This is a genomic window from Synechococcus sp. H60.2 (assembly GCF_047462315.1).
GTDB lineage: Bacteria > Cyanobacteriota > Cyanobacteriia > Thermostichales > Thermostichaceae > Thermostichus.
The window spans coordinates 1-57,339 of record NZ_JANSIZ010000003.1 but is presented as its reverse complement, the minus strand read 5'-3'; the positions used below and the strand labels follow the sequence as shown (position 1 = coordinate 57,339).

General features: G+C 57.2%; 51 protein-coding genes, 1 tRNA gene, 1 other RNA gene and 1 CRISPR repeat array (1 of these 54 only partly in view). Of the genes, 26 read left to right on the top strand and 27 right to left on the bottom strand.

Translation table 11 applies throughout. The features are described 5' to 3' along the window. The 3 genes from NW845_RS00995 to NW845_RS00985 all read right to left on the bottom strand — a co-directional run. Positions 1-1,577: the 5' portion of a tetratricopeptide repeat protein gene (locus NW845_RS00995; RefSeq protein WP_414376377.1), read on the bottom strand. The gene continues 388 nt to the left of window position 1, outside the view; the window shows 1,577 of its 1,965 coding nt (coding positions 1-1,577); it begins with the start codon at positions 1,575-1,577; the stop codon falls past the left edge of the window. 280 nt (positions 1,578-1,857) lie between these two features. Continuing rightward, a CRISPR array of direct repeats spans positions 1,858-2,630; the repeat unit is 37 nt; unit sequence TGGTTCCCCTTCGGGGGGATCCCTAGAAATTGGAAAC. Between the two features lie 41 nt (positions 2,631-2,671). After that, a complete protein-coding gene (locus tag NW845_RS00990; protein WP_414376375.1) occupies positions 2,672-4,018 on the bottom strand; it encodes an FGGY-family carbohydrate kinase in 1,347 nt (448 codons plus the stop codon). Positions 4,019-4,066: 48 nt separating this feature from the next. Then, positions 4,067-4,552, bottom strand: a complete 486-nt coding sequence (locus tag NW845_RS00985) for a 2Fe-2S iron-sulfur cluster-binding protein (RefSeq protein ID WP_414361628.1) — start codon at positions 4,550-4,552, stop codon at positions 4,067-4,069. A 191-nt stretch (positions 4,553-4,743) separates the two neighbouring features. Here NW845_RS00985 and ylqF point away from each other — a divergent pair, with 191 nt between their 5' ends. The 7 genes from ylqF (at position 4,744) to NW845_RS00950 (ending at position 12,418) form a co-directional block, all read left to right on the top strand. Next, complete coding sequence (gene ylqF, locus NW845_RS00980; RefSeq protein WP_414376373.1) at positions 4,744-5,595, top strand: ribosome biogenesis GTPase YlqF; 852 nt, start codon at positions 4,744-4,746, stop codon at positions 5,593-5,595. 275 nt (positions 5,596-5,870) lie between these two features. After that, the gene (locus NW845_RS00975; RefSeq protein ID WP_414365911.1) at positions 5,871-8,153 is read left to right on the top strand and encodes a RelA/SpoT family protein; all 2,283 of its coding nucleotides are present in this window, start codon (positions 5,871-5,873) and stop codon (positions 8,151-8,153) included. 94 nt (positions 8,154-8,247) lie between these two features. Beyond that, positions 8,248-8,832: a photosystem II reaction center PsbP gene (gene psbP, locus NW845_RS00970; RefSeq protein ID WP_414376370.1), complete on the top strand. Its 585-nt coding sequence runs from the start codon at positions 8,248-8,250 to the stop codon at positions 8,830-8,832. Between the two features lie 169 nt (positions 8,833-9,001). After that, positions 9,002-9,796: a 3',5'-cyclic-AMP phosphodiesterase gene (gene cpdA, locus NW845_RS00965; protein WP_414365909.1), complete on the top strand. Its 795-nt coding sequence runs from the start codon at positions 9,002-9,004 to the stop codon at positions 9,794-9,796. A gap of 92 nt (positions 9,797-9,888) precedes the next feature. After that, positions 9,889-11,043, top strand: a complete 1,155-nt coding sequence (locus NW845_RS00960; protein ID WP_414376368.1) for a homocysteine biosynthesis protein — start codon at positions 9,889-9,891, stop codon at positions 11,041-11,043. A 118-nt stretch (positions 11,044-11,161) separates the two neighbouring features. Next, positions 11,162-11,698: a thermonuclease family protein gene (locus tag NW845_RS00955; protein WP_414365907.1), complete on the top strand. Its 537-nt coding sequence runs from the start codon at positions 11,162-11,164 to the stop codon at positions 11,696-11,698. Between the two features lie 96 nt (positions 11,699-11,794). Next, positions 11,795-12,418 (top strand): cofactor assembly of complex C subunit B, encoded by a 624-nt coding sequence (locus NW845_RS00950; RefSeq protein ID WP_414365906.1) that lies wholly within the window; start codon positions 11,795-11,797, stop codon positions 12,416-12,418. Between the two features lie 45 nt (positions 12,419-12,463). Here the strand turns inward: NW845_RS00950 and NW845_RS00945 are convergent, their stop codons facing one another. The 4 genes from NW845_RS00945 to NW845_RS00930 form a co-directional block, all read right to left on the bottom strand. Next, positions 12,464-13,459: an alpha-E domain-containing protein gene (locus tag NW845_RS00945; protein WP_414376365.1), complete on the bottom strand. Its 996-nt coding sequence runs from the start codon at positions 13,457-13,459 to the stop codon at positions 12,464-12,466. After that, positions 13,453-15,291 carry a hypothetical protein gene (locus NW845_RS00940; RefSeq protein WP_414376362.1) on the bottom strand — a complete coding sequence of 613 codons (1,839 nt, stop codon included), beginning with the start codon at positions 15,289-15,291 and terminating at the stop codon, positions 13,453-13,455. The genes NW845_RS00945 and NW845_RS00940 overlap by 7 nt, the downstream gene beginning before the upstream one ends. A 1-nt stretch (position 15,292) precedes the next feature. Beyond that, a complete protein-coding gene (gene moaC / locus NW845_RS00935; protein WP_414376361.1) occupies positions 15,293-15,814 on the bottom strand; it encodes a cyclic pyranopterin monophosphate synthase MoaC in 522 nt (173 codons plus the stop codon). Positions 15,815-15,907: 93 nt separating this feature from the next. Then, a complete protein-coding gene (locus NW845_RS00930) occupies positions 15,908-16,399 on the bottom strand; it encodes a Tic20 family protein (RefSeq protein ID WP_414376359.1) in 492 nt (163 codons plus the stop codon). Between the two features lie 246 nt (positions 16,400-16,645). On the opposite strand from NW845_RS00930, the gene NW845_RS00925 reads away from it, so the two are divergent. The 3 genes from NW845_RS00925 to NW845_RS00915 all read left to right on the top strand — a co-directional run bounded on the left by NW845_RS00925 (position 16,646) and on the right by NW845_RS00915 (position 19,766). After that, positions 16,646-17,101, top strand: a complete 456-nt coding sequence (locus tag NW845_RS00925; RefSeq protein ID WP_414376356.1) for a hypothetical protein — start codon at positions 16,646-16,648, stop codon at positions 17,099-17,101. Positions 17,102-17,270: 169 nt separating this feature from the next. Beyond that, on the top strand, positions 17,271-18,296 hold the full coding sequence (gene hemH, locus NW845_RS00920) for a ferrochelatase (protein WP_414371832.1): 1,026 nt from the start codon (positions 17,271-17,273) through the stop codon (positions 18,294-18,296). A 132-nt stretch (positions 18,297-18,428) separates the two neighbouring features. Then, on the top strand, positions 18,429-19,766 hold the full coding sequence (locus NW845_RS00915; protein ID WP_414376353.1) for a CCA tRNA nucleotidyltransferase: 1,338 nt from the start codon (positions 18,429-18,431) through the stop codon (positions 19,764-19,766). On the opposite strand, the gene NW845_RS00910 is transcribed toward NW845_RS00915, so the two are convergent. Then, positions 19,763-20,494, bottom strand: a complete 732-nt coding sequence (locus tag NW845_RS00910) for a response regulator (RefSeq protein WP_414364363.1) — start codon at positions 20,492-20,494, stop codon at positions 19,763-19,765. The two genes, NW845_RS00915 and NW845_RS00910, sit on opposite strands and share 4 nt — an antisense overlap. Positions 20,495-20,769: 275 nt before the next feature. Here NW845_RS00910 and NW845_RS00905 point away from each other — a divergent pair, with 275 nt between their 5' ends. Next, complete coding sequence (locus NW845_RS00905; RefSeq protein WP_414364366.1) at positions 20,770-21,672, top strand: 4-hydroxybenzoate solanesyltransferase; 903 nt, start codon at positions 20,770-20,772, stop codon at positions 21,670-21,672. Between the two features lie 16 nt (positions 21,673-21,688). Here the strand turns inward: NW845_RS00905 and NW845_RS00900 are convergent, their stop codons facing one another. The 3 genes from NW845_RS00900 to ndhN all read right to left on the bottom strand — a co-directional run bounded on the left by NW845_RS00900 (position 21,689) and on the right by ndhN (position 25,148). Beyond that, positions 21,689-23,590, bottom strand: a complete 1,902-nt coding sequence (locus tag NW845_RS00900; protein ID WP_414376350.1) for a R3H domain-containing nucleic acid-binding protein — start codon at positions 23,588-23,590, stop codon at positions 21,689-21,691. Between the two features lie 15 nt (positions 23,591-23,605). Next, positions 23,606-24,610, bottom strand: coding sequence for an LdpA C-terminal domain-containing domain (locus tag NW845_RS00895; RefSeq protein ID WP_414376348.1), 1,005 nt, complete (start codon positions 24,608-24,610; stop codon positions 23,606-23,608). 94 nt (positions 24,611-24,704) lie between these two features. Beyond that, positions 24,705-25,148, bottom strand: a complete 444-nt coding sequence (ndhN, locus tag NW845_RS00890) for an NAD(P)H-quinone oxidoreductase subunit N (RefSeq protein WP_414364400.1) — start codon at positions 25,146-25,148, stop codon at positions 24,705-24,707. Positions 25,149-25,356: 208 nt separating this feature from the next. Between ndhN and msrB the strand changes: the two genes are divergently transcribed. From msrB to NW845_RS00875, 3 genes are all read left to right on the top strand, one after another. Then, positions 25,357-25,767, top strand: coding sequence for a peptide-methionine (R)-S-oxide reductase MsrB (gene msrB / locus NW845_RS00885; RefSeq protein ID WP_414376346.1), 411 nt, complete (start codon positions 25,357-25,359; stop codon positions 25,765-25,767). A gap of 49 nt (positions 25,768-25,816) precedes the next feature. Next, entirely contained in the window at positions 25,817-26,620 is an 804-nt protein-coding gene (locus NW845_RS00880) for an FTR1 family iron permease (protein ID WP_414364372.1), read from the top strand. 175 nt (positions 26,621-26,795) lie between these two features. Further along, the gene (locus NW845_RS00875; protein WP_414371894.1) at positions 26,796-26,960 is read left to right on the top strand and encodes a hypothetical protein; all 165 of its coding nucleotides are present in this window, start codon (positions 26,796-26,798) and stop codon (positions 26,958-26,960) included. 48 nt (positions 26,961-27,008) lie between these two features. On the opposite strand, the gene NW845_RS00870 is transcribed toward NW845_RS00875, so the two are convergent. The 8 genes from NW845_RS00870 to NW845_RS00835 all read right to left on the bottom strand — a co-directional run bounded on the left by NW845_RS00870 (position 27,009) and on the right by NW845_RS00835 (position 34,605). Further along, complete coding sequence (locus NW845_RS00870) at positions 27,009-27,221, bottom strand: CP12 domain-containing protein (RefSeq protein WP_414371825.1); 213 nt, start codon at positions 27,219-27,221, stop codon at positions 27,009-27,011. 235 nt (positions 27,222-27,456) lie between these two features. Beyond that, positions 27,457-28,191, bottom strand: a complete 735-nt coding sequence (locus NW845_RS00865; protein ID WP_414364377.1) for an energy-coupling factor ABC transporter ATP-binding protein — start codon at positions 28,189-28,191, stop codon at positions 27,457-27,459. A 33-nt stretch (positions 28,192-28,224) separates the two neighbouring features. After that, on the bottom strand, positions 28,225-28,494 hold the full coding sequence (locus tag NW845_RS00860; RefSeq protein ID WP_414376343.1) for a hypothetical protein: 270 nt from the start codon (positions 28,492-28,494) through the stop codon (positions 28,225-28,227). A gap of 92 nt (positions 28,495-28,586) precedes the next feature. Further along, positions 28,587-29,471: a hypothetical protein gene (locus tag NW845_RS00855; RefSeq protein WP_414376340.1), complete on the bottom strand. Its 885-nt coding sequence runs from the start codon at positions 29,469-29,471 to the stop codon at positions 28,587-28,589. Between the two features lie 109 nt (positions 29,472-29,580). Continuing rightward, positions 29,581-31,332: a helicase HerA domain-containing protein gene (locus NW845_RS00850; protein ID WP_414376337.1), complete on the bottom strand. Its 1,752-nt coding sequence runs from the start codon at positions 31,330-31,332 to the stop codon at positions 29,581-29,583. 1,433 nt (positions 31,333-32,765) lie between these two features. Further along, positions 32,766-33,413, bottom strand: a complete 648-nt coding sequence (locus NW845_RS00845) for a hypothetical protein (RefSeq protein WP_414362490.1) — start codon at positions 33,411-33,413, stop codon at positions 32,766-32,768. A 21-nt stretch (positions 33,414-33,434) separates the two neighbouring features. Further along, positions 33,435-34,454 carry an endonuclease domain-containing protein gene (locus NW845_RS00840; protein WP_414376334.1) on the bottom strand — a complete coding sequence of 340 codons (1,020 nt, stop codon included), beginning with the start codon at positions 34,452-34,454 and terminating at the stop codon, positions 33,435-33,437. Positions 34,455-34,533: 79 nt separating this feature from the next. Then, positions 34,534-34,605, bottom strand: a tRNA-Lys gene (locus tag NW845_RS00835). 100 nt (positions 34,606-34,705) lie between these two features. On the opposite strand from NW845_RS00835, the gene ssrA reads away from it, so the two are divergent. The 5 genes from ssrA (at position 34,706) to NW845_RS00810 (ending at position 38,383) form a co-directional block, all read left to right on the top strand. Further along, positions 34,706-35,103: a transfer-messenger RNA gene (gene ssrA, locus NW845_RS00830) on the top strand. Between the two features lie 166 nt (positions 35,104-35,269). Next, positions 35,270-35,788, top strand: a complete 519-nt coding sequence (locus NW845_RS00825; protein WP_414362488.1) for a DUF4330 domain-containing protein — start codon at positions 35,270-35,272, stop codon at positions 35,786-35,788. Between the two features lie 15 nt (positions 35,789-35,803). Then, positions 35,804-36,835 carry a UDP-3-O-(3-hydroxymyristoyl)glucosamine N-acyltransferase gene (gene lpxD, locus NW845_RS00820; RefSeq protein ID WP_414376331.1) on the top strand — a complete coding sequence of 344 codons (1,032 nt, stop codon included), beginning with the start codon at positions 35,804-35,806 and terminating at the stop codon, positions 36,833-36,835. Between the two features lie 100 nt (positions 36,836-36,935). Continuing rightward, positions 36,936-37,586, top strand: coding sequence for a Uma2 family endonuclease (locus NW845_RS00815; protein ID WP_414376329.1), 651 nt, complete (start codon positions 36,936-36,938; stop codon positions 37,584-37,586). Positions 37,587-37,627: 41 nt separating this feature from the next. Further along, a complete protein-coding gene (locus NW845_RS00810) occupies positions 37,628-38,383 on the top strand; it encodes a Uma2 family endonuclease (RefSeq protein ID WP_414371803.1) in 756 nt (251 codons plus the stop codon). A 64-nt stretch (positions 38,384-38,447) separates the two neighbouring features. Here NW845_RS00810 and NW845_RS00805 read toward each other — a convergent pair whose 3' ends face one another. The 3 genes from NW845_RS00805 to NW845_RS00795 form a co-directional block, all read right to left on the bottom strand. Further along, the gene (locus tag NW845_RS00805; RefSeq protein WP_414376327.1) at positions 38,448-40,571 is read right to left on the bottom strand and encodes an FkbM family methyltransferase; all 2,124 of its coding nucleotides are present in this window, start codon (positions 40,569-40,571) and stop codon (positions 38,448-38,450) included. Positions 40,572-40,587: 16 nt separating this feature from the next. Further along, complete coding sequence (locus tag NW845_RS00800; RefSeq protein WP_414376326.1) at positions 40,588-40,785, bottom strand: hypothetical protein; 198 nt, start codon at positions 40,783-40,785, stop codon at positions 40,588-40,590. A gap of 775 nt (positions 40,786-41,560) precedes the next feature. Then, entirely contained in the window at positions 41,561-42,211 is a 651-nt protein-coding gene (locus NW845_RS00795; RefSeq protein ID WP_414376323.1) for a type IV pilin protein, read from the bottom strand. 679 nt (positions 42,212-42,890) lie between these two features. Here NW845_RS00795 and NW845_RS00790 point away from each other — a divergent pair. Together NW845_RS00790 and NW845_RS00785 are read left to right on the top strand one after the other, a co-directional pair. Next, a complete protein-coding gene (locus tag NW845_RS00790; protein WP_414376321.1) occupies positions 42,891-45,836 on the top strand; it encodes a methyltransferase domain-containing protein in 2,946 nt (981 codons plus the stop codon). A gap of 51 nt (positions 45,837-45,887) precedes the next feature. Continuing rightward, entirely contained in the window at positions 45,888-47,219 is a 1,332-nt protein-coding gene (locus NW845_RS00785) for a hypothetical protein (protein WP_414371796.1), read from the top strand. An 8-nt stretch (positions 47,220-47,227) separates the two neighbouring features. On the opposite strand, the gene NW845_RS00780 is transcribed toward NW845_RS00785, so the two are convergent. Both NW845_RS00780 and NW845_RS00775 read right to left on the bottom strand, forming a co-directional pair. Next, positions 47,228-47,746, bottom strand: coding sequence for a phosphoribosyltransferase (locus tag NW845_RS00780; RefSeq protein WP_414352298.1), 519 nt, complete (start codon positions 47,744-47,746; stop codon positions 47,228-47,230). Positions 47,747-47,835: 89 nt separating this feature from the next. Beyond that, positions 47,836-48,756 (bottom strand): branched-chain amino acid transaminase, encoded by a 921-nt coding sequence (locus NW845_RS00775; protein ID WP_414376319.1) that lies wholly within the window; start codon positions 48,754-48,756, stop codon positions 47,836-47,838. Between the two features lie 280 nt (positions 48,757-49,036). Between NW845_RS00775 and NW845_RS00770 the strand changes: the two genes are divergently transcribed. After that, positions 49,037-49,357 carry a PepSY domain-containing protein gene (locus NW845_RS00770; RefSeq protein WP_414376316.1) on the top strand — a complete coding sequence of 107 codons (321 nt, stop codon included), beginning with the start codon at positions 49,037-49,039 and terminating at the stop codon, positions 49,355-49,357. Between the two features lie 251 nt (positions 49,358-49,608). Then, positions 49,609-51,051, top strand: coding sequence for a hemolysin family protein (locus tag NW845_RS00765; RefSeq protein WP_414335896.1), 1,443 nt, complete (start codon positions 49,609-49,611; stop codon positions 51,049-51,051). Positions 51,052-51,055: 4 nt separating this feature from the next. Here the strand turns inward: NW845_RS00765 and NW845_RS00760 are convergent, their stop codons facing one another. Beyond that, positions 51,056-52,591, bottom strand: a complete 1,536-nt coding sequence (locus NW845_RS00760; protein WP_414376313.1) for an aminotransferase class I/II-fold pyridoxal phosphate-dependent enzyme — start codon at positions 52,589-52,591, stop codon at positions 51,056-51,058. 154 nt (positions 52,592-52,745) lie between these two features. Between NW845_RS00760 and NW845_RS00755 the strand changes: the two genes are divergently transcribed. Continuing rightward, complete coding sequence (locus NW845_RS00755) at positions 52,746-53,297, top strand: DUF2854 domain-containing protein (protein ID WP_414376310.1); 552 nt, start codon at positions 52,746-52,748, stop codon at positions 53,295-53,297. Positions 53,298-54,520: 1,223 nt separating this feature from the next. Then, positions 54,521-55,660, top strand: coding sequence for an S-layer homology domain-containing protein (locus tag NW845_RS00750; RefSeq protein WP_414376307.1), 1,140 nt, complete (start codon positions 54,521-54,523; stop codon positions 55,658-55,660). 128 nt (positions 55,661-55,788) lie between these two features. On the opposite strand, the gene NW845_RS00745 is transcribed toward NW845_RS00750, so the two are convergent. Next, complete coding sequence (locus tag NW845_RS00745; RefSeq protein WP_414338292.1) at positions 55,789-56,424, bottom strand: exopolysaccharide biosynthesis protein; 636 nt, start codon at positions 56,422-56,424, stop codon at positions 55,789-55,791. A gap of 98 nt (positions 56,425-56,522) precedes the next feature. Between NW845_RS00745 and NW845_RS00740 the strand changes: the two genes are divergently transcribed. After that, entirely contained in the window at positions 56,523-56,948 is a 426-nt protein-coding gene (locus NW845_RS00740) for a hypothetical protein (RefSeq protein ID WP_414366887.1), read from the top strand. A gap of 66 nt (positions 56,949-57,014) precedes the next feature. Here the strand turns inward: NW845_RS00740 and NW845_RS00735 are convergent. Next, positions 57,015-57,339 (bottom strand): transposase (locus tag NW845_RS00735; protein ID WP_414376304.1); only part of this gene is annotated, 325 nt, incomplete at its 5' end.

The following is a 57,339-nucleotide window of genomic DNA, read 5'->3' as shown; positions in this document are numbered from 1 at the left end:
TGATCCAGTTGGGGCAAGATCAAGCAGTGGTCTTCCGCAGAAAGGCCATAGGCGGAGAAAGTTCGGGAAAGACGCTGCCAAAAGTGTTGGGCAATGGCAGCATTGGGCAAGGCCAAGAAGACAAATTGAGCGTTGGGCACTCGCTGGGTAATGGCGGCAAAAAGATAGTCATATTGGGGCAGATACTTGCCCAGGTATTGACAGGTAAGATAAACTACTGCGTCTTGGCGCAGGCCAAAATCCCCACGATGACGCTTTTGCTGAGGTAAAACGGGCTTTTCAAAACAAGTACCCAGGCGGGGCAGCCGAATTAGGGTTTCGCTGTAGTGAGCCTGCCCATCTTCGGGCTCCATCAGGTCGCTGGAGAGAAAGTAGTCAATGGTTGAAAGTCCAGAAGTTACAGGATGGGCCCAGGTGGAGCATTGCACTGGGGCTAGCCGCAGAGATGCCAGTTGCGAAATCAGGGGAGAAAGGCCAATTTCCAGATACACCAAAACATCGAGCTGATCCTGCAAAATTTGGCGGGCAGCATCTTCAAAGCCAGTGGGAATGTGGCGAAATACATCGGCATACTGACGATATTGCTCTGTCATGAAGTCGGTTCTAGGATCCAAATGGTAGGCAAACACCAGAAAAGGCCACTGGGAGCTCGCCTTTAAGTACTTCACCCACCCTAAAGAAAGACGGCTGTAGGAGCAGGCGCGCATCGAGGCCGAGACAAAGCCAACGCGAATGGGATCCCCTGGTTGCCGGGGAAGAGAGTGCCAATTGGGGTAGCAAGATTTCACGATGCGCTGCACAAACTGAGCGTATTTTTTCTGCAGCTCCAGGTCGTCGCAGCCCTGGTACTGCAGATGGTGGGGTGTTCCCCAGCTTGACCCTAAAAAGGCAAGCCGCCGCTGCTCTTGGGTGTCCAAGGGCGTCTCCTCAATGAGGCGATCCAGGTGTTCTACAAAGCGAGAGCGAAATCTATGCAGCTCTTCCTCATCCTGATAGAGGGCGGGCAAATAGAGATGGTAAAGCCAGCGAGCTACCACCAAATTGGGATCCAAAGTCCACGCCTTTTCCAGGTGAGCCAGAGCCGCGCTGTGTTCCCCTTGCTCGCGATGGGCTATTCCCAGATAAAAATGCACCTCAGCCCAAGGGATCCCTGCTGCCGGATCTGGATTTTCTAACAAGGAGCCAAGCAAAGGGATCGCCTCTTGATGGCGGCGTAGGTTAACAAGAATCTTGCCGGCTTGCAAAGCAGAAAGGTAAGCCTTGGGATTGAGGCTCAGGCTCTGCCAATAGCAAGATAGCGCCTTTTCCAGTTGCCCCAAAGATTCATAGACAACGCCCAGGTTGTGATGATAGAGGGCTACGCGGGGATCGAGCGCAATGGCCTCGGCAATCAAAGCAGCCGCCCATTCCCCCTCTCCCTTGGCCTGGGCCACCGTCCCCAGCAGGTGCAGGGCATCAGCTTGATCCGGAAACTCCGCCAGAATTTCTAAGTAGATGGCTTCTGCGGTTGGCAAGTCGCCAGCCTGCTGGGCCTGGATCCCGGCCAGAAGCTTACCCGTGGGGGTGAGATCCGACATCGACAACGAGGGAAGCTGGAGATCTTCCCCCACTATAGGCACTTCAGCCCCCTGAGGCTCATGTTGTCAAAAGCACACAAAAACGGTATCAGCGGCTCTGCGAGCGCCTCGCCAAATCCCGCAAAGGCCGATTCTTTCGTTGACCCGCTCGATGCCTTGCGCCACAAGGCTTTCAGGCCTCTCACCCCCCCCTCTTCCAGGCCCTTTTTTGCCGTCTTCGACCGACCCCCTCGCAAATGGATCTTGCATTCCTCGCCCCGCTTGGGTTTAATAGGGGTAGAGGTTCCCCTTCGGGGGGATCCCTAGAAATTGGAAACAAGAGAACCCTGTGGGTGGAAAGAGGCATTTCTGGGTTCCCCTTCGGGGGGATCCCTAGAAATTGGAAACAAGACGAACTCGGCACGGGTTACGGTTACGTTGGCGTAGCCCTTGGTTCCCCTTCGGGGGGATCCCTAGAAATTGGAAACAGGGATAGCGCTTCTACGTGGTTCTGAGTATAATAGTGGTTCCCCTTCGGGGGGATCCCTAGAAATTGGAAACTTGTTCGGGCTTTAGCTGCCTCCAGTTTTTGTCTAGATGGTTCCCCTTCGGGGGGATCCCTAGAAATTGGAAACTTTCTTTCTCCTTGTCTAGGTAGTCAACCAACTGGGTGGTTCCCCTTCGGGGGGATCCCTAGAAATTGGAAACATCAGGCGGAAGACCTCTTGCATCTGCTTATCCATTCTTGGTTCCCCTTCGGGGGGATCCCTAGAAATTGGAAACTTTTATCCTCCATGACGACGAAAAAATCCCCCTAGGGTTCCCCTTCGGGGGGATCCCTAGAAATTGGAAACGCTAAACGCCTGGCTGCCGCTCCGCCTACAGCTGTCGCGGTTCCCCTTCGGGGGGATCCCTAGAAATTGGAAACGTACCCGCCGAAGAGTATGCCTGTTGATGTTTACTTGAGTTCCCCCTTCGGGGGGATCCCTAGAAATTGGAAACGCCAGGCCAGTGACTAGCTACTACCACAGCGCCCAAGTTCCCCCTTCGGGGGGATCCCTAGAAATTGGAAAGAAATTGGAAACAGGGGGATCCCTAGAAATTAAAAAAAGCGGCTAAAAAAAGCGGCTACGGAACTCCGAGTAGATCTCGGCATAAGCCTTGACCCACTCGGAATCCGGCTGGATGAGGCGTTCCACCTGTACCAAGCGATCGGCAGCCTGCTGCACTGAACAGCACCAATAGGCTGAGGCGGCCAGGATGGCTGCCCCTACCGCCGGCTCCGGGTGCCTGACCACTGCCAGGGGGCGGGCGAGGATGCTGGCGCGCAGGCGCAGCCAGAGGGGGCTTTTGCAGCCGCCGCCAGTGGTTAACAGCGGCTCTTGCACCGGGATCCCGTGGGCCGCCAAGGTCTCCAGCCCTAGCCGCTCCACCATTGCTACCCCTTCCAAAAGAGCTGCATAAAAGCGAAGGGATCCCACTTCCGCCTGGGGCAAGAAGCCGGCAAATTCGCTATCCAGGATGGGAAAACGCTCGCCGGGCCGGCAGAGAGGATAGCTGACTAGGCCCGTGGGCAGATGGACCTCCGCCTGCTGATCCAAGGCAGCAAAGTCGCCGCCGGGAAAGAAGTGGGGCAGGACGCCGCCGCCGCAGAAGGAGGCTGCCCCCGGCCACCAACCGGTTCGGTCGGGGTGCAGATGAGAATAGATACTCGGCTTCTGCACAGGGTCAGGGCTGTTGGCCTTGAAGATAAGAGTCGTGCCCAGGCTGGTGGAAACCTGCCCCAAGCGAGTAGCCCCTGCAGCCAATTGCCCAGCACAGCCATCGGTGATCCCGGCAGCAATCAGCACCTCTGATCCCAGCTCCCACTCAGGCCGCACCGTTCCCAGAACTGTTCCTGGCGCCACCACCTCAGGAAAGCGCTTGGGATCAAGGCCCTGTTGGGAGAGCCACTCCCGCGGCCAGGTGTAGGTTTCTAGGTCAAAGCCACTTTTCAGGGCATGGGTGTGATCAGTTACCCGCTGGCGGCCCCCCAGTTGGCTTAGGAGAAAGTCCGCCGGATGGGCCAGGTAGCTTTCTCGGTATTGGTCGGGATGGGCTTCTGCCCACCACAGCCAGCGGCTAAGCCCCCAACTGGCAGGGATCCCCAAGCGCTGAGCCTGGGCCTGGCCCCGCCGGTCGGAATACAGCCAGGCCTGATCCAGCGGCATGCCCCGTCCGTCCACCGGCAGCACTGTACCCGAGGTGCTGCAGGCACTGAGGGCAACAATCGCGTAGCGATCCCCCAGTTGAGCTTTGAGGTGGCCCAGCAGCGCCTTCAGGGTGCGCAGCCAGCGGCCTGGATTGGTTTCTGGGGGATCCCAGGAGCGCTCGCTTTTGCCCACTATCTCCCCTGCTTCCGAGAGAGCTACCACCCGCATCCCCGAAGTGCCCAGGTCGATCCCAAGAAACACAGGGGCCATAGAGCCTTCCTCAAAACTGGCTAAGCTGGCCTTAAACGCGGTAAAACCCTAAAAATCTCGGCTGCTGCGGGCCAAAGCCTCTTGGATATTGAGATCCAAATCCTTCACCGACTCCAGCACCGAGCGCGTAATTAGCTTGCCCGCTTGCACCAAAACGGCGCCAGTTATCGGGTGCAAAAGGGGCTGCTCCGCCCGCCGCCCAATCAACACCTCGATATCCTTAAAGGCATTGATGTACATCCCCACCGGCAATTCCACCACCACCCCTTCCCCCAGAACTCGCGCCTGGCAGGCTAGGCGGGAATTGGGCTGGCGGCTGGTGATCACCTCTAGGGTACGCTGCTCCCGCGGGGTCATGGGTGAGAGCGATTCCATCCCCTCTTTTACGTACACATGGCAGGTGGCGCAGAGACCGCGCCCGCCGCACTCTTTCAACACATTCAGCTCTTCCTGCAGCAGCACCGAGAGCAAGTTGCTGTTGGTGGCCACTTCCGACACTTGGGCAATGGGATCCAACCGCACGCGCTTGACCATCGTTCCTCCTCCGTTACATCCCTTAACGTTAGCTTGCCTACAAGTAGGAAGGGGCTGCCATCTGCCTTTTGCCTGTATCCTTTTCTACTTCCGTTGGCTAGTCGAGCCGAGGAGGAGCAAGCTGGACAGGCTAGAGTGGATCCTGCCCCTGGCTTAGAGTCTTCTGGGGTTCGATCCCAGGTTCTGCTGGCATGAGTTCTCCAATCATCCAGTGGTATCCCGGCCACGTGGCCAAGGCCATTGGCCAATTGCGGGAACAACTGCAGCGGGTGGATGTGGTCATTGAGGTTTTGGACGCGCGGATCCCGCTGGCCAGTCGCCATCCCGATCTAGACAAGTGGCTGGGGCACAAGCCGCGCCTTTTGGCGCTTAACCGAGCCGATGCCATCGAGGCCAGGGATCTCAGAGCTTGGCAGGAGTATTTTTCCCAGCAAGGGATCCCTGTCTATCCCACCAATGGCCAATCGGGAGAGGGGGTGCCTCGCCTCAAGCAAGCCATCTTACAGCTGGGGCAGTCGGTAAACGAGCGGCGCCAGCAGCGGGGCATGCGACCGCGGGCCATCCGGGCAGTGGTGGTGGGCTTTCCCAATGTGGGCAAGTCTGCCCTCCTGAATCGACTTTTGGGACGGCGGGCCACCGAGAGTGCCGCGCGCCCTGGGGTAACCCGGCAACTGCAGTGGGTGCGGCTGGGAGGGGAGCTGGATTTGCTGGACTCACCGGGCATCCTCCCGCCTTCGCTGCCGGATCAACGGGCAGCCACGCTGCTGGCCATCTGCGATGACATCGGCGCAGCCGCCTACGACCCTGAGGGCGTGGCGGCCTACTTCGTGGAACAACTGCTGCAGGTGCAGCCCCAGGCCCAAGTCCTCCTGCAACGGCGCTACGGCTGGTCCGACCCGATCCCTCCTGGCAGCGTAGCCATCCAGGAGCTGGCCCAACGGCGCTACCGAGGCGATACCGAGCGAGCAGCAAGGCAAATTCTCAACGACTATCGCAAGGGTTGGCTAGGGCCTCTGGCTTTGCAACTCCCTCCCACCTCCTAGCACTCTGGCAGGAGGCTAGCTCCACCAGATCTTGGTATGTATATCTTGCTACGGAATGCTGTAGGGTAAGTGATAGGATAGGTGTAGAACGTTAACTCCAATTAGCTTTTTCCCCACGGTTAGGGGCGGGCTTAGCATCAATAGCCCGTCTTTGCTGCATTTTTTCGCAGCTTTTTCCCTTAACCTGCCTGCAGCCAGGTCGAGGATAAGCTGTAAGGAACTTCGGTGATCGATACTATAGGTAGCAGTTAAACCATCCTTCTTGTCAGGTTCCCATGGGTCAGCCTGCTGTGGCCACCAGTTTAGAAGGAGGCTTTGACCTAAATAGCCTTGATTTTGAGGTGCCGGGATGGCTGCGGGCTTTGCTTTCAGGCGCTGAAGATCTCGGCGATGGGCTGCGATCCTACACGGCCGAAGAGGCAGATTTGCTGCGCCGAGCCTTCGAGTTTGCCTACTGCTTGCACAAGGGCCAAAAGCGGAAATCAGGGGATCCCTACATCGCCCACCCAGTGGCCGTGGCCAGCCTGCTGCGGGAGCTGGGGGGCGATGCCGTTACTGTAGCTGCTGGCCTTCTGCACGATGTTGTGGAAGATACGGAAGTTACCCTGGAGGCCCTAGAGGCCGAGTTTGGCCCTGAGGTTCGCCTGCTGGTGGAGGGGGTAACCAAGCTTTCTAAGTTTAATTTCTCCAGCAAAACCGAGCAGCAAGCGGAAAACTTCCGCCGCATGTTTGTGGCCATGGCCAAAGACATTCGGGTCATTGTGGTCAAGCTGGCGGATCGCCTGCACAACATGCGCACGCTGCAATATCTACCCCCCCACAAGCAAAAACAGATTGCAGCCGAAACTATGGAGATCTTTGCGCCTCTAGCCAACCGGCTGGGGATCTGGCATTTCAAGTGGGAACTGGAAGACTTGGCCTTTAAGTACCTGGACCACGAAGCCTATCGCCAGATCCAAGAGCTGGTCAACGCCAAGCGCAGTGAGCGAGAGGCAGAGATCCAAGCGTTTATTGAAGAGCTGCGCAAGCACCTCATTCAAGCGGGGCTAGAGCACTTTGAGATTAGCGGGCGGCCCAAGCACCTGTACGGCATTTACCGCAAGATGCAGCAGCAGCGCAAGGAATTTCACGAGATCTACGATCTCCTGGCGGTGCGGGTTATCGTGCAAACCGTGAGTGAATGCTACCGGGTGCTGGCGGTTGTTCACAACTGTTTTCGCCCCATTCCAGGTCGTTTCAAAGACTACATTGGTCTCCCCAAGGCCAACCGCTACCAATCTTTGCATACGGCTGTGATTGGCCTACAGGGCCGACCGGTGGAAGTGCAGATCCGCACCGAAGAGATGCACCGTGTGGCGGAATACGGCATTGCCGCCCACTGGAAGTACAAAGAAGCCGGCAGCACCCCCGTAAAGCCCGAGGAAGAGCGCTTTACCTGGCTGCGGCAACTGTTGGAGTGGCAAAACGACCTCAAGGACGACAAAGAATACCTGGACACCATTCGCGAGAACCTATTTGAGAGCGAGGTTTACGTCTTCACGCCCAAAGGAGACTTGCTGGCCCTGCCCCAGGGATCCTGCCCGGTGGACTTTGCCTATCGCATTCACTCCGAAATTGGGGATCACTGCGCTGGGGCGCGGGTAAACAACAAGATTGTGCCTTTGGATACCCGCCTGCGCAACGGCGACATTGTGCAGATCATCACCCACAAAAATGCCCACCCCAGCCTGGACTGGATTAATTTTGTCGCCACCAGTTCAGCCCGCAACCGCATTCGCCAGTGGTTTAAGCGCTCCAATCGCGAGCAAAATATTGCCCGCGGCCGGCAGTTGCTGGAGCGGGAGCTGGGCAAAACGGGGTTCGATGCGCTGCTCAAGTCAGAGCGCATGCAAAAGGTTGCTGAGAAGCTCAACTATAGCAGCGTGGAAGATTTGCTGGCGGCGCTGGGCTATGGAGAGGTAACCCCCACACAGGTAATCCATCGGCTGCAGGAGGTAAGCAAGCCAGCCGTCTCTCCCCCACCCGAGGAGGGATCCCTTGAGAAAGCCAAGCTGCTGCTGCCGCGGGCCGATGGGGGCCGAGGTTCTAGCCGATCCCAATCTCCCATCCTAGGGGTGGAGGGCCTGAAGCACCAGTTGGCCAAATGCTGCAACCCGCTGCCAGGGGATCCCATCCTGGGCGTGGTCACCCGCTTCAAGGGCATCACCATTCATCATCGCGACTGTCCGCGGGTGGCTCAAGTTCCGGGCGATCGACTCGTGCCAGTGCGCTGGAATGAGGAGCAACTGCGGCAGAGCACCCAGATCTACCCCGTGGAACTGCGCCTGGAGGTCATTGACCGCGTTGGCGTGCTGCGGGACATCCTCTCCCGTCTCTCGGATCAAAGCATCAATGTGCGCAATGCTAGGGTGCAGACTTTTGCCAACCGCACGGCCCTAATCGATCTCTGTATTGATGTGCGGGACAAAAAACAGCTCGACCAAGTTCAGAGTCAATTGCGCCAGCTCTCGGATGTGCTGGTGTTGCGCTCCCGCCACTACCAGAACGGATCCCGCTGAAGAACTTCTAGGTTCTTTTTTTCGCTGGTTAGAGAGGAGGCGCCCATATTAGGATGATTGGGATGGGTAACCAATCTGAGCGGAGGATCCCGGTATGTCAGCAGCACAAGGTGGGCATTTTGCCCAATTAGGACAGCGGCTCTCTGGGGTGTTGTTACTGCTCTGTGTTTGCCTCAGCTTGCTCACCAGTGCCTGCTCCGCAGGCTCCAACCTGCGCGCCTACAGGGATCCTGGCGGGGCCTTTGCCTTTGCCTATCCCAACGGCATGGTGGCGGTGAACTTGGGGCCAGGGAAAGGGCCAGCGGTGCTTCTGCGCGACTTGGTGTACGAGACGGAGAACGTCAGCCTGATGATCGCCCCCTTTGACAAGGGAGAGACGATCGCCGACCTGGGTGGCCCGGATGAGGTGGGGCAATTGGTGGCGGAGAAGATCATCGCCCCCGCCGGATCCGGTCGCTCGACCCAGTTGTTGGCCGCCGAAGCTTTTGAGCGGCAAGGCCAGCCTTACTACCTGTTTGAATACCAAACTGACCTGGGATCCCAGCTCCGCCACGAGATAGTGACGGTAACCGTGCGCCACCATCGCCTCTATACTCTGACGGCCTCCACCCAAGAATCCCGCTGGCCCCAGGTGCAGGCCGCCTTCAGGAATGTGGGCCGTTCTCTGAATGTTTCCTGAAGCTTTTCCTTAGAAGATTTTCTCAAGGGGTTGAACCGGGCGGGGTGGACTTGGGCAAGTTAAAGCTGAGCCTTCCCGATGGAGTTGCCTGCCGATCCCGGCTGAGGCATCTGGTGCTAAAACGTTAATGTTTTAAACCTGCAGAGATGGACTCCTATCCCCCTTCTCTATGACCGTATACGTGGTTCAGATCAGTGACCTGCATCTGTTTGCCAAGCCGCACCAGCGACTGCTGGGGGTGGACACGGAAACCTCTTTTCTGCAGGTGCAAAAGGCGATTGCCGCCTTGGATCCCTTGCCCGATCTGCTGCTGCTCACTGGGGATCTCGCCCAAGATGGCAGCGCCGCCGCCTACGCCCGTTTGCGAGAGCATCTGCAGGCTCTTCCCATCGACACCTATTGGCTGGCGGGGAACCACGATCGCCTTCATAACATGAACTCAGAGCTCCGCGCCGAGCGAGTACACGGGGAGAAAAGCTTCAGTCGAGAGAACTGGAGCTTCATTTTATTGAACTCTCTGGTGCCGGGCAAAGACAGCGGCTACCTAACGGATCGCACCTTGCTGTGGCTCCGCCAAGAGCTGCAGCGCAGCCAGGCTGCCCAGAACCATGTTCTCTTGGCCCTGCATCACCCCCCTTTTTCGGTAGGTTCCGATTGGCTGGATCAAAGCGCCCTGCAGCAGCCAGAGCGGCTGTTTCAGGTCTTGGACGAGTTCGACCACATCCGCTTGGTGATCTTTGGCCACATTCATCAAGAGCTGCACTGCCGCCGCCAGGGGGTTGATTACTTGGCCTGCCCCTCCACCTGTGTGCAATTTTGCCCCAAGAGCTCTCGGTTTAGCCTGGACGTGATCCCTCCGGCCCTAAGGCAGATATGGCTGGAGCCGGATGGCAGCTTCAAAACCCAGGTGCAGCGGGTGGAAGCCGCCTTGCAAACGCCCAACCTAGCCCTGAAAGGGTACTGAGCGGCCATCCCTGGAAAGCCCCTCCAAGCTACCCTAGCTTCTCAGCGGGCAGAAGTCTGCCCGGACTATTTGTCGCCATTCCTTGCGAGGCAATGGAGAGAACGCTGGCAGAAATTAATCGGCGCATTGCCCAAGGCCAGGTGCGGGTGTGGACGGCCCTAGAGGCCAAAGCCAAGCTGGCCACCCTGGGCATTGAGCAGGCTTTTGAGCAGGTGGATGTGGTAACCACCGGTACCTTTGAGCCAATGGAGTCGTCAGGGGCAATCCTCAACCTGGGCCATACGGATCCGCCCATTAAGATTCGCCAAGCCTGGTTGAACGGGGTGCCAGCCTATGCCGGCTTTGGGGCTGTCGATCTCTACATTGGGGCGGCCCAGCCCAGTGAGCAAGCCGAGCACCCCTATGGAGGCGGCCACGTCATCGCCGATCTGGTGGCCGGCAAGCGGGTGCACCTGCGGGCCATTGGCCAGGTAACCGACTGCTATCCCCGGGCCGACTACGAGACCACTCTGACGCGGGATCAGCTGAACCAGTTCTACTTGTTCAACCCTCGCAACGCTTACCAAAACTTCATTGTCGGCGTCAACGGTGGGGATCGGCCCTTGTACACCTATTTGGGCCTGTTGGAACCCAACCTGGGCAATGCCGTCTATTCCAACCCAGGTGAGCTCTCCCCCCTCCTCAACGACCCCCTCCTGCGCCGGGTGGGGATCGGTAGCCGCATCTTCCTAGGAGGGGGCATCGGCTATGTAGCTTGGGAAGGCACCCAACACTTCCCGCGGCAAAAACGGCTGCCCAACCAAACCCCCATTGGCCCAGCAGCCACCTTGGCCCTCATTGGTGACGCCAAACAGATGCAAGCGGAATGGGTGCGGGGCTGCTACTTCCGCAACTACGGCCCCAGCTTGATGTTGGGGGTGGGGATCCCCATCCCCATCCTCTCCCCTGCCGATCTGGAGTCCATTGCTGTCCGGGATGAGGAACTGGTGGCGCCGGTGATCGACTTTTCTATCCCCCGGCGGGTGCGGCCCACCTTTGGCCTGGTGAGCTATGCCCAGCTCAAATCCGGCCACATCACCCTCAACGGCCGCAAGGTGCGCACTGCTCCCCTGGCCAGCCTGCGCCGCTCAATGCAAGTTGCCGAGATCCTTAAACAGTGGATTGTCAGCGGCCAGTTTACTCTCACCCAGCCGGTTGCCCCTCTGCCCCTAGATCGGGAGCTGCTCGCCCAGAACCCTCATTCATAAAGGGCTCCCCATCTCCAAGACTGGCCATTGGATCCGAATCCCTTGCAAGGGGTTGTCTTCCAGGGAGTTGCCGCTACCATTACGCCCTAGGGGAGAAGGGGATCGCAAGGGGGAGAAGATGAGGTTCCGGCGTATTGCTTTTGGCTCGGCGGTGTTGGGATGGCTCCTGGCCCTGCCCGTCCTTCCTGGCCACGGATCGGGGGAGCGGCGAGTGGTGCCCGACACCCCCTTCTACTTCGACAACCACTATTTCGATCGCTACCCCGCGGCAGTGGTGGTGAGGGTGGTGAATGGCGACACGCTGGTGGTGCAAATCGAAGGGGAGCAGAAACTGCGCCTAATCCGCTTGGCCGGCATCCAGGGCCTCCGCCCAGAGGAGGATCCCTTTTATCAGCAAGCTACTGAGCTGATGCGCGAGCGCATCCTCCGCCGCACCGTCAAGCTGGAAGGGGATAAGCTGCTGCGCAACGTCGATGCCACCGGCCTGGTGGAGGCCTACGTCTGGTTGGAGGGCCAGCAGATGAACGCCATGCTCGTGCGCAACGGCCTGGCCCGCATCATCCCCTACAGCCACAACATCAAATACGACAGCTACTTCCGCGGCCTTGAAAAGAAAGCTCGCCAAGAGCGCCTTGGCATTTGGAGCCGTCTCTGATGTCTTGGATAGCTCTAGACTGGACTTACCGAGCGCTCAGATACCCCTGCTTTGAGGGTCAAATCCACTCCAGCTTCCCAGGATCCCAATCGCTGGGTGAGGCGGTTGCCTTTGGTAACCGGCCTTTTGGGCAGCACCCTCCTGGTCATTAACCGGCTGGCGTTTACGCCGGAGTTGCTGGCCAGCCAGTCCCGCTCTGATGCCTTAGGGATCCTCCTCAGCGCCATTCTGATCTTGACCGGCCTGCTGTGGCAGCAGATCCAGCCCCGTCCCCCCCAGGCATCTACCCTACAGGGGAGTCCAGGCTGTGACTGGGATCCGGATCTTTCCGAGAGGGAAAAACTGGAGCTGGCCTGGGCCTCCCACACGCTCCTTAGCACCACGGCTGCCCGCACAGTAGTGATCTGGGTGGAGGGGCGCACCCTCCTGCAGCGGGGGATCCTGGCCAGCCCCGGCCAGTTGCCCTCCATCCGGCCCCAGAGCGTCTTGCAGCGGGTGTTGCAGACCGGACGGCCCGTCTATCTGGTGGATTTGAAACTGTTCCCGGCCCGCGCCGAGTTCGAGGGCCTGCTGCCCCCCGGATCCCAGGCGGTTCTCTGCCAGCCCATTGGCCAAAAGGGATGCCTCATCTTGGGCAGCGACACCCCCCGCAGCTTCAGCCGCCAGGAGCAAGCCTGGATTGCCGCCATTGCCGACAAACTAGAAACCCTGTTTGCCTAGCTCCCCTCTCCCTTTGGGAGAGGGGCTGGGGGTGAGGGGTTTCGGCTAAGCTTGGCGCTGCAGGAGCAGAGGGGGGTCAGCCGTCTGCAAAGGGCGAATGGCAAAGAAACTTTCGTAGATGCAATCGCCAACGTAATTCATTTGCAATTGCAACTTGTCGAGAAATTCGTGTAAGCCCTGCTCCATAATATCGTCAATGGTGAGATAATCCAGCTCAGAGCGCAGCCGTCCCAAAGTCCGCTCACTGGGATCCCGCCAAGTATCAGCAGGGGTTCCAGTAATCTGGTGTAGGGAGCGATCGGCGTGAATGAGACAAAACTGAATGGAGCGGGGAAATTGCCGATCCAAAATCAGGAAAGAGGCCACCTCTCTAGGGTTAATGCGGTGTTGGCGGCTGTATTTTCGATACATTTCATAAGCGCTGGCCGACTTTAGGAGAGCAATCCACTGCAATTCATCCAGGGGCGTGCCCACATCCTGTACAGAAGGCAGCAAAATAAAATACTTAACATCCAGAATGCGAGCCGTTTTGTCGGCCCGTTCCAAAAGGCGGCCGATTTGTCCAAAGTGCCACCCCTCCCCGTGGGTCATGGTGGCATCCATCACCCCAGCAAAGAGATGGCTGGCCAGCTTGACTTCCGTGAAGAAATCGTGGAGCTGGCTCAGATGCGGCCACTGTTGAGCAGCTTCCTTCACCATTAAGTAGAAGCGATTCACCCGCTCCCACATTTCCGAAGAAATGATCTCCCGCACAGAGCGGGCATTTTCCCGTGCCAGCCGCAAGCAGGAAAAAATCGAGTTGGGATAATCCCTATCAAAAGCCAGAAACTGGATCACCGTTTCCTGGGTCGCCTGGCCGTAGCGCTGGTAAAACAGCTCCTGATCCCCAGTGGTGAAGATGATGGGATCCCATTGCTGAGCTGTGCCACTAGGTGAGTCGAGGATGAGGTTTAGGTTGACATCGATAAAACGGGCAATGTTCTCGGCCCGCTCCACGTAGCGGTTGAGCCAGTAGATGGAATCGGCCACGCGACTCAACATGGTGTTGCCTCCTCTGTTGTCCTCAACCCCAACAGACGGAGCAGCCGCCGCAGCTCCACCAGCAGCACTCCTGCCACGCCGGTCAGGATCCAGCCCAGCCAGTCCGCCGCCGTGCCCAAGTAGCGCACCTCCACGCGGTGCTCCCCCGGCGGGATCCGCACTTGCAACAGCCCTGGCTCGTTGTATTCAGCAGCTCTGAACCGTCCATCAATTTGTACCCGCCAGGCGGGGTAGTAAAACGTGCGCAAGACTACAGCTTGCTCCTGACCGGTGGGGTTAAGCGCCCGAAAGCGACGGTAGCCGTAGCGCCACTCTTCCGCCTGGAGCCGCGCCGCCGGATCCTCTACCTCGCCTTGCCACTGCAGCAGCGGATCCACCTGTGGGGGCGGCATGGGCAGCGTCGCCTGGCGGGGCCGGTATTCCAGCGCATCCACCAGCGCCAGCCCATCGGGAAAGCGCCAGTGCATGTGCAAGAAAGCAATGCCCGGCCGCTCTTGGGGCTCGTTGGGGAACTGCTTGGCTGCAGCGAGTTCTTGAAAAGTTTGGACAAGCGGCGGATCAAAGCCGGCTTTGGACACCAGTTGCAAGCCCTGCCAGGTTTGGACTGCCATGGCCAGGCCAAGCCCCACCAGCAAAGGGAGCCGCCAGCGCTTGTGCCCCCATCCCCACCCAGCTAGAGATCCCACTAGCCAAGGCACGGTTACCGCCGTCACCGCCATCCAGCGCCAGGAGAACTGAATCCGCCGCAGGGGCAAAACCCACTCGTAGAGCCAAGCCAGCAGATCCGTCATCATCAGCAGCGCCACCAGGCTGGCTCCCAGGCTGTAGAGCAGGGTGGCTCTGGCAAGAGATTCGGCAGCGCCACTTTCCTGGCAGGAGAAACTCCTCCCCGACCGGCGGGCCAGCCATTCTAGAAAAACCAGGATCCCAACCCCTCCCAGAACCGCCGCCATCCAAACCCAGTACCCCACCAGGTTGCTCTCAAACCAGTGCTCTGTCCAGCGCGGCTGCAGCTGCATGAGCCCGCTCACCATCAGACGATGGTGGGGTGTATACTCGTCGGCAAAGTTGACAAAATCCACCTGGACATGCCGCTGATCCCAAAAGGCCGGCAGCAGATAAAACGCCGTCCACCCCAGCCCCAGCCCAAACCCCAGGTAGCAGCGCCCCACCCTGGGCCAGAAGGGATCCCTTCCCCCCACCACCCAAGGCAGAGGCAGCCAAATCAGGGTCAACACCAGCAAGGTGGGCAGGTGGGACAGCGCCAGCAGGCCGTAGCTCAAGGCCAAAGCCGCAACCGGCCAAAGGGCCTGCAACCGGCAGATCGTCTGCAGCGAGGCCCAGAAAACCCAGGGGGAGACGGCAATGGCCCACACTTCCCCTATAGCTCCCCTTTGGTAGATATCCACCAGCCAATAGGGGCCGGCCATGCTCAGCAGGGCCAAGACCAACGCCAAAGCCCAAGGAAGCACCTGCCGCAGCAGAAGGTACAGCCCCAGCCCCAAGACCGCCATCGCTAGGCCCATGCTGGCCACCAAAGAGCCGAGCATGTCCAGCCCCAGGGCTCGAAAGGGCAGGGTGGCCACCATACACAGGGGCGGATAGAAGGCAAAGGTGGGGTTGCCATAGCCAAAGTTGGAATACTCCAGCCAGCGGGGGTAAAACTGCCCGCCGAAAAACTGGCGCTGATACTGGAAGGCCCAATTGAGATTGAAGTGGGTGGAATGGGTGATGGGGTAGCCCCGCTGCAGCATTGGCCAGAGCAGTGCCAGCACCCCGGCCAGCAGCGCGATCCCGATAAGCCCTCCCGGTTGGTGCAACCTCTTCAACATCTCACTGGGACGGTCTATTCTGATCGAACCCAGAAGGCCCGGAACTTCCCCCATACTTGCGCAACAGGCGGATATTCTCGATCACCATCGCCTTTTCCAAGGCCTTGGCCATGTCGTACAGGGTGAGGGCAGCCACTGCAACCGCCGTCAAAGCCTCCATCTCCACTCCGGTCTGAGCTGTGGTTTTTGCCGTAGCGGTGATCAGAAAGCCGGGCAGGTGGGGATCCGGATCCAGATCCACGGTGATGCTGGTCAAGGGGAAAGGATGACACAGCGGGATCAGATCGGCAGTGCGCTTGGCGGCCATGATCCCGGCCAGCCGAGCCGCTTCCACCACATTCCCTTTGGGCCCTTGACTGGCCAAAATGGCCTCTAAAGTCCTTTCTGGCCTACGTACCTGCCCTTGGGCAGTGGCCAAACGGGCAGCCAGGGGCTGATGTCCCACTTCCACCCTCTGTACCCGACCGGAAGCGTCCAGGTGGGTGAGGGTTGGGCCAACATCAGAGGTCAAATCCGACGGCACCCCAGCCTCCTGCAATCCTTGAAAGCTGCAACAGCCGGCTCAGGCTCCAGTGAAGTCGTCAAATCAGCAACCAAGCCCTCAACTTGAGAACTGTTAGTAGCGAATCCAAGCATAGGCGGCATCGGAGAGCACCGGCACCTCGGCATAGTGACCGCGCACGTTCTGCACCCAAGCATAAAGGGTGACAGCGATTACCCCAAGCAGGGCAGTGGTGGCCAAAATGCTAACAAGCGCTGCCAAACCAAGGCTGCCAAAGAGCATAGCGAACACCTGCATCAACACTTGCACCAAAAACAGGGCAATGTTGAGCAGCAGCGCCTGCATCGTGTTGAAGCGAACAAAATGGGCGACGCGGCCGTTGCGGATTACGAAAAAGAGTAGGGCAAAAAACAGCCCCATGCCCAGCCAGCCCGTGGCCAGAGGCAGCAAACGCAGCAGCGGACTAAAAATGGGGATCAAACCTGGCAGAGATTGAAACAAACCAGAGGGCACAAAGCCGAAGGGCAGAGCCGATACCAACGGCAAAAGGTAGGGAAGGGATCCCCACAGCCGATCCATGGGAGTGATGTCGCCGCGCCAGGTCATAATCCGTCGATCCCCTTAGTGCAGTGGTTCTGGAGTCTGCTTGTTGGTGCGCTTTCAGAATTTATTAAACGGCACCTAAGCATTGCGCTTATTGTAGTCGATGAAGTTGGCTGGCTCAACGCGCTTAGCCGCAAGCCCGCCTCTGCTTCCCAGTGAGAGGGAAACTGTTTAGGATGAGCATCTTGCAGGATCGGGGTTGATATAATCGACAGCAATTCCCACCCACAGTGATTTTTGGCCTCTGCCATGAAGATCTTGCCATCTCTCTTTGCTCGCCTCTTGGGAGCTTTTCTCTGGCAAGCTTGGTCTGCACTTGTCGGCTTTTTCAACGACCGCCTGCTGCCGGAGCGCTTCCACGTTCGTCCTGAGACTTTGCCGGAGGGGCTGGCCCAGCTTTGGGCCCGTTACCTGTGCTACCGGCAAGCTTCTCGTCCAGGGGCAATCCAGTTTCGCGGCTTGACGGTCGATCCCGGCCACCCTCTCCGCGCCCTTCACAGGGGAGCTCAGCCGGTTCGCTACCGCGGCTGCTGGGTGGAAACAGCAGCGGGCGAGCCCTTCCCCGAACTGGGCACCGAACGAGTCTTTGTGCCCCCCTACTGGAGGCTGCTCAATACGCTGCGTCTGAAGTTGAACTTGGCCGATCTCGATCGTTATCCCGTCAAGCTGGCGCTGCAGCGGGTCTACCGCGGTCGAGAGTTCTAAATCCTCTGGAAGGAGGGTGTGCTGCCGGCAGGGATCCCAGTGTGAGTTGGGATCCCCTTTTTGGCTGTTGGGTTGGACTAATGAGAAGGGCTGCAAAAAACTTAAGGCCACTTTCCGGAGGTGGGATAAGACCGCCTACAGTGGATAGAGAAGGATATTGAGCTTTGTTATGTCCAAAAGCGGCGTGCTCCTGCTGAACTTGGGGGGACCAGAGACCCAGGCTGATGTGCAGCCCTTTCTCTACAACCTCTTTGCCGATCCGGAGCTAATCCGTCTACCCTTTCCGTTTTTGCAGGGGGCGTTTGCCTGGGCTATCTCCACGCTGCGAGCTCCCAAATCCCGGCGCAACTACGCGGCTATTGGGGGCGGATCCCCCCTGCGGCGCATCACCGCTGAACAGGCGCAAAAGCTGCAGGCCCAACTGGTGGCGGAGGGCTACGATGTGCCGGTGTATGTGGCCATGCGCTACTGGCACCCGCTGATCGAGTCCGTGGTGCAGCAGATCAAGTCGGACGGGATTACCCGCCTGGTGGTGCTGCCCCTGTACCCGCAGTATTCCATCAGCACGACCGGCTCCAGCTTCAAACTCCTGGATCACCTCTGGGCCGAGGATCCGGAGCTGGCTCGCATCGAGCGCCGCCAGATCTGCTCTTGGTACGATCAGCCCCAATATGTCCAGGCCATGGCTAGGGCCATCCGGCAGCAGTTGGATGCGTTTGCAGATCCAGCAAGCGTTCACGTGCTCTTTAGCGCCCACGGCATTCCCGAAAGCTATGTCACCCAGGCCGGGGATCCCTACCAGCAGGAGATGGAGGCCTGTGTCCGGCTCATCTGGCGGGAAGTTGGGCGCCCCAATCGCTACACCCTCTCCTATCAAAGTCGGGTGGGCTCCGTGCGCTGGCTGCAGCCCTACACCGAGACAGTGATCCCGGAACTGGGCGCTCAGGGAGTAAAGCAACTGCTGGTGGTGCCGATTAGCTTTGTGTCGGAGCACATCGAAACTTTGCAGGAGATCGACATCGAGTATCGGGAGCTGGCCCACCAGACTGGGATCCGCGAGTTTCGCCGCGTGCCAGCGCTAAATGCCGATCCCCTGTTTATTGCCGGCCTGGTGGCGCTGGTGCGGCCCCATCTGCTCACTTCAGCGCCTGCGTTTGCGCCGGCGGCGGTGGGCGGCTCACTGCTGGAGCGTTAGGCAAAAGGGATCCGGCGAGGCCGCGAGCAGGTCTGGGCAAGCAAGGGCCAAATCCCCCAAAGCCATTGTGGGCAGCCTGGGGATCCTAGCCCTTCAAATCCATCTAGGAAGTCTCCCCGCTATACCCAATCGATGAGCAAAGCCCTGCTGACCGAGTGGCTGCTGACCTATTTCTACCAACAGCTGCCCTTTCCCAAAGAGTGGCTGCCCCAGGGGAGTTACTGGGTGGGGGGATCCCTGCGGGATGCCTACCTAGCTTGGCTGCGGGGCCAGGCTGGAGACCCCAAGGCGGCGCTGGATCTGGACTTAATGTGTCCAGCCGATCCCGTGGGGTGGGCAGCGGGGGTGGCGCGGCGGCTGAAGGCCGGCTTTGTGGTGCTGGATGCGGAGCGACAGATTGCCCGCATCGTGCTGGGCCAAGGAGGGGCTTCCACCCCCACGGCGGCGACGGTGGACGTAGCCCTGCAGGTGGGCCCCACCCCGGAGGCGGATCTGCAGCAGCGGGACTTCACCTGCAACGCCCTGGCCCTGGAGCTGCAGGAGGGGCAACTGTTGGATCCCACGGGCGGTCGGGCAGATATTGACCAGGGGTGCCTGCGTATGGTTCACCCCGACAACCTCAGCGCCGATCCAGTGCGGCTGTTGCGGGCCTATCGCCAGGCAGCCCAACTGGGGTTTGCGCTGGATCCGGCCACGGCAGAGGCGATTCGCCAGCGGGCCCCCCTTGTGGCCAATGTGGCGGCAGAACGGGTGCGGGCCGAGGTGGTGACCTTGTTGGAGACGGGGATCCCGGGCCTGGCCCACCTGCAAGCGGCAGTGGCGGCAGGGTTGCTGGTGGCTTGGCTGCCCCGCCTAACGCCCCAGAGCCCCGGCTTTGCCCAGGCCCAAGCGGTGTGGCAATGGGCCGAGATCTGGCAGCTCCAGTATCCCCGCACGCTGGCGGAGCTGGCCCAGCCTTTGGCGGATCGGCGCAGCGCCCTCTTGGCAACGGTGGTGGCAGCCCTACTGTGGGATCCGGCGGGCACCCCCGCCGAGACGGTGGAAGCTGAGCTGGAACGGCTGCGCTTCAGCCGGGCAGAGATGCGGGCCATTCAAAAGCTGCACCAGCTTCTGCCCCAGTTCCAGCCGCTCCTAACCCACTCCCCCTCACCCAGCCAACAGTGGCGGCTCTATCACCAGGCGGGATCCCTCTTCGGCGGCCTAGCCCTGCTGGCGGCAGCGACCGGCAGCAGCCCCCAAAAGATAGAGTCCTGGCTGCAGCGCTACGAAGATCCCCAGGATCCCCTGGCCCATTTGGTGCCCTTGCTGGATGGCCGCGACCTGCTGCACAGCTTGGGTGCTAAACCCGGACCTTGGGTGGGCCAGTTATTGCAAGATCTCCAGGAAGCCCAGGCTTCGGGTCAGATCCAAACCCGTGCCGAAGCCCTTTCCTTTGCCCGCCGCTGGCGCGAGAGAAGCTCCCAAACCTAGCCGAAGCGATAGCCGAATCCGCGCACTGTCACCAAATACTCTGGGTTGCTGGGATCCACCTCCAGCTTTTCCCGCAGCCAGCGGATGTGGACATCCACGGTCTTGCTGTCGCCCATGAAGTCGGATCCCCAAACCCGCTCCAGAAGCTGTTCCCGCGTCCAAACGCGGCGGGGATTGGACATGAACAGCTCCAACAGGCGAAACTCCTTGGGCGAGAGACTCACCTCCACCCCCCGCACCAACACCCGGCACTCCTGGGTAAACATGCAAATATCCCCGTAGCGGAGCACCATGGCCTCGCTGGCGTAGGCCTGCTGCCGACGGCGCAACACGGAGCGACAGCGGGCAATCAGCTCCCGCATCCCAAAAGGCTTAGTTAGGTAGTCGTCGGCCCCCAGCTCCAGGCCCATCACCCGGTCGGTCTCGCTGCTTTTGGCTGTCAGCATCAAAATGGGGAGGGTGTTACCCTCCCTACGCAACAGACGGCATAGATCCAAGCCATTCAAACTGGGCAGCATTAGATCGAGGATCATCAAGTCCAGCCGCTCGGCTGTATGCACCAGCTCTAGCGCTTCTCGACCGTCCACTGCTTGCAAAACTCGGTATCCTTGTTCTTCAAGGGCAAGGGCAACGGTTTCTCGAATTGCGTCCTCATCATCCACCACTAGCAGAGTCTCCAGCAGGGGAGAAGCTTCCTTGACTTGAACTTGGGGAAGTTGACTGGTCATGGAAAGGGTTGCTTGCATGGCAGACTCCGTCTCGTTTGCGCGAACGGCCTCACAGAGGAAAAGGAGCAAAGTTCATCATCCTCAACAGCAGCCCCCCGCTAGGATATCAAACTTCTCAGGCTGGCCAATAGGGGGAAAAGAGGAGCCAAATGCTGGCCAAAAAGGAAAGACGGCGAGGGAGGCGACAAGGGTTCCAGGGTAGGGCAGTTCAGGATGATTTAAGATCGGTGCGGAGCCCCATTCCCCTTGGCAACTGGCCCTCTTTTGATCTGGCTATGTCTGCCCCTCCTTCTGCCCTCTGGGCCACTGGCGGAGCGATTTTACGGCTGTTGCGCTGGCACAAGCCGGCAGGGCGGTTGATTTTGATGATCCCGGCTTTGTGGGGGGCTTTTCTGGCCGGACGGGGAACGCCGCCTTGGCCGCTGGTTGGGATCCTGGTTTTGGGCAGCTTAGCCACCAGCGGGGCAGGCTGTGTGATCAACGACCTCTGGGATCGGGATTTGGATCCCTTGGTGGAGCGCACCCGCAACCGCCCCCTGGCCAGCCGCGAATTGACCGTTGCCGTCGGCATCGTGATGGCGCTGCTGACCTTGGCCTGTGCGGCGGGGCTGGCGCTTTTTCTCAACCCGGTCAGCTTTGCCCTCTGCGTGGCGGCGGTGCCGGTGATCCTGCTCTATCCGGGGGCCAAGCGGGTGTTCCCGGTGCCCCAACTGGTGCTAGCCCTGGCTTGGGGATTTGCCGTGCTCATCAGTTGGACGGCGGTGAGCGGCCAGGATCCCCAGAAGCCCCTGTGGGAGGAGGGGCTGGGCTGGCTGTGGCTGGCCACGGTGTTGTGGACATTAGGGTTTGATACGGTCTATGCCCTATCGGATCGGGAGGACGACGAGCGGGCCGGGATCCACTCCAGCGCCCGCTTTTTTGGGCGACAGACGCCGACGGCGGTGGGGCTATTTTTCTTGGGCGCCGCCCTTGCCCTCTTAGGGGTGGGGATCAGCCTGCAGTTGCACGCGGTCTATTTCCTCAGCTTGGCAGTTGCCGCCGCCCTCTGGGGCCGGCAAACCTGGCAGCTCCACCAGGTCAATCCCCCTCCCACTCTCTACATGGCCATCTTCGGCCAAAACGTCCTCCAGGGCTTCATTCTCTTGGCAGGGATGATCGCTGGATCCCTGCTGGCCTGAGGAACCCTGGCTGGAGCTAGTTGGGATAGATGCGCAGGCGACGGTTGGGCTCTTCGCCAAAGCTCTGGGCCCGCAGGTGATAGTGCTCCACCAACTGGTGCTGCAGCTTGCGGATTAGAGGGGAGCGGGGCAGCAATTCCACCGGCTGGGACTTGGGAATGACGATCTGCTCCACCGCCAGGCGGGCCTCCTCCAAGGCTTCCGTTTCGTCGCCCGAGCTGGCCCGAATGAACAGCTCCAGGTCAGAATCAGAGCCGTCCTCGCTTTCGATGTTGAGGATGTGACGCAGGGCGCGGGCAAGGGCGATCAGAGTATTGGCCTTGACGGTGTGAATCGGGATCTGGCGGGCGTGGGCCAGTTGCTGGATCTTGGAGCGGCTGCGCACCTGGGATCGCAAAGCCAAAACAATATCGGCCTCATCCAGGTCTTTGGTGACATCCGCCGACAGCTTCAAAGTTTGGATCACCTGCTCCAGGTGGAAGCGACTAACCCCGTAGGGATAGATCCTCAGCAGCCCATCCAGGCCCCGTTGCCGTTCTGCCAGGGCCGCTGCCGCAGGTTCCTCCCAGTCGGCATCCTCTTCCTCCTCAGACCTGGACTCTGCCTTGGGGCTGGCCATAACTTGCGGCTCAGGACGGGATCCCGCTGCTGCTGGCGGGACGGATTCCTCCCCTTTGGCCGAGGGCGAGCCAGATTCACCAGGCTGGCGCAAACGAGTCTCGCTGGGTTCTAAGGGCAAAGCTTCCATCCGCCCAGAACGGTGCCATCCCCCTCGCTCCCGCGTCGGGGACGGGGTGCTGCCGGCAGGGGGGGGCCACTGGGGGCCAGACAGGGTGGGGCGCTCGATCACCACTTGGCCACGTTCGTCCAGGCTGCGCAGTTGCACCAGTGGCTCGCGGTTGCGCAGGAGGCGATCCACAGTGGCCGCCACATCTTCGTGGATGACCCAGCGATCCCGCTCCAGCATCTCCACCGCAATCTCAAACGTGGGGGGGGCTTTGCGCTCCAGGACACTCTTCTGGCAGCCCCGCCGCCGCGCCTCTTCGTCTCCCAGCGTGACGGATTGGATCCCGCCTATGAGATCCGAAAGGGTGGGGTTTTTGATTAGGTTGTCGATGCGGTTGCCGTGGGCAGTGGCCACCAGTTGCACCCCCCGTTCGGCAATGGTGCGGGAGGCCAGAGCCTCCAACTCGGTGCCAATCTCGTCGATCACCACCACTTCCGGCATGTGGTTTTCCACCGCCTCGATCATCACCTTGTGCTGCAGCTCCGGACTGGCCACCTGCATGCGCCTGGCCCGGCCAATCCCTGGATGGGGCACGTCGCCATCACCGGCAATTTCGTTGGAGGTGTCGATGATGATGACCCGTTTGTGCAGCTCGTCCGCCAGCACGCGGGCAATTTCCCGTAGGGCGGTGGTTTTGCCCACCCCTGGGCGGCCCAGCAACAGCATCGAGCGGCCCTGCTCTACCAAATCGCGGATCATGCTGATGACGCCGATAACGCAACGCCCTACCCGACAGGTGAGGCCGATGATCGTGCCCTGGCGGTTGCGAATGGCGCTGATCCGGTGCAGAGTTGAGGCAATGCCAGCCCGGTTGTCGCCGCTAAACTCTCCCACTTGGCTGATGACCAGATCCAGGTCGGCGCGGGTGACTACCTCCTCCGAGAGGTAATCGGCAAAGCCGGGGAAGCGGGCTTCCGGGCGGCGGCCCAAATCCAGCACCACCTCCACCAACTGATCCAACTGGGGATGCTGCTCCAGGCGCTGGCGAATGGGGGCGGGCAGAACATCCAGAAGCTTGTTCAAATCGTCGTTGTAGTGGACTTGGCCAAGAAAAGGGGTGCGATTGCTTAGGCGGTGCGGAGCACTTTCCAGATTCGCCGACGGGTTGAAGGGCTGTACTGAGAAACTCATGGTTAAGCAACGTTGTTAAACACCGGAAAAACAGGTTTGTCTGGGGGCCACCGCTCGTCGCTTCACTTGCTGCACCAACTGTTTGGCCAATGGGATCCCGCCTGCCAATCCAGATCCCCCCTCCAAATAGGCGGCCACCAACTGTCGCGCATAGCTGCCGAAGGCCACACCCGCCACCGGCCAACAGGGATCCAACAGCGACACCGTTTGCCCATTGGTTCCTCCTGCTAGTTGCACATAGCCAGGCAGGCCCATATCCAACACCTTGCGGGCCAACTTTAGGGTGGCCTTGCTGGTGCCAGCTCCAATGTCTCCACTCATGGGCCGGCCATCCACCTGCCAGATCAACACCTCCGGCAGGGGATCCATCAAGGCCAGCAGATCCCGTAAATAAGCCTCCAAACCGGGGCCATCGTTAAAGCTAATCGAGACGGCCCGCAGCCGCCGCAGCCAGGGCTTTAGGGATCCCCACAATTGCGCGAATTGACTTTGCCGACCAATACGGGTGTGGATTTCCACCGCCTCAACCCCCAGCTCTAGCAAGGACGGCAGGATCTCCGCCGCCGCAACCTGATAGCCCTGGGTGGCAATGCGCTGGTGGGGACACACTGGCTCACAGCGGCCACAGCCGTAACAGAGCTCTGCCCGGATGTGGACTTGGGTGGAAGCGCCTGCCCGGATCAAGGCGTGGGGTGGACAAACAGCTAGGCAGGGCTGCGGACAGTCGGCAGGACAGACGGGATCCACCAGCACCGCCTTACGAAAATGCACATCTTCGCCGTCGTTGACGCTGACCATCAACCAGGGGGATCCCACCTGGGGATCCTCCGCCTGGGCCCGCCGGATCCCTTGTTGGGCAGCTTGCACAATGGCCGGATCGGCGGCAACGTCAATGCAATCGGCACCGGCCAGCGTGTAGAGAAAAGAGAGCTCTCGAATCGACGGCAAGTGGTGGAAACTTGCGCCACAGATTAGCTTAAACCAAGTACCCTGTTGCAGCGAGACGTTCGGCAAGGTCACAGACACGGAAAGCCACCGGCAGGATGGGAGTCTGGGCTGCAGGCCGCCTACTTGAGATGGTAGCAAAGAATTTTCGAGGCATCTGGGCAGATCCTCAGGCACTCTGCAGAGGTTGCCAGCGAATTGACCGCTCTCGACCCAGCTCCACCACAAATTTCACGCCCTTATCTTCTTGGCTCAGCTTCACCAGGTAGGAGAGCTCTTGCCGGCTGAGCACATGCCCCTCATAAAACCAAAACACCAATCCCTTAGCCTTTGGGGGCAAGGTGGCACGGTACTGCTCGATCAACGAGGGGTAGAAATAGGTACGCCGCTGCGATTTGCCCAGCGTGGCAGGCCGCACCCCATGGCTGGACGTCAGATAACTGACCAAATCCCCAATCCCCTTGCTGGACAGGGTGACTACCTCGTAGCCGGCCCCGCGCAGCCGCCGCAGGTAATGCCCTTCGGATCCCCCTTCCGGGGTGACAAACATGGCCAAAGCCCCGCATTGCTCGAGCTGTTGCACAAACTTGGCACCTGAGCCCACCAGCAACATAAAGCACTCCGTCTTCCTCAGAGTTGAGAGTCTAGGATCTCGAGACCAGCCTTGCCCGTGCCCATTGTAGCGGGAGTAGGCCCCCAGGCGAGGATAGAAGTTACCGATGGAACTCATAGAAGCACCCCGGCCTCCCCCTACTTGCCGGAGGAGGGGAGGAAGGCATAAAGAGGCGTTAGAATTGAGAACAACAGGAGAGCAACAGACAATGGCTCAACCAACCTATCCCGTAACCAAGAGCGACGCCGAGTGGCGTGAGCTGCTTACTGAAGAACAGTACTACGTGCTGCGCCAAGAGGGAACCGAGCCCCCCTTCCGCAACGCCTACTACGACAATAAGGCCCCAGGGATCTATGTCTGCGCGGGCTGTGGGCAGGAGCTCTTTTCCTCGGCAGCCAAATACGACAGTGGCACTGGCTGGCCCAGTTTCTGGGAGCCGGTTGCTCCGGAGGTGATCGGTACCAAGACGGATTGGAAATTGTTCGTGCCTCGCACAGAGGTTCACTGCTCCAACTGTGGGGGACACTTGGGACACGTGTTTCGGGACGGTCCCCCACCAACGGGTTTGCGCTACTGCATCAACTCTGCTGCTCTCAAGTTCATTCCCACCACTACCTGAGCCTTTTCTCAGGCAACGCTAGAATTGGGCAGCCTGCCTGGGTGAACTGATGTCGGACTACACCTTTTTGGATGCTGCCTCGATCTTGCTGCGGGAGGGTCTGGAGGCACTCTTGGTGCTGGTGGCTTTGCTGGCCCTTCTGCGCAAAAGTGGGCAGTCAGCCCAACAGCGCTGGGTTTGGCTGGGAGGATCCATGGGTCTGCTGGCAGCGGTGATGCTTGCCTTGCTGGTGAAGTTGTTTTTCCAGCAGTTGCTGACCCACACCCGCCAAGAGGTGCTGGAAGGGATCACGGGGCTGGTGGCGGCAGGTTTGCTGTTTTCGGTCAGCCTCTGGCTGCACCAGCGGGCTGCCATTGCCTCCTGGCAAACCTTTGTGCAAGAACAAGCCCAGGCAGCGCTCGCCACCGGCCAGGTCTTTTCCCTCGCTTTCCTGGCCTTTACAGCGGTGTTTCGCGAAGGGGCGGAAACGGTGTTGTTTTATGTGGGATTGGCCCCTTCCCTGGCGGCAGAAGATCTCTGGCTGGGGATCGGTCTGGGATCCCTGCTGCTGGTGGGAATGGCGATTTTGCTGCTGCAGGTGGGGCTGAAGCTGCCCTTGGGGGCTTTTTTCCGGGGTTTAAGCCTGCTGATTTTTTACTTGGGCTTTAAGTTCCTGGGCAGCGGCCTCCACGCTTTGCAAGTGGCGGGCTGGCTTCCGATGACCCCCTTATCCGGGATCCCGAAGCTGCGCTGGTTGGGTCTGTATCCCACTTGGCAGACGCTGATCCCGCAACTGGTGCTGCTGGGAACGGCCTTTGTCTTGTGGATGAGGCAATGGCTGCGAGCTGATTCTGCTCAAAACCTTTCTCCGTGAGAAACTTCTGCAAAGCTGGATGCGACAGAGACCTACAGCCCGCTGGCGCGAGCGGGGGTGTGTCAGCCAATAGCCGTGCAGCCAGACAGAACGGCGGCGGTCGAATAGTGAGGCCTACGGCCCGCTAGCGCGAGGGGCGTTCTACCTGTTGAGGCAGTTTGTGCAGTACAAGGCAATGAGGGCAGAGGTCAAGGTTGTGGTGGTGCCGCCTGCCTATCGCTCACAGACCTGCCACCAGTGTTTGTGGCTTGGCCAACGGGAAGGAAAGGGTTTTTGCTTGTGTCAACCCGGCCTGTGGCTGGGAAAGGGATGCAGATTTTACCACTCGCGTTATTGCTAAGCCCCCGACTAAAGTCGGGGGAAGTTTACTCTGCGGGGTTACCTGAAATCAGGTGTCGTAAACCCGGCACTCAACGGCGTCTGGGTTTTCGGCGCAGTGCTGCTCAAGGCTGCTGGGAGTTTTGGGCTGGTGGCTGCGGGCTGCCAGCACTTCTTCAACAACATCCCAAGCAGCACGGCAGTGGGGATCCCCTTCGCCGTACTCATCGCAGATCTTGCGGGCGTTTTCCAGCTCTTTGGCAATGACTTCAGACAGTCCCATATGCTCAAGCTCCTTTCAACGAGATGGGGCCAGGGGCCCACAGGTATAATCTGCTGACGCCGATCCGCAGGGATCTAGCGCACTCACGGATTAACAGGCAGAAACCTGCCACTCCGCAGGGTAGATAAGTCCAGGATGATGACCTGCTGCCGACCTATCGAGCGCTGTGGATACATTACCATTCTAAGCAGCGACCGCAGGGGGTTGCAGCCACCCTTTTGCGATCTCTTCGGGATCAGTGAGACCTGAAGGCGCCAAACAGTTGTCCAAGCTGTTGCCGCACCTGCTCTGGGGATCCCTGATAGCGCACCCGTCCTTCGGAGAGGAAAATTACTCCGTCCGCCCATTCCAGCTCGGCCAGCCGATGGGTGACCCAGAGGGCGGTGATCCCCTCTTGATCCACCAGGCGGCGGATGCAGCGCAGCAACTCCGCCTGGCTCTCGGGATCCAGCAAGGCCGTTGGCTCGTCCAACAGCAGAACTTCACAGTGCCGGGCCAGGGCCCCAGCCACCGCCACCCGTTGCTTCTGTCCACCGCTGAGGCCGTGGATGGGCCGGCGGATCAAGTGCCGCAAGCCCACCTGCTCCAAGGCCGTTTCTACCCGCTCGGCAATCTCTTCCAACGTGAGGGGCTCTGCCCCCAAGCCAAAGGCGACATCTGCCCCTACCGTCGGCATAAACAGTTGGTGATCCGGGTTTTGAAACACGTGGCCCAGCCGCCCGCGCACCTCCAAGTGGCCGGCTAGGGGCTGAGGATGGGTGAGGGATCCGGACAACAGTTGCAATAGGGTGGACTTGCCGCTGCCGTTAGGCCCCAGCAGCATCCACAACTGGCCTTTGGGAATGACAAAGCTGCACTCTCGCAGAACCGGGGGACGCTCCGGCCAGGCAAAGGTTAGGCCCTCCACCCGAATGGCCGGCGGGGACTCCCTCTTGCCACCGCGAAAGGACTCTGTCCCCCTCTCAGACATGAGGATCCCTTGCGAAGACCCGAAGAGCTGCTCTCAACCCTGCAACTGCGCCAAAAAGCCGGGACGCGTTCCTGGGGCACCAGCGCCACCCGACTTGGTGGTCATTTGCACGCCACACAGCTCGCCGGTGAGCAGGAACACCTTTTTGCCAGTGCGGTCACAGGTCAGCTCCAAGCTTTGAGGGGATCCGTTGCGAAGAGCTTCAACCACACTCTGATAGGCGCGGTTGGCCGCCTCCTCCTCTTTTTGGTGGACGACGATGGGGGCGGGATTCCCTTTTAAAAGCAATTCCAAGATATACATGGCTGACCGTTCGCGTAGTGGGCCGTGGACACCTGATCCCAGTATCGCAGGTCGGCGGAAGACCTGGAGGCCGGCAAACCCAGATCCCAGTGCTAGGGGCAGGGGCGAGCGGAAGGAGGATCCCCTGGATTGAGACCGGCAAACCAACTCGACAGGGCCGCCGGCAGGCAGAGGCCAGGGTTGCCCTCGATGTGGAGCCGTTCCAGCCGCGGCAGTCCTGCCAAAAAGCCGGGCAGCTCGCCTGTGAGCTGGTTACGGGCCAGGCGCAGATCCCGTAATTGCTTGAGTTGGGCTAGCTCTGGCGGCAGGGATCCGCTGAGGCGGTTGTCCGACAGGTACAGATTCTCCAGGTGGCGCAGTTGCCCCAGTTGGGGCGGAATAGGCCCAGAGAGTTGGTTGCGATCCAAAAACAGGCCCCTCAGGGAGCTCATCTGGCCCAGTTGGCTGGGAATTGCGCCGCTGAGCTGGTTGTTTTGCAAACTGAGGTTTTCTAGGCGGCTGAGCTGCCCCAGCTCGGCAGGAATAGGCCCGGAGAGCTGGTTGTGATCCAAAAACAACCCCCGCAGCTTGTGCAGTTGCCCTAGCTCCGGCGGAATGGGGCCGGAGAACTGATTATAGTCCAGAAACAGGTTTTCCAACTCGCTCAGTTGCCCCAGCTCGGCGGGGATGGGGCCAGAAAGCTGGTTGTAACTGAGGGACAAGGCCCGCAGGCGGTGGAATTGGCCAATCTCCGGCGGCAGGGATCCGCTCAGCCCGCGGCGATCCAATACCAACTGAACCAGACATTGATCCGTATCGAACAGAGCCACCTCTTCCACCGCCACCTGGGGACGGCCCAGCGCGGCCAGGATTTGCCGCAGCAAGCGCAGCTCCCGCTCCCTACAGGAGGGGGCAGACCAAACCAGTGTCCCCCAGCTCAGCCAAGCCCCAATTGCCAGCAAGAGCAAAATCCGAGCTTGTCTTTTGACTGATCCCATTGCCCCTTCCCGGCCAACGTCTTAAGGGAGCATAACTCCCGTCCAGATCCTTGCCAACTACTAGCTGGGGGAAGGGGCAACCGTTCCAGAGCAGGGCGCCAAGCAGGATCTAGGATTGGCTGCCTTGAGAGCGCTGGATCACCTCAGCTTCGCTTAGAGGGGTAGGGGCGTGGAAAGACAGGCACCAGGGAGTTTGGACTTTGCAGGGCGGGTGAAGCTGCTGCGAGGAGAGGTAGAATTGCCCCACCTTCAGGATCGCTACATCCTCGCCGCTTCCTCCTCTCTGGGCAATTTGCTCGCGCACCACCTCGATAGCCGCTGGCGACGTGACCCGGCCAAAGAACTGGGTGGAGCAGTTGGCAATAATGTTGTGGTCGATGCTTTTGGGAGCCTGGGTGGCAAAAATGAGGCCCAGGCCGTATTTGCGCGCTTGGGCGGCTAGGCGCAGCAGGCTCTGCTTGCAGGGGGTAGTCCCCTGGGAGGGCACAAAGTCTTTGGCCTCGTCGATGGCCAACAGCCCGCGCACTGGCGCTTCCGGCGGAGCGGGGTTTTTCTTGATCCAGGCAAACAGCGCCATGGCCAGTTGGTTTACAAATTGCTGCTGTTCGCCCAGGGTAGGAAGACCCACCAGGTTGATGACCGACACGCGGGTTTTGCCATAGCCTGCGCCCAGCCCCAACAGGCTGGCCGGATCCAACGCCGTGCCGCTTTGACTGAGCAGCTTGTTGTTGACCATGGCAGCCTTGAGGAGATTGGCCATCTGCAGGGCCAGTTGCGGAGCCTTGCTGATATCGGCTCCTGCTTCTGGGGGCAGATCTGCCAGGAACTCGGCAAACTCGGCCAGGGATCCGGGCTGGTGGGTGGCAAAGTACTTCAAAGCTGCCCTGAGAACTCCCCGCTTCAGTTGGTCGCTGACAGTCTTGCCGGGGGCCACGATTTCCTGAAGGGTGCCCCAGGCGATGTCGACGGCCTGATCCAGCTCTTCAGGATCGTCAGCCAGCGCAGCAAAGTCCGGCAGGGGGGCGAGGGTGAGGGGGTTACCTGCTGCCAGCCCAGGGGTCCAAATCACCACTTCGGTTTGGGCAAAGTAGCGCTCTGCCTTGGCCTGGTCTTCCTCTGTCCAGCCTTGGGGGGCAGCAGGCCAGGGATCCCCCAGGCGGGCCAAGTCGTTGGCAGCATCGATAACGATGGAAGGGATCCCTTGCAAAGCTGCCTCCTCCACGATGCGTCGCAAAAGCACCGTTTTCCCGGAGCCGCTGCCGGCCAGGATCACGGTGTGCCGCACCAGCTCTGGGACGGGCAGAAAGACCGGCTCCCCTTCTCGGTTGGCCACCCAACGCCGCCCGACAAACAAACCTGTCAGGTGCAGATCCTGCTTGGCTTGAGGGGCCTTGCCGTTCTCTACCCTAGAAAGTGAGAAATCCCCTTTTGGAGTTTCCTGCCCAGGGATCCCTTCCTTCAGCCAGGCGAGGATCTTGGCCAAACCCGAATCAGGCTCGGCGGCTGCCAGTTGGGCAAGGGGTTGCCGCTCGGCCAGCCAGTCCGTAAAACCGGGCCTGGATTTGAGCTGTTCTAGGGCCAGCAGAACCCTGATTTCCCTTTCGCTGGGCTGCCAGTGGATCCCGCCCTCCGCAAGAAAACTCTGCCACAATTGTTGGCTTACCGGGCCTCTGGGCACTGGTATGGTGCGCACCACCACCAGCTTGCGAGATCGCAGGGCCGGATCGATCCCGGCGGCTGTCTTGGCGGCTCCCAAGCGGGCCTGGAAGGCCTTGGGATTACCTGACTGGATGGCTATCAGACAAAGGTGCTTTTCTCGCTCGTTGGCCTCATGGAAGATTAGGCGCAAACGAGAATGCATCTGGGAAAAGCTTTTGGCTCCAGGGAAATCCGTTTCAATTTGGGTACCGATGCTGGCGGGCAACTTTTCTTGCCAAACGAGAAAGTGACATACAGAAGTCAAAAGTTCTTTCCATGGCTCATCTTTGTTTTCCTGTAAATATGGAGAGATATTAGCATTTTGCTTAAACCTCTCAAACTCGCGATCCAATTCCTGCAGAGGAGCACTTGAAGCAGTAAGAGGAGAACCGGAGGCTCCTAACTCGATAACTTTCCCTTCTTTCAAGCAGCTCTCCCTGTGATCATGGCATTTTCGCAAAAGCTCTCGAGGAGACAGAAATTCATTGCTTTTAAAAAACTCCGGCTTAAAGGGGTAGGAGGAATAGGGAGGGGTAAAGCCAACCTTGCGATAGGCTTTTTCTAAGCGAGGGACAACAACAGCCTCAGCAGTATCTGGAGAGGGAAGAAGCGTAAGCGTAAAGAGCAAATGGGACTCAAAGCGACCTGAAAACGTAGAAATAGCCGTCTTTGCTAGGATTTCCCAAGAGCTTTCTAGGCAGGAGACAACCACAAGAGATCGAGAGAGATAATCTCGTAGCGCAATAAGACCGCCCCCAATGCTGTGAACAATGTTTTCTGTAGTCTTTGCTTCTGCCCCTGATTCTTCTGAAGCTATATGAAATTGCATAATGATTGGATCCAGCTGATCCAAAGCAACTACAGTGGGTCCCCGCAGGCTCATGAGCCAAGAAAGCCCCGCGACGATCTCGCTGGGAGTTAAGCCTGGCGAGACAAAGCCAAACCTTTGCTTCGTCTCCGGATCATCTACACCTAGGCCCTCTATCCAGCTAATTCCGGCTGCAGCCATGGCAAAGTCGGCAGAGTTGGCCAAAATCATGGCCCGCACACAGTCTTGATACTTAAGTGTGTTACTCTTATCTTGAGTAAACAGCCATTGCAGAACTCGATTGACAACTCTGACCAAGAGGTCAGGAGGAAATTTAGCAATCTCTTCTGCCTTCTTAGGGCTGGCCAGGGCTTTCAGGAAGATTTGATCGAGAACCTTTCTTAACTGGCTTCTTCCATCTGGCTCTTCCTGCATCAAGGATGTAAGGTACCCTTGAACTACCGTTTTCCAGAAATCTTTCACATCTGTCATGTCCACCAGGACAAATTCCACGCCCCTTTCAAAGCAGCGCTGTCTCAATACCCTGAGCAGGTGGGTCTTCCCAGTACCGCCGCTGCCGACAACAGGGATCCCCAGCGGAGACTCGCTTTGGGGGGATTGGATCAACTTCTCCAGCCGCTCAAATAGCCGCTCTCTAGCTTCTCGATGAAGATCGGGAACGTCAAACTCTGGTGGCTGCCAGATTTTCTTCAGGTGAACCGTCCAATCAAAATCAACTTCCCTGAGAGCCTCAAGGGCCTTTTGTTGTTCTTCTGCACTCTGCATGCTTAACTCCTAATTCGCAGAAAGTATCTTTTGGCGCCGGAGAGGGTAATGGCTGCTGCCTCGATTGCGGGAGTGATAGATAAGGGATCGTCAATAGGCATCAATACAATCTTGGTCTGGCGATCTAAAGCCACAAGAGCCTGATCCAATTGCTGGCGTGGCACCTGGGGAAATCTTTGGCGCAGATCTGATAGGTAAACCCGGGAGTGGCGTCCTCCCATCTCCTCACAAGTTTGAAAGACCTTCTCGAGGAAGGCGGGATCGACTTTCGCTTGGCCAAAATCGGAAGGAGGTTGGCCAGAGCCGGCTGGCTTGAGGACATGGGCCAAGGGAACGCTCTCCCGCTGCACGTAGTCCACCAAAATTTCCAAGACCTTTTGCAAAACAACTGCTGCCTCCGGTGACTTGGAACGGGCAATGGCTGTTGGAGGTGTGGTGGAGGCCCAGTCCCAGGCCTTGTCAGTTAGTGCAAGCCGAGCTACTTTCCTTCCCTTTTCAACTGTGGTCTTGTATTCAATGAGGCCCCTTTCCTCCAGCAGCTTGAGCTCCTTGGCGCTGTGCTTTGGCTTCAGCTGGGACTTGGCCGGTTCTTCCCCCGTTAGCAGAAGCTTCCAGAGCAAAATTTCGCTCTTGGGCAACAAAGAGGTCATCTTCTCACTCTCCAACTCGCCTCAAAGCCGGCTCCGTTGCTGTTGAATTACCTTGCGGATCATCTCCACCGCCCGCTCGCAGTCGCTCATTACCAGGTCGTTGGGGATCCGCAACACCAAGTAGCCGGAAATCAGCAGTTGGTAGTCCCGCAGGCGATCCTGGTAGTAGCGGTCTCGGCTGCAGTGCTCTGGCCCGTCCACTTCCACCACCACCTTGCCCTCCCGCCAAAGGAGATCTGCTCGAAAGGATTGCCCAGTTACACTTTGTAACACTTGGTTAAACTCTAGCAGATCCTTGAGCTGCGGGTCCGCTGCCACCCGCTCGGCTAGCTTCTTCTCTGCTAGGCTAAAGGGGTGAGGGGATCCCTTGCAACCCACCACCACCTGCACCGAGCTGTCGAACTCCTCCCGCCTCTCCGGGAGCGGCAACTGGAGGGCGCCGTAGCTCACGGAAGCCAATTCAGGGTGAGCGGCCAAAGCACTCGGCACCACCAGCACCAGCCGTGCTTGACTGTGGTCGGCCAACCAGGTAGCGGCCTTGGCCAAGCCGAGGAGGTAGCTGGGCGCCGGCTCTGGTTCATCGGTTGCTAAAGCCAAGGTTAGCTCGCGAGGGGCAATGGCCTTGGCCAGTTGCTGCACCTGGATTGCCCGCTGGATCCCTGGCACCACAGGCAGGCGTTGCTGCTGGCACAAGTGCATTGCTGCCCTGAGCCAGGTACTGGAAATGGCGGGATCCCGTTTTGCAGACAGCTCTCGGGCGCGGAGACGATTGAGAACCTGGGCCTCTGCCGTTCTGCCCGGCTCAAACTTTTCTCCATGCCAATAGGGCCAGAGGGATAAAGCTACCTCCGCCAGCACCTGCAGACACTCGTCAAGGATGACATCCTGGGCCGGAATTCGGTGCCAAAGCTTGGAGACAAAGACCGTCTCCCGAGTTTCAGCCTCTTCCGCCAAAATTGCCAGCGCCTCCTCCACGCACGGCGCCAGCAACAGCTTTACCTCCCCCTCTTTGCCCAGGTCTGGCCACGAAAGAACGGCCACCTCGCCCTTCCCCCCTGCCTTTCTAACTAACTAAAAATCCTGGCTTGGGATGGGTCGGGGGAGCAAGAGCATCGAAAGCTGGGTCGGCAGGGATTCGAACCCTGGGCCAATCGGTTAAAAGCCGAGTGCTCTACCGCTGAGCTACCGACCCAAGTTTGCAGCTCTGACAGAATAGCACAACTTCTGTCATATTAGCAGAAGCTCTAGCCAGATCCCCAAGGATTTTGCTATTCTAGGTTTAGCCAAACCCTGGGGCTGTAACGGTTTCGACGGGGTGGCGAACAAGGGTTCATGATGCAGGTCGGGCTTGAGCTTATCCCGTTACCACTAGGCTCAACAAAGTAGGTGCGAACAACGTCGTACCTTTTGCTCGTAAAGCAGCTGCTCTGGCTGCCTAAGGCTCAGTAGAGAATTACCCTGAGCTCGAGGATCCTCCCACGACCCCGTTAAGTGGGCGGATCACAACCCCAACGGGTGCAGCTCTCTTCTCCCGCTCCGTCGAGGGAGAGCCTAAGCTGAGGCGGAGAACTCCCGTCGCCGGGATCTAAACGGCGATCCCCGCCTCGAGGGTCAGAGAGGCTAAGCCTGTGAAGGAGTGAGCCCCCAGTACCCATCTCGGACACGGGTTCGACTCCCGTCAGCTCCATCTTCAGGCCAGCCCTACTTGCCCAGGTCCAGCCAATTCTCGTCCAAGAGGGCAGCAGAGCCTTCGAGCCCCTCTGGAGGTGGGTTCAACCTCAACCGGCTTGGCGGGCAGAAGAGCTGCTATTGCTGTGCCCTACAATCAAGGGCAGTGGGTTGGAGAAAAGAGGGCCATGCGGCTCATCGATGAACGGGGGCGTCTCTTGGGAAAGGTCAGCCTCCTGGATCTGGGGGCGCTGGCAATTGTGGTGGCGGCGATCGTAGCTGTCCTGTTTTTCCCAGGGCGGCAGGCGGGCAGCGTCGTCCAGGTAGGGGGTGGCCCCACGCTGCCAGTGGAAGTGGATATGATCGTGCGGGGGGTCAGCAGCCGATCCCTGGAACCCTTTCAAGTGGGTCAGAAGGCCGACTTGATCATACGCAACCAACCCTACGGCCAGGTGGAGGTGGTGCGGATAGAAAATGTCAGCCGCACCGTGCCAGTAGTTTTTCCGGATGGACGGGTTGAAAACTTGCCTGACCCTGAGCCCTATCGTTTTGATCTGGTGTTTACCTTGCGGGGACGGGGCCAGAAGACGGAAAATGGCATTGTCCTGGGCAACAACCGCGTCAAAGTTGGCGTTCCCCTGGAGGTGGAGACTTTTAGCTACAACTTGCGCGGCACCGTGATGGAGGTGCGGCTGCTGCAATCGTAGAGAACCCCCACCCTAATGCAGCTACAGGAGATTGCCCAAAGATTGGGATGCACCTACGAAGGGGATCCCACCCTGGAGATCCACGGCGTGGCCAGCCTGGCAGAAGCTCGCCCAGGCGAGCTGAGCTTCCTCAGCGAGGTCCGCTACCTGCCTCTCCTAGAGCAAACCCAAGCCAGCGCCGTCATCGTAGGCGAATCTGTAGTTTTGCCCCGCCCCATCCCCTGCCTGCGGGGCAGGGATCCGCGCTTGCTCTTTGCCCAGGCCATCGAGCTGTTTTACCAACCCTACCGCCTGCCCGTCGGGATCCATCCCACAGCCGTGATCGATCCCAGTGTGGAGTTGGGGGAGGGGGTAGCCATTGGGCCGCATGTGGTGGTGATGGAAGGGGTGAAAATTGGCAACTACACCCAGATCCACCCCAACGTAACCATCTACCCCCACGTGCGGATTGGATCCCGGTGTCAGCTTTTGGCTAACTGCGTTATCCACGAACGCACGGAGATTGGCGACGATTGCCTCATCCACAGCGGCGCCGTGATTGGCGACGACGGCTTTGGCCACATTCCTCTCCCTGATGGATCCTGGCGGCGCATGCCGCAGGCGGGCCGGGTGGTGCTGGAAGACGGCGTAGAAGTGGGCAGCAACACCACCATTGATCGGGCTACCGTTGGCGAGACGCGCATTGGCCGCGGCACCAAGATCGACAACCTGGTGCAGATTGGCCACGGTGTGCGCACGGGGTCCCACTGCTTGATCGTCGCCCAGGTGGGCATTGCCGGCAGTACCCAATTGGGCCACCACGTCATCTTGGGCGGGCAATGTGGCTTGGCGGGGCATCTGCACATTGGCGATGGCGTGCGTGTGGCCGCCCAGACAGGGGTGACCAGCGACATTCCTCCTGGCCAAACAGTAGCCGGCTACCCCCACCAACCCATTGCCGAATGGCGTAGGAGCATGGCAGTCCAACGGCATCTGCCCGAGCTGCAGCGGGCCCTGCGCAAGCTGGAAGCGCGGGTAGCCAAGTTAGAGCAAAACAGTGGGAGATAGGGGATCAAGGGTTAGCCTGCTGATAGCCAATTCGCTTGCTTGCCCCCAACGCCTAGCCCAAGAAAACACTCCCCTCACCCGCCGGCAACTGGCGGAGCTCATGCCCTCAGCCCAGGGGCTGCTCAGCGATGAACCCGAAATGGAACACTCCCTCCACGCCCTGCAGCTTTTGATCCTGCTGAGCTACCTCAATTGTCTCTGGCAAGACCGCAACGACTACTTCCTCGCCTGGAACCTCATCGTTGACTACAGCCGAGAGCAACTCAAAAGCAAAGACTTCCGCGGCCCGGATCTGTTTTTGGTCAAAGGGGTAGAAAACCGCCCTCGCCCCTCTTGGGTGGTGTGGGAAGAAGGGGGCAAGTACCCGGATTTGATCGTCGAGCTGCTTTCGGAATCAACAGCCAAGGTGGATCGGGGTGAGAAGCGGGAGCTTTACGAAAGGGTTTTTAGGACGCCGGAGTACTTTTACTTTTCTCCCGAAACGCAGGAGTTTACGGGCTTGCAACTGAGGGGGGAACGGCATGAGGAGATTGAGCCACCGGAGCAGAGGTGGCGCTGGAGGGAAGTGTTGGGGCTGCGCCTAGGCATTCCTAACCAGCAACTGCGGTACTTTTTCCCCAGTGGGGAGCTGATGCCCACACCAGAAGAAGCTGAGAAGATCGAATGGCAGTGGGCTGAGCAGGAACGGCAACGGGCGGAGCGCCTGGCCCAAAAGTTGCGAGAACTGGGAGTGGATCCCGATACTTTGTAAAGAAAACTGGCCAGCCCAAAATACCTATCGGAGAACTGGCAATGACCAACCCCAAACCGATTATTGAGGTGCCGGATCCGGTTAATCTACCCGACTGGCCCCCTACCCAAGACGAGCTCCCCTACGACGACGGCGTACCTATGGAAAGCTGGCGACACAAGTGCCAGATGGACTTGCTCATCTCCGTCACCCAAACCTGGCTGCAACAGCGCCCTGATGGCTTTGTCAGCGGCAACATGTTCCTCTACTACAGCTTGGAGCAGACCCGCAGCCGCAATTTCCGAGGGCCTGATTATTTTGTGGTGCTGGGAGTGCCCAAGGGCGAGCGCAAAAGCTGGGTGATCTGGGAGCAGGGCAAAGGGCCAGACGTGGTGATTGAGCTTCTTTCTCCCAGCACTGCCCAGGATGATAAGACAAGCAAAAAGCAGCTTTACGAGCAAATTATCCGGGTGCCGGAGTACTTTTGGTTTGACCCGTTTGAGCCAGAGGACTGGGCGGGGTTTCGGCTGAGGGGCGACCACTATGAGCCGATTGAAGTCGATGCAGAAGGTCGCCTGCCGAGCGCAGTTCTGGGACTATACCTGGTGAAATGGGAAGGCAGGTTTCGGGACATCGAAACCACATGGATTCGCTGGGCCACGCCTGCTGGAGAGCTGGTGCCCACCGAGGCCGAACTGGAGCGGCAAAGGGCTGAACAAGAACGGCAACGAGCCGAGCAGGCCGAACAGCGGGCGGAGCGCCTGGCCCAAAAGCTGCGAGAACTGGGGGTGGATCTCGATGTAGTGATGGACAAGTAAGTTAGAGGAGCAGTTTAGAGTCTGCCTTACCAGGCTGGTCGTTGGTTGGCTAAATAAACTGCTCCTACCGAAGAGGCTCTATCAATGGATTATGAAGGATGTTCTTCTTGTTTAAGTAGCAAAGCGTTCCTCGATGTGCGTCAAATATATTTCCCCTACAGAGAACATGGGTGGTACTCAGAATTTGATCGATTATTCGCCTATCTTCCTCTGAATGAAACTCTAAGTATATTATCTTAACGTCAGCTAACATCTCAAAGAGATCCTTCAGTATTTGGGTCTCACAGCCTTCCGTGTCTATCTTGAGGATATCAATTTTTGCAATGCCAATGCTCTTTAAAAATGAGCTCGCCTTTACAAAACGGACAATTCTTGGGAAAGCAGTGTCTCGATTTTTGTATACAGAGCTATGGGAAGGTGTTATGAGACTACTGTAAAAAACTTTGTCAATGTCATCGCTGTATAAGCCGAATGGGTACAAATCGCAGTTCCCTATTGTGACACTGTTTAGCTTTAACAAGTGGAAGGCCAATGAATCAGGCTCAAAACAAAGAATCTTGGCATTTGGGTACAATACTCGAAAGTAAGTGCTGGCAATACCAATGTTTGCTCCTACGTCAACTATTAGTGATACATCATCGACAAAGTCTAGAAACGGGTAAGATTGCTTTCTAAATATTTCATCAAAAGTATATCTTGTTGAGTCTTCTCCTTCCTTATAAAAGCGTATCTCAACTCGACAGGAGGAGCCGTCTGCTCTAGACAAACTATAATAAATTGTTTCAATGTTTGCCAATCTCGTTGCGTTGGAAAATACTATCTGATTCTGGTCTCCAAGGACAAAAGCAAACTTAGAGTAAGGTAAAAGTTGAGAAATAAGGTCGTTGCTGGAATTGACAATTAAAACATCCCAAATACCACCGTTCGAATAGTTATGTCCCTCCTTAAAAACATCCACTCTGGATGTGACTCTATCTGTCTTCGGAAGCTCAGACACTGGGAAGCCAGCCTCAGCGTAGACTTCTAGCCTAGGCAGATCTAGGAGATCCGAGACAATTGCTACTGGACACTCCTTACTAACCAGTATCTTAAGTCTCTCTTCTACCCGGTGTAGCTCCTGAACAGATTCATAGATAGCTAGCCGTGTATCCATAAGATCGTTATTAGAAGTGCTAATGAAGAATCGAGGATCGGAGTTGCCCGCGTAAAATTCAGGCAGTTCTCCCTTAAACACCCAGTTCATCAGGTCAGCTACCCGATACCTTGGGTGCCAGCCTGTAAAGAACTTCTCGTAGGCTCTTCTCGCGATTTCTGTCGCTAACTCTGGGTTCTCCAAGTAAAACTTGACTTTTTCTACTAGCTCAGACTCGGAGTCATAGACATCACAGTACAAGCCTGGAGTAAGATACTCATCAAAACCAGAAGCAAACGATAAGCGATCTGTCAACAGAAATCCTCCTGCGGATATAATCTCGAGGTTTCTTAGGTTAAAGTCTCCGTTTAAGCTACAGTTAAATGAAACTAAGGAGTGAGCAAACAAGCGAGCACCTTCCTCCCTAGTTCCAGACTTTGCTACTAGAGGCAAGCCGGCCTCCTTTAGAGTGTTGAGCAGCCGAACTCGCCTTGGATGAAAACTACCCGCATGTCCTAAAAAAGCAACTTTATCTTCTCTGGTCTCCACCCATTCATGAGTAACCGTGTGCATGTGTATGAGTGGCAGCCACGCTGTATTGCTAAACCCTGCTGCTGCAAACCAGTGCAAGTGATGACGGTTGATAGGAGTAACGATGTAGTCAAAGTCTTCAGTTGCACAGTAAGCTAAGAGATAGCTAATTGGAAAACGCTCCTGATGAGTGGTTCCTGCAAGTAAAACAGTCGGGCACTTAAGCTTTTTAGTATTGATAGGGATGCTTGGCTCACAACTAGATGCTCGAACGATTAGTAAGTCAAATCTTTTATTCTCAATTTGAGATGATTTTTGTATAAAGTCGTAAATGTCATACTCTTCCTCTGGACATTTAATGAGATCTTGACAGACGCTAGAGGATTCTACAAAACCTTTAGCTCCTCCTCTCGGGCACAAGGTCACTTGTTGACTGGAAAAAACTGGAGGAGGTACATAGTCTGGTGAAATTGGCCAACTCAGTAGAACACGAGGCTGCAGAGCTGTATTTTCAGAGTTTTCCATAGCTCACTCTCCTATTTTAGTCATTAGCTCCGTCTGGAATGTAGCTTCTACTCAGGTAGCACAGACAGCCCTGGCTACCCTGAGACATGATCCCCCGCCAGATTATGTGAGAAGGATCCCGCAGCCGGTCAATCTGCTTGCGGTCTTGCTCCGAGCCAAACTCCACATAGATGACCTTGATGTCCTTGAGCCACAGCTCCAAGCTAGTCAACATCTCCACCTCTTGTCCATCTGTTGCTACCCTCAGTACAGCGATACGCTCCAGATCCAGCTTCTGTAGGGCTGTCTTGGCTTCGCGGAAAGGAAGTCCCCTCTGTTTTCTAGCTCGTCTAGGCATCCTCTGACCAAAGACAGGAAGAGGAAGTCTTATCTTTATTGTGCCCTCTCAGGCCGGTTAGGGTCTCGGTACCTCCAACCCTCGCCCTCTTCCCTGCTCAGATAGCTCTGCTGGTCTCTATAGATTAGCCACAGAAGTCAGGCCAAGTGAGAAAGGATCCCTTGACCCTCAACCTAGGATCAGCCATGGGTAGCTCTGCTATTTCAAATAGCAATAAAACATCTCCCTAAATCGTTATTGCTACGCAACGCTGTCGCAAACGGGCTGGCGGCGTCGAGCCCTTGGATCGGCAGCAAAGGTGTCTCAATCTCGTTTGAAACGACCATAAAGTGGTGAGATGAGCTATTTTGGGCCTCAAACTTTCCAAACCTGACTAAGTGAGAAATTAGACACATCCTGACAACCCTTTTTGCAGTGGTCACTACTTCCACCAGGAAGAACCCCCGTTCCTGCGCCGGCTTTGCGCGGTAGGGTTTGAGCTTGTGTTTGCACCTCACAGATCTCCAGAAACGCTGCTTAGGATGGCAATCCAGAGAGCATCATTTGCCAGCCGAGAACCCTCTGATGACTTGCCAAGATACCAAAAAAAGCTCCCCAGTCACAGGGAGCAAAATAGTCACTTAGCCTTGACTTAGGGTTACTGGGATTGTTGCTACGAGAAAGGCGTACCAGTTGAATCTGTCAGATCGTACTCTTCATTGGTGCCCGTATTGAACGGATCCAGCTGCAGCCCGCCTTGTGTTATTGTCACCCCTGAATCTTCGTCAGAGAAAACATTACAAGACTTTCCGACATAGTATTCATTGGTAGCTACCAGCTTCTCACCCCGCCCAAGGCCGATCTCACAGAGGATGGGGTAGCCACCAGCGTTCACATAGGCAGGGTTAACCCTTGTATTACCAAGAACCGCAATGATTAAGCCGCGCTGAGCGGGGTCATCCACTGACATAGCAGGAGCGCCGTAGTTGGGAGCAGACCAAGGATCGTTCTGGTACTTATCCTTGGTGGGACCACACCATTGAGAATCGCAGCCACGGCCAATCACTACATATGCCGTAGGATACTGAGTCCAGTCCATCCGATAGGCCTCAGCACCACGAGAAACATCGGTCAGAGCAGCCTGGGCTTCTGCCACGCGAGAGCGACGGATCTGGTTCAGGAACTGGGGAATTGCAATAGCGCTCAAGACGCCTACAATTACAATCACCACTAGCAGCTCAATCAGCGTGAAGCCCTTGGCGCGAGAAAGCAAGAACTGAGAGAGCTTTGCGCGAAGTAAAGAGTGGCGCAGTTTTGCACTCATGATTCGTTACTCCCTTGAGAGTTAGAGGAAGGCTCGCTTGTGCCTTCTGTTGACACTACTAGGCTACCCACCCCCGCTCGAGTTCATAACATCCCCCAGACAAAGTCTTTGTAAACGTTGCCGAGAGTGCCCAGCCTGCCCTTGGCTATGGGCCCTGCAGGCGGAGCTGCCGAGCTCTTCTCGTTGGCCTCTCCCGGATTCTGCCAAGGGGAACTAGGTAGCCACCTTCCTCTCCAAGCAGCTACAGTCTTGCCCACCGGGAAGCCTGCCCCCCACGGTGCGAAGGTTGAGCTGGAAACAGGCTCACGCTACGGGCAATTGACACTCCCCCGACTAAAGTCGGGGGATTCTTACACAGTCCACACGCGGACTCATAAAGGTGCTGTCAAGATGCCCCTACGCAGTTCCCTAGAGCAAAGCGCTAAGGTTCTGCTTACTTTGCTGAGCAACGCCCCCACGCTCTGCACTGGTCGGGTTTTCCACCGTAGTAGGTGCTTGCTAAGGCCTCCGGCCCGCTGGCGCGAAGGGATAGCAACTCAAGTTGCTTACGGGCTTTTCCGCCCCGCACTCAAGTGCGGGGCCACCAAGCTATCCCCGTGTGTGGTCGACTCCCTTGAACCGCCTCAGCTCAGGGCTATGGCATAATGAGGCCAACTTGTCCCAGTGCCTTCCTGAGTCAATGCCACTTCCTGAATCTTTCACCTTAGAAGAGGTTGCTGCTCGAGGGCGAGCTGCCCTTGCCCGCTCCGAAATGGATTTTCAAGACTGGGCTAGAACCTATGCCAATGTTCTTTCCCCTCTGCAGTGGGGACAGGTGCTAACAAAAGTTATCTACCCTGACTTCAGCACTGACTGGAAGAATGCCCCGGGAACACCACAAGAAGCCACAGAAATAGCAATCCGTAAACTTCTGTACATAGAGCCCAGAAAGGTTTATCCTCTTTACAACGCTTTACTGAGAGTGGAAGGCATTTCTTTGCTTAGTCGAGAAAAGCTGATCTCGCTCATGCTCGAGACAGCTCGAGAAATAGCCTTCTTAGCCGGCAAGCAACCCATTCACCACTCGAAGATCGTTTACAATCATTCATTAAAGATAAGAGAGCTCGTCTTTGAGCTAGATCCGTTGCAGAAGTCTAATAATCTACTCTTGCTCTACGACGCCATCAAGAGAGAAGATGAGTTGGCAATCCTCACCTATGCGTCAGCAGTAGCTGAGAGTATAAGCTCTGGGCCAGAAATTGTCGACCTATCGGAAGAAATTGCCTTCCTGGATGTTGCCCGCCATCTCTTGGACGAAGGATACTTGGAGGTCTTCTTTGATCTCCTGGAAGTCTTTGCCCAGAAAATGCCTCAGCCACGGCGTCGCTCGGTTATGGCGGCGCTATCCTTGCTCTCGGAGATTTATCTTCCTGAGAGGGCTGAATCCTATAAAGCACTCTCCACATCAAAAGATTGGCTGTCCGGCTTCGGGATAGAGCTCATTTATAGGCTGATGGAAGAATCGAAAAGTCTGGGGTACTCAGTAGTGGCAGAAAAACTACTTTCACTTGCCTCAGAGGAAGAAGAGAAATCTGCTAACTTCATCTATCTTCTAGAGAACGCAATGGCCTTGTTTGCCAAAGCAGCTCTCACAGACAAGGTAAAGCTTATTATTGACAGATTCCTGAGCTTGTGGCCACTAGAAAGTTTACAAGTTATAAAGGAGAAACTAATTAACCAAGAACCTGTAAACGACAATATTCAGAGTCTTGCTCGCGCTCTTATGTTTTCAGTCTGTTTTTTTATCAACTATGTTAGCGACGATAGAAAGACTATACGAAAGCTAACTCAGATCTCTGCCGACATACTTTATTCTATTCTTCTATCTTACCGAGAAAACTTAGATCTGGATAGCTTCAGTAGCAGACCCCAAAACCTAGCAAATCAGCATCGCAGCCCCTGCCCTCGAAAGCTGAGAGTTGGCTACCTGGGTATATGTTTTATGAGTCACTCTGTAGGCCTAATGTCTCAACAAATACTTGCATCCCACGATACTGAGAATATAGAAGTCTATTACTACTACTTAATGGGCCTAGCGACGGAAGAAATTCTCTCCTCAGATCCTCTTTATCAAAGTTTTCTCCTCCACAAGGCTTATTTCCGTCAGTTTCCCAAAAACACAAGTCTAAAGGAGATTCTGCGAACAATAAGAGACGACAATCTTGACATTCTTGTACATCTTGACTCGCTGACAGATCGAATTAGCAACTATGTTATGGCATATCGTTGTGCTCCTATTCAGTGTAGCTGGCTGGGAGGAGACTCTTCCGGCTTACCAACTCTAGACTATTTCTTTGTTGATCCTTATCTACTCCCGGATGAGGCGAAAGAGGACTACCGGGAGGAGTTAATTCGCTTGCCTGCTTATGCTGCTGTTAGCCAACTTGCCGTAGATCCCCAAGATCATCAAGTATTTTCTCAAACGCTGAACATTACCCCTAAAAATACTCTCCTTTTTACAGCTGCTCATGCATATAAGCGCAATGACCAGTGTGTAGAAGCTCATTTGAGGATCTTACTCAATTCTCCCAATGCCGTACTGGTTGTAAAAGGCAAGGGGGAAGCTCCGTCAATGATTGAGATGTATCGAAAAAGAGCTAAAGAACTGGGAGTCGAGGATCGAATTCGCTTCCTAGCAAGAACAGAATACACAGGCTTACATCGTGGTCAGCTAGGGCTATTTGATTTGATGCTAGACACATTTCCCTACACAGGGGCCACTCATACAATGGAAGCCTTGTATATGGGCTTGCCGGTGCTGACCTTAGTCGGTAGGCACTACTTTGGTCGAATGAGCTACAGCTTACTCAAGAATGTAGGTCTTGATGACTGTATCGCCTGGTCAATTGAAGAGTTTATCGAGCGTGGGATCCAACTAGCCAATAATCCAGAACTCCTGAAAAAAGCTAAGCAAACCATTCGAGATTCCTATGACAGATCGATAATTTGGGACCCAAAGCGCCTAGCCAGAGCCATGGAGAAGGTATACTTTGATCTTGCGTACAAGCATCAGCTAATTGAATCTGTTCCGCCTTTGCAAGAGAATCAAGCTGAGCCTAGGTCTACTCAGCGTATCCGCCTTCACATTGGAGGTAAAGAACCTCACCCCGATTGGAAGATCCTGGATATTCAGGCAAGGGAGCACGTCGACTACGTGGGAAATGCTAAGGATCTCAGTCAATTTGCCGATGGCTCCGTAGAGGCCATCTATGCTTCCCATGTCCTAGAGCACTTTGATTACATTCGAGAACTTCCAATTGTTCTCAAAGAGTGGCATCGAGTTTTGCGTTTTGGCGGCGAGTTGATGATCAGCGTTCCTGATCTGCCTACTCTTTGTCGTCTTTATTTGAGAGAAGGAGTCTCGCCTGAGGAGCGATTTAGAGTTATGCGCATGATGTTTGGCGGACAAACTGATGAATATGACTACCACAAGGTTGGCTTCTCTTGGGAGTACCTGTTTATGTTACTAACTCAAGCAGGTTTCAGGATTATTCGTAAGGTTGATAAATTTGGCTTATTTAATGATTGCAGTGACATGTCTTTTTTAGGCGAGCCCATTAGCCTAAATGTAATTGCGATCAAGTAGAGTAGCCTAGCAAGTTAACCGAGCTTAGGCTTTCTGCAGGTGTGTTTCTCTATGAGCTCAGCAATTATTATCACTGGTGCTGATTCTCATTTTTTTGACCTGGTTAAAGGAACGATTCTTTCTATTCGATATAAGCCGCAAGGTCAATTAATCGATATAGGCTTCTTTAACCTAGGCTGCTCACTTGAAGAAATAAACTGGGTTTTGGAAAACGTAAACTATGTTGTTGAGCCGGACTGGGAATACACGTTTCCTGGTATTGAGAATGCACCCTTATACTTGCGGGGGCTTCTGGCCCGACCGCACCTTCCTAAGTACTTTCCAGGCTATGAAGTTTATATCTGGCTTGATGCAGATGCCTGGGTTCAAGAATGGTTTGGAATTGACTTACTCATTCAGGGAAGTAAAAAAAGAGGCCTGGCCATCGTACCAGAGATTGATCGAGGAAACAGACTACTTTATGGATCAAAAGAACACTTAATCGAACTATCCAAAGCCTATAGGCATTACTTTCCTAACCTAAATGTTGATGATCTGCACACTTATCCTCTTCTCAACGCAGGTGTTTTTGCACTACTTTATAGTGCTCCGCATTGGAACTTCTGGGATCTTCGCCTTGCTCAAGCCTTAGCCAAAAGACCTTCGGTTCTAACTGACCAGCTTGCCTTAAACGTTGCCGTCTACCTAGACGGTTTATTGGAGGAAACAGAACTTCTGCCAGCTTACTGCAATTGGACCTGCCACTATGGCTTACCGAGGTGGGATCCAAAGCGCAGTTTATTTGTTGAGCCTTACCTACCCTACACCCCTATTTCCATCTTACACCTAACTAGCAGCAGCAAAAAACAGGCTAGTCATACACTACTCACCACGGAAGACGAGAGAATTGACCTAAGCCTTAGGTTTCAACAGAGTAAAGCTTGTTTGAGGTGCAACTCTGGGCAAACTAGCCCTCTTGAAGAACATCTGGATACTGCTACTTCAGAAATTTACCTTAGCCAACTTAACCTGGTTCTCTTCCCAAACTGGGATCCCAGTTTCCAGGAAGCAACTATTTCCAGTCTGGAGCTCTTACTGGAGTTTATTCTGCTTAGCCCAAGCCCTCAGGATTATGCCCTGATTGTATCCGCAGAGCCAGACTATGGAATGGCAGACTCAGTCCTGGCAACAGCAGCAACTAACGTTGCCCTCAAACTAATCGAGTCAGGTTACGAGTTAAAGGGAGAGCCGTCTATTTCTCTGGTCAAAGCTCTCAATTCGGAGCAGTGGAAACGGCTGCTGGCCCAGGTCAACTATCACTATCCTCTTGCTCATGAGCAGATCCCAGCAGGGATCCAGCCTGTCTTGGATGGACTACCTCGCTTTGAGCTGCCGTCGAGATAGGGATCAAGCTAACCCGAAGAACGCAGGGACTCCATCAACTGCTGGGGCGTCATCTGCTCGTAGGGCTCGAAGGGCTGGTGGATCCAGGGGTTATCGGGCAGGTAGTCCACGTAGTAGTCGGGCTGGTAGACAGAGGCCGCTTTGTACCAGAGTACGCCAGTGCGGATTTCCTCGATGTAAAAGCCGTAGTGGTGCTTAAGCCAGTGGACGGAGCGCTTCAGGGTCATGCCGGAGTCGGCCAGGTCGTCCACCAGCAACACATGGCTGCCCAGGTTGGCAGTGGTCATGGCCAGATCCCGCGAAAAGGTCAGTTGTCCCCGTTGGCGATTGCCAGGGCCGGAGTAGGAAGAAGCGGCGAGAATGGCTAGGGGGAGGTCGAAGAGACGGGCCAGGGTATCGCCGATGCGCAGCCCCCCTTTGGCGATGCAGACAATTTGGTTAAACTCCCAGCCGCTTTCGTAAACTTTGACGGCCAGCTCTTCGATTTTGCGGTGGTAGTCGGCCCAGGTAATAGAAATCTCGTGCAAGGGATCCCTCTCCCGCAGTCTGGATTGCTCAATTCTAACTATATTGATTCTTTTCCCATCGACCGGCCTGACGATGGCAACCTGAGGGTCTAGCTTTCTTTCAGCGGGATCACCTTCACCCAATGGGCGTAGGCGGGATCCCGATTTTCGGTGATGGCCGTCAGCTTCTGCCGCAACTGCTCGGTGATGGGGCGGGAGGGGGGCAAGACGTATTGCTCGATCTGGCGAATAGGGGTGATCTTGGCGGCAGTGCCGGTGAGGAAGGCTTCCTCGGCAATCAACAGCTCCGACTTATCGACCGGCCGCTCTTGGGTGGGGATCCCCAGGTCGCGGGCCAGGGTGAGAACGCTGTCGCGGGTGATTCCTTCCAGGATGTCTTGGTCAAAGCTGGGGGTAATCAGCACGCCGTTGCGCACGATGAAGATGTTCATGCCCGAGGCTTCGCTTACCTTGCCTTGGGAGTTCATCAAAATGGCCTCATCATAGCCGGACTGCACTGCCTCAGTTTTGGCCAGAGAAGAGGTGATGTAGGCGCCGGTGATCTTGCCCCGCAACGGCAGGCTGCGATCCTCTTGGCGGGCCCAAGAGCTGATGCGGCAGGTGACTCCCTCTGGTGAGAGGTAGTCTCCTAACTCCAACCCGTACACGAAAAAGTCTTTCTCGATGTTGTGCAACCGCGGCGAGATGCCCAGGTCGGAGGTGTAGATCAGGGGGCGGATGTAGAAAGAGGTGGAGGGGCGATTTTTGCGGATCAGCTCCACGATCACCTGCTCGATCTTTTCGGCGGGCAGATCGAAGCAGAGCAGGCGAGCACTCTGGCTCAGCCGTCGGCAGTGGCGATCGAGACGAAACACCAGCACCTGATCCGGATTTTGCGGGTCGGGGATCCCGCGTAGACCGCCAAAGGCTGCCGTCCCGTAGTGCAGAGCATGGGTGGCAATGGAGATCTTCGCCTCGGCAAAGGGGACGATCTGGCCCTGAAAGTAGGCGTAGGGCAGAAAATCCGGCATGGTCGGCACCTACTGCGGTGGGAAAAGATGTAAGAGTAGGAATATTATCACCGATGGAGGCAGCACCGGCAGCTCCAACGTTGGCAGTACTCGGAAAGATATGCGCACTGCAGTGTTTTTTAGCCAGTCAAGTTCTGAGAGGGCTGTGGAGGCAAACAGCTTCTAACTTACGAGGGGCCGACGAACTACACCCCATGACGCAAGGAGTCCACTCCCTTTGCGAAAGCAACAGTGCTCCTTTTGGCAAGGCTTCTTTCACCCCAAGGTTGGTAGGGTAAGAATGTGGTTACTCAAACAGTTGGAAATGAAGCTTCCAAAACTTGCTGTTGCTTCCTTGCTTGTGCTGGGCGTTTTGCTCCTCAGCAGCCCGATGTTATCGGTAGGCAAGAGCACAGAGGTAGCTTTTGCTCAATCTCCTGCTCCAGCCGTCCGCATTGAAGAAGCGATTCAGGTGGCTCGATCTGCTGTTCCCGATGCTGTGATCAAAGAAGTTGAGTTGGAGCGCGAAGATGGCCGCTTAGTTTGGGAAGTAAAATTCACCAACGATATTGAGGTCAAGATCGACGCCACTACCGGCGATGTTGTCGATATCGATGACTAGTCCTCAAGGGGGCACAAGCTGGGGTAAGCGTTGCCGGAAAAAGCGGTAGTTGCCACTGCTTGATGAATGCTTGATGAAACAGTAGCAATCTTGAGAACTGCAAAAGCTGGGGATCCTGTTTATTTGGGCAGGGGGAAGGTGTTCGCATAATAGACACCCGCTGGCTGAGGCCAGTTTAACTGCTGGCCAGGGGCAGGTGGTCGAGTCAGTCTGGGCTAAAATGCTGTCTATCCGTCTTGCTGCTCCCCCTGATGGACGACCCCCCTTTAGTCTCAGCGGCTACTTTCCCCAACACTGAGCTTTCGTGGGGAGATGCGTCTCTTAGTCTCTTTTGGGTCATCGCTCTTCTGGTCATCAACGCTTTTTTTGTGGCGGTGGAGTTTTCCTTGGTGTCGGCGCGGCGCTCCCGCATGGTGCAGTTGGCCAGCGAAGGGAACCGCCAGGCGGCAATTGTGCAAAAGGCCCAGGAACAGTTGGAGTATGCCCTCTCCACCACCCAGTTGGGCATTACCCTGGCCAGCGTGCTGCTGGGCTGGATCGGGGCCACCCAGGTTGCGCCGACACTGTTTTTGGCCTTGAGGCAGTTGGCCTGGTTGCGGAACGTGGATCCCGCCGTTGTTCAGGGGGTGGCAGTGGTGGTGGTGTTTTCGCTGCTCACCTATTTCCAAATTGTGGTGGGGGAGCTGATCCCCAAGACTCTGGCCATTCTCTACTCGGAGCCGATTGCCCTAAAACTGGCCTGGCTCAACCGCTTGGTGAGCCGCTTTTTGCACCCTTGCGTGGAGCTGCTCCGGTTCTCCTCCCGCTGCTTGTTGCAGCTTTTTGGCGTCCGCATCCCGGAGGCCACTTCTTTTTACAGCACCATGACGGTGGAGGAGCTGCAACTGTTGATCGCCTCGTCGGTGGAGTCGGGCAACATCGAGGCGGAGGAACGGGAGCTGTTGAGCAATATCTTCGAGTTTGGCGAGACGGTGGCCAGCGAGGTGATGATCCCGCGCACCAGCATCGACGCGGTGCCGGAAACCGCTACGGTGCAAGAGGTGCTGGCCGAGGTGGCCGAATCGGGGCATTCCCGTTACCCGGTCTACGGCGAGTCTTTGGATGACATCCGCGGCCTGATTCATGTCAAGGAGCTGATCGGCGAGCTGGCCAAGGGATCCCTGGATTTGCACAGCCCCATCACCCCTTTCATTCGCGAGGCCCACTTTGAGCCGGAGAACAAGCTGATTGCCGAACTGTTGCCGGAGATGCGGCAGCACCACTGGCCAATGGTGGTGGTGGTGGACGAGTTCGGCGGCACGGCGGGCTTGATCACCATTCAAGACCTGGTGGAGGAGATTGTCGGCAAGCTCTCCGATGGCCCAGATCCCAAGGCGAAGGAGCCGGATATTCAGGAGCTGGACGAAAACACTCTCCTCATCCAGGCCCAGTTGGATATTGAAGAGGTCAACGAGCGCTGCCACCTCAACTTGCCCCTCCACGAGGACTACCAGACGCTGGGGGGCTTTTTGATCTACCACCTGCAGAAGATCCCGCGCGTGGGGGAAAAGTTCACCTACCAAGACATGGAGTTCCAGGTGGTGCGCATGGAAGGCCCACGGGTGGATCGGGTGAAGGTCGTTCGCCACCGCCGCAGCTCTCCCAACCCGCTGCCAGTGCTCCCCCCCGCCCAGACGACCAAGCCTGGCTCTTGAGGAGCTAGGTTTTGACGACCTTGAGGGTCTGCAGCCGCACATCTTCGGGGCCGTTGATAAAGCCGCCTGCCTCGTGCACCAACAACAGATAGTCCACCGCTTCCTGGGTTACCTCTTCGCCGGGCACCAAGATAGGGATCCCAGGGGGGTAGGGGGAGATGATCTCGGCACAGATGTGGCCTACGGCTTCCTGAAAGGGGATCCGCTCGATGGGGGCAAAGAAAGCCTGCCGCGGCGAGAGCCGTTGCGGCGGCAGGGGAGGGCGTTTCAACTGGGCCAGGCGCCGCAGTTTCTCGGCCATCGCCAGCGAGGGTTGGGATCCCTGGGCCTGCTTCGACAAAGCGGCGAAGCTCTCCACCAGCCGGTCGATATCCCGCTGGGTGTTGCCGAGGCTCACGATAAAGACCACGTTGTGCAGGGTGGACATCTCCGGCTGCACGTGGAAGTGATCGTTAACCCAGTCGTGGGCGTCGAAGCCAAAAAGGCCCAGCCCCGACACCGTCACCGTCAAGCGGGTGCGATCCAGATCGAAAAAGCCGGGTGTAGAGCCGATGCGCTCCGGGCCAAAGCAAAAGAGCCCTGGAATGCGGTTGAGGCGGGCGCGGGCTTGATCGGCTAAAGCCAGGGCTTGGCCCAGCAAAGCTTCCCCTTCCAGGGCCATCTGCCGCCGCGCCACGTCCAGCGACATCATCAGCACGTAGTTGGGGCTAGTCGATTGCAGCAGTTGCAAGATGTTGCGCACACGGTTGGGATCGATGCGGGATCCCTTGAGGTGGAGCATCGAGGCTTGCGTCATGCCGGAGATCACCTTGTGGGTGGACTGCACCACCAGATCAGCACCAGCTTCCAAGGCGGAGAGGGGCAGTTGCGGGTGAAAGCCAAAGTGGGGCCCGTGGGCCTCGTCCACCAGGAGGGGCAGGCCGTGGCTGTGGGCGATGGCCGCTAAGGTTTCTAGGTCGCAGCAAACCCCGTAGTAGGTGGGGCTGACCACCAACACGCCCTTGGCGTCGGGGTGCTCGGCCAGGGCCTGCTCCAGGCCGGCAGGAGTGATGCCGTGGGCAATGCCCAGCTCTGAGTCAAAATCCGGCTCAACGTAGACAGGCACCGCCCCGGAGAGGATCACGCCGGCAATGGCCGACTTGTGGCAGTTGCGCGGCAGCAGGATCTTGTCCCCTGGGTCGCACACGGCCATCACCAGGGTTTCCACGCCACAGGTGGAGCCATTCACCAGAAACCAACTGCGATCCGCTCCGTAGGCGGCTGCCGCCAGCTCCTGGGCTTCCCGGATCACGCCGTCGGGATCGTGGAGGTTGTCCACCTCCGGCAACTCGGTGAGATCCGCCCGGAAGACGTTTTCTCCCAAAAACTCCCGCAGGTCGGTGGCGATCCCGCGTCCCTGCTTGTGGCCTGGCGTGTGAAAGGGAGCCTTGTCCAAGCTGCAATAGTGGCGGATGGCCTCAAAAAGAGGGGCCCGCTCTTGAGCTTTGCGATCCAGCAGACGCAGACGACGGGACGCCTTCGACAGATGCGACAGAACCATGGGCCACTCCCCAACACACCAGCGTCCAGCCATTATCCACCCTCAGCGGAGCCAAGTCCACCCTCAAGGTCACCCCAGGAAGTGTCTTTGCTGCTAGCCTGGGTTCAGGTTGCCTTTCCCTCCTGCTTGTATGTTTGAGAAGCTGCCCCTCCCCGTGAGCACCCTGGTGTTGTTGGCGGGCGTTGCCGCCACAGCTTGGGGCTTTGCCCAGTACAGCGATCCCACCCTGAACCTCATCGGCCTGTTTACCGGGATCCCCTTGCTGCTGGGGGGGGTGACCATGAAGGTGGTGGAGCTCAAGCCAGTGCCTGCCCTGACGCCCCCCTCGCCAGAAGTGCTCCAAGCCCGTGCTCAGCAGGCCACGGAAATTCAAAAACAAGTCCGCACCGACATCACCAAATATAGCTATGGGGCCAACGCCCACCTGGAAGAGGCCCTGGAGTTCCTCGGCCTGCGCGGCCCTCTGGAAGCAGACCTACCCAAAATCAGAGGCTACAGAGAAGAATTGCGGGATGGCCGCTACACCCTGGTACTTCTCTTCGATTCGCCGGCCGTTCCCTTCCAGCAATGGCAGGAGAGCTACCAGAAAAAAATGCAGGGCTTCTTTGGCCGCGACGTGGAGGTGCAACTGCAGCAACCCCGAGAGCATCAGGTGGAGCTGGCGCTCATCGCCTGTCCCGGATCCCAGGCCACCGGAACAGGGTGAGGGGGCTTGGATCCCTTAGCTTTTTTCACGACTTTTTCACAGTTCTATTCTTAAAATCAACAGCGGCTCACACGGGTGTGTTGAGGACTGAAACACTAGAGGAAGGAGACCTGGGGATCCCCATCGTCGGGATCCCTCTTTTTTAGATGGTAAAAAGTTAGCAGGATCCCAGGAGAATAAAGCTGGCAACAAGTAGCTCCCACGCTCAAAATGCTTTTCAGTCACTCCAGTCAATGCCAAGAGCTCCTACAATTTGCTTAATGAAACGCCCAGAATTCCCCACTATCTATACGGTGGGCATGGATAGCGCCCCCAGATTGACGCTGGGTGTACAGTTTCACTGTTTCTAGGCAAGCACCGCCGCACAAAACAATACACTCAGAATTGTGCCAGAGCTTGGCTTTTCCCCAGTACACCCACTTAGTTGTTCTCCAAATTGCTGCTTTAACACTCGGCTCGATCCTGAGTTGAGGGAAAAACTAGGTTAGAAATGTTGTTATCAAGAGATGAATCAACAAGCAAATAGACATAATTCAGCTCGCCATGAAATTCGGTTAGGAAACTCCAATGAGTAACCAACACCCTCTCCAAGACAGTCTTTATTTAACCCATACTGACTGCCAAGGTGCTCCAGGGCGAGCCTTCCGGATCCCTGAGCTGGCCCTCACCCAAGACTTGGCGCTGGTTCCTCAATCCCGCCAGCGGCAGGCGGCCTTTCGTGTTCACTGGCTACGGAGCACGCAACACTCCCTATCCCTGGCCAAAACCGGTGATCTTTGCGTTGATTCTCAGCTTCTCTCTCCTTCTGGGAGAGAGGCTGAAGGTGTTGGCTCTATGTTCTGCCAGCATCAACTCCTTGGCATTGCAGAGCCCTAGGGGGTCTGTCTCAAACTTGTACAGAGTGGCAATGCTATGAACAGAACTGAGTCTGGGGTGTTGTCTATATGCAACGCTGACGCAACAGAGATGAGGAGATTTCCTTAGCAATCCCCTGCTATTACGTTTCCATGCAAATTTTAGGTTGGAAACGCTCAAATTAGCGTGCAGCAAGGGTTTTAGCTATTGCCACTGCTGAAGAAATAGCCAGAATAAGAGTAGCTATTGACCCAGCAATGGGCAGGATGATGACAGGTAAGTGAACGATGTTTTCCTCTCTTTTGACTCCGCGTGCAGCAGGCCTACTCCTATCCGGGGCGGTATTGGGCATTCATTGCCAGGTGGCTATGGCCGCCCCTTTTCGCGACACTTTTGGTCACTGGGCCCAAACCTACATTGAGGCTCTCTCCGCTCAAAGGGTGTTGAACGGCTTCCCGGATGGCACCTTCCGTCCCAACGAGCCGGTGACCCGTGCTCAGTTTGCCACCCTCGTCACCACTGCCTTTCGCCTCCGCAACACCTCTGGTACCTTCATCGGCTTTCGGGATGTGCCCCCCACCCACTGGGCGGCTAACGCTATCTCCGCGGCGGCAGCCAACAACTTGGTGGCCGGCTTCCCGGACGGCACCTTCCGACCCGAACAGCCCGTTACCCGCACCGAGGCGCTGGTGATCCTGACCAACGCCCTTGGCAACACAAGTGCCATCCCCGTGGCCCAGCCGAGCGAGCTGTTCAGCCGCTACCGTGACGCGGCAGCCATTCCCAACTGGGCCCTGGCGCCAATTGCAGCCGCCAACCGCGCCGGCCTGATCGTGAATTACCCAGATCCCATGCTCTTGGAGCCCAACCGTCCTGCCACCCGTGCTGAGGTGGCTGCTTTTACCCACCAGGCCCTGCTCAGTCGGGGATCCCTGGTGGCCCAGAACCCAGGCAATTGGCTCTCCACCCCTCAGCCCGGCTTTGACCTGCGCCTTTCCACGCTGGCGGCGGGCACTCTGATACAGACCACCACCCCCTTCAACGAGCGCCTCTTCATCGCCCCCAACGAAACTCGCCCTATGTCCTTGATCGTTTGCAACCCAATTCGCAACGGCCAGGGGGACATCCTGGTGCCTTTTGGCTCACGGGTGGATGGCCGCTTTGAGCCGGCGCCGGGCGGCACGCGCTTTGTGGCGGAAAGCATCATCGTCAACAACCAACTGTTCCCCTTGGCCGCTCAATCGGATGTAATCCGCGATGTCAAGGATCCCCGCTACACCACCACAGGCAAGATCATCCAAGATGCGGCCATCGGTGCGGCAGCAGGCGCCGTTCTCGGCTTGGTAACCGGCGATAATGCCATTGCCACAGAAGAAGTGCTGGGGGCAGGGGTGGCCGGAGCGGTGATCGGCAACGTGACAGCGCCGCAGGTGGTGGTGTTGGATCCCAGCCAGGTGATCGAGCTGCGCCTCACCCAGGATCTGGCGCTAGTTCCTCAATCCCGCTAGCAGCGCGGGGGTGTCCGTTGCAACGAGACGCAGGCGATACAACTTCTCACTGTCTTTCCATCGGTGAAGCTGGGCGTTGTCTCGATCCCCAACTCCCCTCTCCCTCCGGGAGAGGGGCTGCTAGGGCGCTATCTTCTCAGCCAATCCAACAGAGTCGTTCCCCCCAGCCACAGGCCCACCAAAATGGAAGTGGTCAGTAGCCCCCCTGCCACACAGATCAGGGATCCCAGGCTGCAGAGGAGCCCATCTTCTTCCAGGAGACCGAAGGCGGTGACGAAGATCCCCATCGCCGGCAGGGTGTTGGTGCCGGGCACGGGAATGATCATGGAAATGCCCATCAAACCAATCCAAGTGCCCAGCCAGACCTGGCCCAGGCGGCTGGTGCAGACTCGTTGCCAACGGGGGCAGGCAACTTTTTCAATGCGCTGCAACCATGGGATCCCGGCCTGCACCCACTTTTGCAATTGCTTCCGTTCAATCGATGTCTGCAGCACCCATGGTGGCAACCAGGGAGTGGTTCGCCCTGCCAGCATTTGCAGGGCCAGCAGTAGGATGACCACGCCAAAGGGAGTGGAATAGCCAGGGGCCGGCAGAGGTAAAGCCGAGGGAAAAGACAGCACTGCCAAAAACAAGCCAAAGCTGCGCTCGCCCGCCAGTTTGAGAATCTCTTCAATGCAGATCGCCACGGGTGGGGATCCCTCAGGCTGCTCTGGGTTGGCGGGAAGGCAGGCAAATCGGGCTAGCTCTTGGGATAGACGAGCCATAGGGGAGTCTGCAAACGGTTTGGGAGCCAACGATAGCCTACTGCAAATTCAAGGTTTGTTGGATATCTTGAGCGAAGGGGTGGTTTTGGAGAGGTAAGATGAGTGGCGAAGCACTGGGCAAGAGGTTGGGCAGCGGTGGCCTTGGAGAAGGTCTAAAGAAGCGCGCCCCGCTCAGCAAAGAAATGGGTAGGTTGGGGGGATCCCTACTGCTGGGATCCCTGTTGGTGGCAGGGCACGGTGTGGCCCTGGCTGAAGCGCAGTTGGAGGTGGGTACCTCCACCACCTTGCCCCCCCAGTCGGCTCCGCCGGTGTTGCCACCCCCACCGGTGGGAGTGCGACAAATTAGAGAGGATACCGATCCTGAGCAAACCGCCGATATGCCCCTTTCCTTGATGGCCGAGCAGGTGCTGGAGGCGGTGTGCGAAGCGCAAATCGATGCCCAACGCGCCCTGGCCCTCATGCCCGATCTGAGCGAATCCCACATCCGCGCCGCCTGTCCCAAGCGGCTGATCCCCAAAAGCTGAAGGAAAACAAAGGCGGCCCCAGACCTTGGCCAGACCTTGGGTTGAAAAGTACAGCCTGTTAAGGAATCAAGGGGTACAGTAGCAACACTTAGCAAACCAACTTCGGAAGCAGGATAGATTGATCAGGAGTAAACAAGTCTGCACTATCTGCTCCACGCTATACTTCCCAACTCTGGAAAACTGCCGAATAAAATGCTTCAACACCGACCCCATCATCTCAATAGGATTCAATTCCGGTGCATACACAGGTAGGTATAGAATTCGCGCTCCTGTCCCCCTAATCAATTCCTCAACCTCCCGACTCCGATGAATATTTAAATTGTCCATAATCACAACCTTCCTCGCATCTAGCTTCGGACATAACTCGCTTCTCAAAAACTCCAAAAAATCC

Coding starts and splice junctions, on each gene's coding strand:
- NW845_RS00990 (WP_414376375.1), bottom strand. CDS start 4,018: ATGGCCCCTGTGTTTCTTGGGATCGACCTGGGCACTTCGGGGATGCGG.
- NW845_RS00985 (WP_414361628.1), bottom strand. CDS start 4,552: ATGGTCAAGCGCGTGCGGTTGGATCCCATTGCCCAAGTGTCGGAAGTG.
- ylqF (WP_414376373.1), top strand. CDS start 4,744: ATGAGTTCTCCAATCATCCAGTGGTATCCCGGCCACGTGGCCAAGGCC.
- NW845_RS00975 (WP_414365911.1), top strand. CDS start 5,871: ATGGGTCAGCCTGCTGTGGCCACCAGTTTAGAAGGAGGCTTTGACCTA.
- psbP (WP_414376370.1), top strand. CDS start 8,248: ATGTCAGCAGCACAAGGTGGGCATTTTGCCCAATTAGGACAGCGGCTC.
- cpdA (WP_414365909.1), top strand. CDS start 9,002: ATGACCGTATACGTGGTTCAGATCAGTGACCTGCATCTGTTTGCCAAG.
- NW845_RS00960 (WP_414376368.1), top strand. CDS start 9,889: ATGGAGAGAACGCTGGCAGAAATTAATCGGCGCATTGCCCAAGGCCAG.
- NW845_RS00955 (WP_414365907.1), top strand. CDS start 11,162: ATGAGGTTCCGGCGTATTGCTTTTGGCTCGGCGGTGTTGGGATGGCTC.
- NW845_RS00945 (WP_414376365.1), bottom strand. CDS start 13,459: ATGTTGAGTCGCGTGGCCGATTCCATCTACTGGCTCAACCGCTACGTG.
- NW845_RS00940 (WP_414376362.1), bottom strand. CDS start 15,291: ATGTTGAAGAGGTTGCACCAACCGGGAGGGCTTATCGGGATCGCGCTG.
- NW845_RS00930 (WP_414376359.1), bottom strand. CDS start 16,399: ATGACCTGGCGCGGCGACATCACTCCCATGGATCGGCTGTGGGGATCC.
- NW845_RS00925 (WP_414376356.1), top strand. CDS start 16,646: ATGAAGATCTTGCCATCTCTCTTTGCTCGCCTCTTGGGAGCTTTTCTC.
- hemH (WP_414371832.1), top strand. CDS start 17,271: ATGTCCAAAAGCGGCGTGCTCCTGCTGAACTTGGGGGGACCAGAGACC.
- NW845_RS00915 (WP_414376353.1), top strand. CDS start 18,429: ATGAGCAAAGCCCTGCTGACCGAGTGGCTGCTGACCTATTTCTACCAA.
- NW845_RS00910 (WP_414364363.1), bottom strand. CDS start 20,494: ATGACCAGTCAACTTCCCCAAGTTCAAGTCAAGGAAGCTTCTCCCCTG.
- NW845_RS00905 (WP_414364366.1), top strand. CDS start 20,770: ATGTCTGCCCCTCCTTCTGCCCTCTGGGCCACTGGCGGAGCGATTTTA.
- NW845_RS00900 (WP_414376350.1), bottom strand. CDS start 23,590: ATGAGTTTCTCAGTACAGCCCTTCAACCCGTCGGCGAATCTGGAAAGT.
- ndhN (WP_414364400.1), bottom strand. CDS start 25,148: ATGTTGCTGGTGGGCTCAGGTGCCAAGTTTGTGCAACAGCTCGAGCAA.
- msrB (WP_414376346.1), top strand. CDS start 25,357: ATGGCTCAACCAACCTATCCCGTAACCAAGAGCGACGCCGAGTGGCGT.
- NW845_RS00880 (WP_414364372.1), top strand. CDS start 25,817: ATGTCGGACTACACCTTTTTGGATGCTGCCTCGATCTTGCTGCGGGAG.
- NW845_RS00875 (WP_414371894.1), top strand. CDS start 26,796: ATGAGGGCAGAGGTCAAGGTTGTGGTGGTGCCGCCTGCCTATCGCTCA.
- NW845_RS00870 (WP_414371825.1), bottom strand. CDS start 27,221: ATGGGACTGTCTGAAGTCATTGCCAAAGAGCTGGAAAACGCCCGCAAG.
- NW845_RS00865 (WP_414364377.1), bottom strand. CDS start 28,191: ATGTCTGAGAGGGGGACAGAGTCCTTTCGCGGTGGCAAGAGGGAGTCC.
- NW845_RS00860 (WP_414376343.1), bottom strand. CDS start 28,494: ATGTATATCTTGGAATTGCTTTTAAAAGGGAATCCCGCCCCCATCGTC.
- NW845_RS00855 (WP_414376340.1), bottom strand. CDS start 29,471: ATGGGATCAGTCAAAAGACAAGCTCGGATTTTGCTCTTGCTGGCAATT.
- NW845_RS00850 (WP_414376337.1), bottom strand. CDS start 31,332: ATGCATTCTCGTTTGCGCCTAATCTTCCATGAGGCCAACGAGCGAGAA.
- NW845_RS00845 (WP_414362490.1), bottom strand. CDS start 33,413: ATGACCTCTTTGTTGCCCAAGAGCGAAATTTTGCTCTGGAAGCTTCTG.
- NW845_RS00825 (WP_414362488.1), top strand. CDS start 35,270: ATGCGGCTCATCGATGAACGGGGGCGTCTCTTGGGAAAGGTCAGCCTC.
- lpxD (WP_414376331.1), top strand. CDS start 35,804: ATGCAGCTACAGGAGATTGCCCAAAGATTGGGATGCACCTACGAAGGG.
- NW845_RS00815 (WP_414376329.1), top strand. CDS start 36,936: ATGCCCTCAGCCCAGGGGCTGCTCAGCGATGAACCCGAAATGGAACAC.
- NW845_RS00810 (WP_414371803.1), top strand. CDS start 37,628: ATGACCAACCCCAAACCGATTATTGAGGTGCCGGATCCGGTTAATCTA.
- NW845_RS00805 (WP_414376327.1), bottom strand. CDS start 40,571: ATGGAAAACTCTGAAAATACAGCTCTGCAGCCTCGTGTTCTACTGAGT.
- NW845_RS00800 (WP_414376326.1), bottom strand. CDS start 40,785: ATGTTGACTAGCTTGGAGCTGTGGCTCAAGGACATCAAGGTCATCTAT.
- NW845_RS00795 (WP_414376323.1), bottom strand. CDS start 42,211: ATGAGTGCAAAACTGCGCCACTCTTTACTTCGCGCAAAGCTCTCTCAG.
- NW845_RS00790 (WP_414376321.1), top strand. CDS start 42,891: ATGCCACTTCCTGAATCTTTCACCTTAGAAGAGGTTGCTGCTCGAGGG.
- NW845_RS00785 (WP_414371796.1), top strand. CDS start 45,888: ATGAGCTCAGCAATTATTATCACTGGTGCTGATTCTCATTTTTTTGAC.
- NW845_RS00775 (WP_414376319.1), bottom strand. CDS start 48,756: ATGCCGGATTTTCTGCCCTACGCCTACTTTCAGGGCCAGATCGTCCCC.
- NW845_RS00770 (WP_414376316.1), top strand. CDS start 49,037: ATGTGGTTACTCAAACAGTTGGAAATGAAGCTTCCAAAACTTGCTGTT.
- NW845_RS00765 (WP_414335896.1), top strand. CDS start 49,609: ATGGACGACCCCCCTTTAGTCTCAGCGGCTACTTTCCCCAACACTGAG.
- NW845_RS00760 (WP_414376313.1), bottom strand. CDS start 52,591: ATGGTTCTGTCGCATCTGTCGAAGGCGTCCCGTCGTCTGCGTCTGCTG.
- NW845_RS00750 (WP_414376307.1), top strand. CDS start 54,521: ATGGCCGCCCCTTTTCGCGACACTTTTGGTCACTGGGCCCAAACCTAC.
- NW845_RS00745 (WP_414338292.1), bottom strand. CDS start 56,424: ATGGCTCGTCTATCCCAAGAGCTAGCCCGATTTGCCTGCCTTCCCGCC.
- NW845_RS00740 (WP_414366887.1), top strand. CDS start 56,523: ATGAGTGGCGAAGCACTGGGCAAGAGGTTGGGCAGCGGTGGCCTTGGA.